Annotated in this window: 40 protein-coding genes (2 of these 40 cut by a window edge); 14 read left to right on the plus strand and 26 right to left on the minus strand. The window is 59.0% G+C overall.

All coding sequences use genetic code 11. The features are described 5' to 3' along the window. From ACX3M4_RS26905 to ACX3M4_RS26925, 5 genes are all read right to left on the minus strand, one after another. Positions 1-284, minus strand: the beginning of a protein-coding gene (locus tag ACX3M4_RS26905; RefSeq protein ID WP_459355997.1) for a hypothetical protein. Its footprint begins 361 nt before the window's first position; the window shows 284 of its 645 coding nt (coding positions 1-284); the start codon lies at positions 282-284; the stop codon falls past the left edge of the window. After that, positions 281-1096 carry a tyrosine-protein phosphatase gene (locus ACX3M4_RS26910; protein WP_459355998.1) on the minus strand — a complete coding sequence of 272 codons (816 nt, stop codon included), beginning with the start codon at positions 1094-1096 and terminating at the stop codon, positions 281-283. Before ACX3M4_RS26910 ends, ACX3M4_RS26905 begins: the two co-directional genes overlap by 4 nt. 421 nt (positions 1097-1517) lie before the next feature. Beyond that, on the minus strand, positions 1518-2399 hold the full coding sequence (locus ACX3M4_RS26915; protein ID WP_459355999.1) for a M48 family metalloprotease: 882 nt from the start codon (positions 2397-2399) through the stop codon (positions 1518-1520). Between the two features lie 323 nt (positions 2400-2722). Next, entirely contained in the window at positions 2723-3481 is a 759-nt protein-coding gene (locus ACX3M4_RS26920) for a helix-turn-helix domain-containing protein (protein WP_459356000.1), read from the minus strand. 225 nt (positions 3482-3706) lie between these two features. Then, positions 3707-4885, minus strand: coding sequence for an IS481 family transposase (locus ACX3M4_RS26925; RefSeq protein WP_459356001.1), 1179 nt, complete (start codon positions 4883-4885; stop codon positions 3707-3709). A gap of 394 nt (positions 4886-5279) precedes the next feature. Between ACX3M4_RS26925 and ACX3M4_RS26930 the strand changes: the two genes are divergently transcribed. Further along, positions 5280-6488 carry a cation:proton antiporter gene (locus tag ACX3M4_RS26930; protein ID WP_459356002.1) on the plus strand — a complete coding sequence of 403 codons (1209 nt, stop codon included), beginning with the start codon at positions 5280-5282 and terminating at the stop codon, positions 6486-6488. A gap of 248 nt (positions 6489-6736) precedes the next feature. Here ACX3M4_RS26930 and ACX3M4_RS26935 read toward each other — a convergent pair whose 3' ends face one another. The 10 genes from ACX3M4_RS26935 to ACX3M4_RS26980 all read right to left on the minus strand — a co-directional run bounded on the left by ACX3M4_RS26935 (position 6737) and on the right by ACX3M4_RS26980 (position 16420). Next, the gene (locus ACX3M4_RS26935) at positions 6737-7996 is read right to left on the minus strand and encodes a D-amino acid dehydrogenase (protein WP_459356003.1); all 1260 of its coding nucleotides are present in this window, start codon (positions 7994-7996) and stop codon (positions 6737-6739) included. Positions 7997-8031: 35 nt separating this feature from the next. Beyond that, positions 8032-8355: a RidA family protein gene (locus tag ACX3M4_RS26940; protein WP_459356004.1), complete on the minus strand. Its 324-nt coding sequence runs from the start codon at positions 8353-8355 to the stop codon at positions 8032-8034. Positions 8356-8751: 396 nt separating this feature from the next. Beyond that, positions 8752-9225 (minus strand): GFA family protein, encoded by a 474-nt coding sequence (locus ACX3M4_RS26945; protein WP_459356005.1) that lies wholly within the window; start codon positions 9223-9225, stop codon positions 8752-8754. Positions 9226-9306: 81 nt separating this feature from the next. Next, entirely contained in the window at positions 9307-9855 is a 549-nt protein-coding gene (locus ACX3M4_RS26950; RefSeq protein WP_459356006.1) for a c-type cytochrome, read from the minus strand. After that, a complete protein-coding gene (locus ACX3M4_RS26955) occupies positions 9852-10934 on the minus strand; it encodes a hypothetical protein (protein WP_459356007.1) in 1083 nt (360 codons plus the stop codon). Before ACX3M4_RS26955 ends, ACX3M4_RS26950 begins: the two co-directional genes overlap by 4 nt. Before the next feature lie 151 nt (positions 10935-11085). Further along, positions 11086-12474, minus strand: a complete 1389-nt coding sequence (locus ACX3M4_RS26960) for an FAD-binding oxidoreductase (RefSeq protein ID WP_459356008.1) — start codon at positions 12472-12474, stop codon at positions 11086-11088. Between the two features lie 66 nt (positions 12475-12540). Next, positions 12541-13410 carry a sulfotransferase domain-containing protein gene (locus ACX3M4_RS26965; RefSeq protein WP_459356009.1) on the minus strand — a complete coding sequence of 290 codons (870 nt, stop codon included), beginning with the start codon at positions 13408-13410 and terminating at the stop codon, positions 12541-12543. 86 nt (positions 13411-13496) lie between these two features. Further along, positions 13497-14315 (minus strand): GNAT family N-acetyltransferase, encoded by an 819-nt coding sequence (locus ACX3M4_RS26970; protein ID WP_459356010.1) that lies wholly within the window; start codon positions 14313-14315, stop codon positions 13497-13499. A gap of 213 nt (positions 14316-14528) precedes the next feature. After that, positions 14529-15872, minus strand: a complete 1344-nt coding sequence (locus ACX3M4_RS26975; protein WP_459356011.1) for a GAF domain-containing protein — start codon at positions 15870-15872, stop codon at positions 14529-14531. Beyond that, complete coding sequence (locus ACX3M4_RS26980; protein ID WP_459356012.1) at positions 15869-16420, minus strand: hypothetical protein; 552 nt, start codon at positions 16418-16420, stop codon at positions 15869-15871. The genes ACX3M4_RS26975 and ACX3M4_RS26980 overlap by 4 nt, the downstream gene beginning before the upstream one ends. Positions 16421-16633: 213 nt before the next feature. Between ACX3M4_RS26980 and ACX3M4_RS26985 the strand changes: the two genes are divergently transcribed. The 4 genes from ACX3M4_RS26985 to ACX3M4_RS27000 all read left to right on the plus strand — a co-directional run bounded on the left by ACX3M4_RS26985 (position 16634) and on the right by ACX3M4_RS27000 (position 19667). Beyond that, complete coding sequence (locus ACX3M4_RS26985) at positions 16634-16783, plus strand: transposase (protein ID WP_459356013.1); 150 nt, start codon at positions 16634-16636, stop codon at positions 16781-16783. Between the two features lie 179 nt (positions 16784-16962). After that, entirely contained in the window at positions 16963-18261 is a 1299-nt protein-coding gene (locus ACX3M4_RS26990) for a hypothetical protein (protein ID WP_459356014.1), read from the plus strand. A gap of 5 nt (positions 18262-18266) precedes the next feature. Then, positions 18267-18611 (plus strand): hypothetical protein, encoded by a 345-nt coding sequence (locus ACX3M4_RS26995; RefSeq protein ID WP_459356015.1) that lies wholly within the window; start codon positions 18267-18269, stop codon positions 18609-18611. A 120-nt stretch (positions 18612-18731) separates the two neighbouring features. Further along, positions 18732-19667: an ABC transporter ATP-binding protein gene (locus ACX3M4_RS27000; RefSeq protein ID WP_459356016.1), complete on the plus strand. Its 936-nt coding sequence runs from the start codon at positions 18732-18734 to the stop codon at positions 19665-19667. A gap of 536 nt (positions 19668-20203) precedes the next feature. Here the strand turns inward: ACX3M4_RS27000 and ACX3M4_RS27005 are convergent. Together ACX3M4_RS27005 and ACX3M4_RS27010 are read right to left on the minus strand one after the other, a co-directional pair. Beyond that, positions 20204-20662 carry a histidine kinase gene (locus ACX3M4_RS27005; protein WP_459356017.1) on the minus strand — a complete coding sequence of 153 codons (459 nt, stop codon included), beginning with the start codon at positions 20660-20662 and terminating at the stop codon, positions 20204-20206. A gap of 87 nt (positions 20663-20749) precedes the next feature. After that, positions 20750-22351, minus strand: a complete 1602-nt coding sequence (locus ACX3M4_RS27010; RefSeq protein WP_459356018.1) for a tetratricopeptide repeat protein — start codon at positions 22349-22351, stop codon at positions 20750-20752. A 542-nt stretch (positions 22352-22893) separates the two neighbouring features. Between ACX3M4_RS27010 and ACX3M4_RS27015 the strand changes: the two genes are divergently transcribed. The 3 genes from ACX3M4_RS27015 to aspT (ACX3M4_RS27025) all read left to right on the plus strand — a co-directional run bounded on the left by ACX3M4_RS27015 (position 22894) and on the right by aspT (ACX3M4_RS27025) (position 29228). Beyond that, on the plus strand, positions 22894-25647 hold the full coding sequence (locus ACX3M4_RS27015) for a decarboxylase (RefSeq protein WP_459356019.1): 2754 nt from the start codon (positions 22894-22896) through the stop codon (positions 25645-25647). Between the two features lie 65 nt (positions 25648-25712). Further along, complete coding sequence (gene aspT, locus ACX3M4_RS27020; RefSeq protein ID WP_459356020.1) at positions 25713-27404, plus strand: aspartate-alanine antiporter; 1692 nt, start codon at positions 25713-25715, stop codon at positions 27402-27404. A gap of 135 nt (positions 27405-27539) precedes the next feature. Beyond that, entirely contained in the window at positions 27540-29228 is a 1689-nt protein-coding gene (aspT, locus tag ACX3M4_RS27025; RefSeq protein ID WP_459356021.1) for an aspartate-alanine antiporter, read from the plus strand. Between the two features lie 102 nt (positions 29229-29330). Here the strand turns inward: aspT (ACX3M4_RS27025) and ACX3M4_RS27030 are convergent, their stop codons facing one another. Beyond that, the gene (locus ACX3M4_RS27030) at positions 29331-30986 is read right to left on the minus strand and encodes a bifunctional aspartate transaminase/aspartate 4-decarboxylase (RefSeq protein ID WP_459356022.1); all 1656 of its coding nucleotides are present in this window, start codon (positions 30984-30986) and stop codon (positions 29331-29333) included. A 673-nt stretch (positions 30987-31659) separates the two neighbouring features. Between ACX3M4_RS27030 and ACX3M4_RS27035 the strand changes: the two genes are divergently transcribed. The 4 genes from ACX3M4_RS27035 (at position 31660) to ACX3M4_RS27050 (ending at position 35461) form a co-directional block, all read left to right on the plus strand. Then, positions 31660-33237, plus strand: coding sequence for an EAL domain-containing protein (locus ACX3M4_RS27035; RefSeq protein ID WP_459356023.1), 1578 nt, complete (start codon positions 31660-31662; stop codon positions 33235-33237). 164 nt (positions 33238-33401) lie between these two features. Continuing rightward, complete coding sequence (locus ACX3M4_RS27040; RefSeq protein ID WP_459356024.1) at positions 33402-33884, plus strand: hypothetical protein; 483 nt, start codon at positions 33402-33404, stop codon at positions 33882-33884. Then, positions 33885-35126 (plus strand): HlyD family secretion protein, encoded by a 1242-nt coding sequence (locus ACX3M4_RS27045; protein ID WP_459356025.1) that lies wholly within the window; start codon positions 33885-33887, stop codon positions 35124-35126. It abuts the gene before it with no gap. Positions 35127-35143: 17 nt separating this feature from the next. Then, positions 35144-35461: a hypothetical protein gene (locus ACX3M4_RS27050; RefSeq protein WP_459356026.1), complete on the plus strand. Its 318-nt coding sequence runs from the start codon at positions 35144-35146 to the stop codon at positions 35459-35461. 418 nt (positions 35462-35879) lie between these two features. On the opposite strand, the gene ACX3M4_RS27055 is transcribed toward ACX3M4_RS27050, so the two are convergent. From ACX3M4_RS27055 to ACX3M4_RS27085, 7 genes are all read right to left on the minus strand, one after another. Continuing rightward, on the minus strand, positions 35880-37064 hold the full coding sequence (locus ACX3M4_RS27055) for a porin (protein WP_459356027.1): 1185 nt from the start codon (positions 37062-37064) through the stop codon (positions 35880-35882). A gap of 188 nt (positions 37065-37252) precedes the next feature. Beyond that, on the minus strand, positions 37253-49027 hold the full coding sequence (locus tag ACX3M4_RS27060) for a LysM peptidoglycan-binding domain-containing protein (protein WP_459356028.1): 11775 nt from the start codon (positions 49025-49027) through the stop codon (positions 37253-37255). Next, a complete protein-coding gene (locus ACX3M4_RS27065; RefSeq protein ID WP_459356029.1) occupies positions 49024-52683 on the minus strand; it encodes a hypothetical protein in 3660 nt (1219 codons plus the stop codon). Before ACX3M4_RS27065 ends, ACX3M4_RS27060 begins: the two co-directional genes overlap by 4 nt. A 103-nt stretch (positions 52684-52786) precedes the next feature. Next, entirely contained in the window at positions 52787-53503 is a 717-nt protein-coding gene (locus ACX3M4_RS27070) for a hypothetical protein (protein ID WP_459356030.1), read from the minus strand. Positions 53504-53810: 307 nt separating this feature from the next. Further along, positions 53811-54593: a hypothetical protein gene (locus ACX3M4_RS27075; protein WP_459356031.1), complete on the minus strand. Its 783-nt coding sequence runs from the start codon at positions 54591-54593 to the stop codon at positions 53811-53813. Between the two features lie 267 nt (positions 54594-54860). Continuing rightward, positions 54861-55205, minus strand: coding sequence for a DUF3224 domain-containing protein (locus tag ACX3M4_RS27080; RefSeq protein ID WP_459356032.1), 345 nt, complete (start codon positions 55203-55205; stop codon positions 54861-54863). Beyond that, positions 55202-55870 (minus strand): hypothetical protein, encoded by a 669-nt coding sequence (locus ACX3M4_RS27085; RefSeq protein WP_459356033.1) that lies wholly within the window; start codon positions 55868-55870, stop codon positions 55202-55204. The genes ACX3M4_RS27080 and ACX3M4_RS27085 overlap by 4 nt, the downstream gene beginning before the upstream one ends. A 104-nt stretch (positions 55871-55974) precedes the next feature. Here ACX3M4_RS27085 and ACX3M4_RS27090 point away from each other — a divergent pair, with 104 nt between their 5' ends. Then, positions 55975-56892 (plus strand): LysR family transcriptional regulator, encoded by a 918-nt coding sequence (locus ACX3M4_RS27090; protein WP_459356034.1) that lies wholly within the window; start codon positions 55975-55977, stop codon positions 56890-56892. Between the two features lie 99 nt (positions 56893-56991). Here the strand turns inward: ACX3M4_RS27090 and ACX3M4_RS27095 are convergent, their stop codons facing one another. Further along, positions 56992-57156 (minus strand): hypothetical protein, encoded by a 165-nt coding sequence (locus tag ACX3M4_RS27095; RefSeq protein WP_459356035.1) that lies wholly within the window; start codon positions 57154-57156, stop codon positions 56992-56994. 96 nt (positions 57157-57252) lie between these two features. Here ACX3M4_RS27095 and ACX3M4_RS27100 point away from each other — a divergent pair, with 96 nt between their 5' ends. Further along, positions 57253-57671, plus strand: partial view of an MFS transporter gene (locus ACX3M4_RS27100; protein ID WP_459356036.1) — the 5' portion only. Its footprint extends 433 nt past the window's final position; only the first 419 of its 852 coding nucleotides appear in the window; its start codon is at positions 57253-57255; its stop codon lies off the right edge, out of view.

Here is a 57671-nt window from a genome sequence, read left to right on the forward strand (position 1 = left end):
TGTCCGGGAATGGTCGCGACTTTCATGTGCTTGATGGCGGTGGCCTCGAAGGACAAGCGGTCGAAGGAGACGGTGCGGACCAGCTTTTCCACCGTGCTGTATACGGTTTCGAGTTCCGCAGTCCAGACATACCGCTGTAGAAGCGTGATATGCGGCTTGTGCCGGGCATCAAGGGCGAAACCGTCCGAAAATTGCGATCGCAGCCGGGTGTTTTCTGCGGCAGCGCGGTCAAGTGCGGTGTTGTCGGGCTCGATCAGGATGTCGATGGCAGTCAGATCGCTCATGCGCGTGCCTCCTCGGTCAGGGCGGTACGCAGCCGGGCTTGAACGGTTTCGTCGATGTTCAGGCCGTCGGAGAGATAGGCGTCGAAGCTTCCGAAGCGTTTCCGCATCTCGTCGAAGGCGGCTTCGAGATAGGTCTCTTGCACGCCGAGGATCTGTTTCAGGAGATTTGGATCTCCTCCGGCTGCGCTGAACTGGTCAAGTACCGGTTGCAGGGCCGGGAGCAGCTGGGCGTTGGTCAGCATGTAGTCCCGCATGACGTCCTCCTCCGAGACACCGAGTAGCGTCAGCGTGACAGCGGCCGCCCAGCCGGTGCGGTCCTTGCCTGTCGTGCAGTGGAAGAGCAGCGGACAGCGGGTTTCGTCGGCAAGGGCGGTGAAAAATTTCCGGTAGGCGGCCAGCGCGCTCGGCAGCGACACGATCTCGCGGTATCCGGCCTCGAATATAGGAGCGACCTTGCCGCCGCCAATGATGTCTCCGGCGTCCTTGGGGCTGGCCATGATCTTCGGCATCAGGGCGGGGGCGGATTCCTTGGAGTCGGCCAGCACGTCGCAGACGAGAAGAGACGCACCGGACGGCACCCGGTCCGGTTGCGCGGCACGTTCGCCCCCGGTGCGGAAATCGACGATGGTGCGCAAGTCGAGACGCGCGATGTCGTCCATCCCCGCCTTGTCCAGCTTGTCGAGATCTGTGGACCTATACAGCAGCGCAAAGCGCACTCGCTTGCCATCTGAGGTCTTCCAGCCTCCGAGGTCGCGTAAGTTTGGTAGTGTCGGAACTGGTATTTGTTGCCCTGGAGTCTGCGGTGGGTTCATTCGTATTCTCCTCGCGGGTTCGCGTCTGGATGGCGATTGCTCCAAACCGTCGGACGAAGCAGATATATATAGCTGACAGTAGCGTGGGGACTCCGCTAATACTCCTAGGATGCAGTCTTATGGCACCTTCGAGGCCAGTTTGCCTAGACCAGGGTCCCGCAGAACAATCGGCCTTGAGATCAGAGCCCTTCCACATGGAAGCGAGCCAGCAATGCGGCTAGACCGCCCAAGACTGGTGAGAGGGAGAGGGTGAACCCTGCCGCCGCGACGTCCTTAAACCCGTGTTTGAAGACACCATTCTGCGAATGGCCACATTTGGAAGAGTTGATTTGGGAGATGGAACATCTGATTTTCGGGCGCAAAATGGACTTGCAGCTCAGCGGGTTGTTAAAGCAATCCGTAAATCAAGTCCTTAATTTGTTCATTTGGACGCTTGTTTGGATACAGCCTCTTGCCGTAGTTCCGCCGGCGGATGAGAGCGTATCAGCCACGCTGAGAATGTATCGGCCTTCTGGTCTTCCATTTTCGCGAAATCGTCTAGGATCTCTGAAATGCCGATGCCTTTCGTGAGACGGGTGGCAAACCGGTCAGCCTCGTACTCTGTTAGCCTTGATATCGAGCTGTTGAGAACGTGAGCTGCGTCGGCTGGGAGGCGCAGGACCGCGGTGATAGCGGTGAAGAGCATCCCAACGAAAGGGATACGATTGATCGTACTATTTGCCAGGCCGATACCAAGATTGATCGGCAGATTGAGATAATGATGCAACATTAGGATCCTGGTATCCCAATTGCGCAGGTGTCCGATTTCGTGAGCGGCGATGCAGGCGAGGCGTTCGATGCCGAATTGTTCGTCCTGATACTTGATCAATAGCCCTTTGGTGAAACCTACCCGGTCATGTCCGTAGGCAATGGCATTGATTTCGCCGCTGTCACGTACACGCCAAACGACTCTGGGAAGTTTGATACCGGTTGCACTTGAACTTTCCTGAAGCATCGTTTCGACTTTGTCGATCAAGTCCATTTCCCGCTGTGAAGGACGTCTCGTTGCGAAATCGATGTCGAATTTGGCAGCTGCGACGGATGGCATTTGGACAACAATGAAAGCCGGCAGCAGCGCCAATCCAAAGATCAATGTAAAAACTTGCCAGGCCTCAAGCGGGATGTCGCCGTAGAAAAGAGAGTAAGGTAACGCCAGTATGTTGAAAGAGAGCATCACTATGCAGAACGCAGCGGCTGCAGATGCTACCAAAGAGGCCGTTCGGACAATCTCAATGGCTGCGATCCTCGCGACAATTTTCAGCATAAGCACTCCGGTTTTCAATATTGTTGACTGCGACTTTTTAGTGTGAAATTTCCAAAATGCACCAAAAAGAATACGGGCCGAGTTTCGAATTTCCGATCCTGTCAAAGCTGGTCTGAAGTGGCTCTTGGTTCGTGTGTAATCTCGGAAGTTTGTGGGTAGCGTTATCGAACACCTCAATTTGTTTCTTGCTCGAAAGAACTGGAGAGCAACCAAACGAACGGGAAGTCCTGCGTCGGCAGCGAAGGAATCGAATATCGGCCGCTCCGCGCAAGAATTCGAGGTTGGCGAGCCGCCAGGACCTGATTTTGTCGTACATCCCGCAATCATGCTGCTTGCCGGTTGGAGGCAGGAGAGGCCGATTGGAGGGCAATCGCAGGCAGTCGGTTGAGGAAATAGGATAGGCAGTCACGCTCCCTATCTGAGCCATCTTCCGGTGGCCACCTACCAGGAAGCTGATATCCGGACGATCCGTTCGCGTTGGTCGCTAGATTGAACCGCGCCAGGTCGGGTAAGGTCTTCTCGGTCAGCCAGGCGTTCCACTCATCGACCTGCCGGGTCTGAGCCTTTGGAAGGATGACGACGGGAATGGAACGGCGCGGAGCGGGTTTCGCGCCCGCATCGCGCCCGTTAGGTTTTTTATTTATTTCTTTCTCTTTGTTTGGTGGACAGATTTGACCGCCTTTGCCGGACAGATCTGACCGCCTTTCGGGACAGATCTGTCCGCCTTCAGAAGAGGCGAGGGGGACAGATTTGTCCGTCTTTTCTCGAAGCTCGGAGGCCTTTAGGATCGAGGCGTCGGTAGGGCAATACTCCGTATTGTGCCCGACGCCATTCCCGCGTTGAACGCAAAGCCATCCACCGATTTCCAGATCTCGGATGGCGCGTTGGATGGACTTGACGCTCTTGCCGGTTGCCTCGGCAATTGTCTTGTAGGACGGCCACGCCTTCTCGGTGTGGCCGTTCACATGTGCGGTCACGATATAGAGCGCAACGCACTTGGCATTGTCGTTGATATTGGCATCACAGCTCAGCAGACGCAGCCACTGAAGTTTCACTTCCCGGAACGGGCGACGCTCGCTCATGGGTGCCTCCAGAGACCCGCCTGGGCAGAAATTTGGAGTGAGGCAGAGCGGCAAATTGGTGGGACAACGGCTTTTGTAAGCCATTGGAATCCTTCAGGCAGGTGTTTTGTCCCACCTTCCGCTAGGCTACTGATTTTCTTCAGTTTGGCTAGGCCCTCCGGGCCCACCACTCCTCTTTATGTCCGATCCGGAGACATAGGTAACAGTTTGTACCGGAGACATGGGTTACAACCTCGTGCCGAACGGGTTGTCGATTGTCTGTAGTGTTCTCTGCTCCAGGTCGATGTATCCCAGATCATAGCTCATGAAGCTGATCAGCCAAATACCATCCTCCACTTCCTTGATCCCGAGCTTCTGACCGGCCAGCACGGTCGATACGTTGATCTTCTTGCGATGCATGCAGATCCGCCCGCAGGCGGTGACCAGGGCGTCCCTGTCATGGAAGGGATAGTCCAGATCCGGCAGGCCCTGATATTGCCTTGATGAGGCTGTGTAGACTTCCGCAGGGGTCTTCATGGCGAGCGCTTCATGGGGCCGTTCGTCATTGAACTCCCTCACGAAAGCGTCGAACTTGGCCTGCTGTTGAAGGCTGTTCATGCCCGGCGGCCGGGTGGCTTCCTTCTTCAAGGTCAGGTGCATGCGCTCGTGACGGCCGTTCTGCTGGGGATGGCCGGGCTTGATACGTTCGATGCCGATCCCCAGACGGAGCCACCACACCGAGAGCTTGGATAGATTGTAAAGCCCGTTTGGTGATGCAAAGGGCAAGCCATTGTCCGTGCGGATCGCAGCGGGTAAGCCGCGCTCTTTGAACAGGGCAAGAAAGGCGTCCAGGACCGGCTTTTCCTTCGTTGAGTCAAAGGCCTCGCAGCTCAGCAGATAGCGGGATGCGTGGTCGGTGACCGTCAAAGGGTAACAGTAGAGCCGGTTGCCCAGCTTGAACTCGCCCTTGAAATCGGCGGCCCAAAGATCGTTTGGGGCAAGACCAGCCGAAAGAGGCGTGCCTGCGGCCTTGTTGGCGCGACGCCTCTTGCGGGCTCTGCTGACAAGGCCGTGCCGGTCCAGAACCGCATGAACCGTGCTCTGCGCGGGAATACGCACATCGCCGGACAGCTTCCTGACCAACACCTCCCGGATCTTGCGCGCCCCCCAGTGCGGCTTCTCCTTGCGTGTCGAGACAATCAGCCGTTCAACCTGCTCCGGAAGTTGGTTGGCGTAGCGCACCGGGCGACGCGACCGGTCGCACAAGGCTTCCATCCCGTCCCGCTGATAACGGTTCCAGATCTTGTAGCCCGTCTTGCGGGATATACCGAAATCGCGACAAACCCCACTCATGCCTTCTCCATCAAGAAGACGGGCGATGAAACGAAGACGTTCCTCCACTTTGGACACCTCTTGCCACGGCATCGACACCTCCCGAAAAACGGAAAGTGTTACCTATGTGTCCGGAACGTTTTGTCACCTATGTCTCAGGTCGGGCATTTAGGGGTGTTGATTTTCCTGCATATTTTCCTCCTTTTGTCCCACTCGAGATGTGCAAATGCTGACCTGGCGAGACGTTCCTGCTCGGCCTTCTTGCTGAAAGCAAAGGTTTTCAGGGTGTCACCAATAAGGCAGCTACCGGGCCGATGCCCGCTTGTCAGTTGGTTGGTTGCGGTTGACACTAAGACAGTCGCCCGGACGGATTGAGGAGCGGACAACCGGCCGCGGTTACCGTATCGTGCCTGTTGACCAAGGGTCTTTGCGCGGGTGCAGGCCAGTTTGAACCGACGAAGTCGGCCAGGGAGAAACCAGGCAATCAATGGAACACGATCTCGTATACATCGCTTTCGTGATGCTCCTTTACTGCATGTTTTCTGCCAGGATTGGAGCTGTCGGCATAACAATGCCGATGGTGTTTCTAACGATCGGTATGTTTGTCGGCATCGGGGGAAGTGCGCTCGATCTGGAGGCGGCCACGATGTTCCATCATTTGGCCGAGGTCACACTCGCCTTGCTTCTCTTTGCCGATGCAACAACTCTTCGCCGCGAAGCCTTGTTTGCGATTGAACAGCGGACAAGCCGGATGTTGCTGCTCGGCCTGCCGCTTGCCATCGTCATAGGAACCGCGATCAATTTCGTATTTCTGCCTGACTGGCCGCTCTGGGAAGTCTGTCTGCTGGCCGCGTTGTTGGCGCCTACCGATGCAGCGCTCGGTCAGTCGATCCAGTCCAATGACCGCATTCCCCAAGACTACCGGGATACGACCAATGCGGAAAGCGGCCTGAATGACGGACTGGCGCTGCCATTTGTAATTTTTTTCGCTGGGCTTGCAGCAGGAGATGCCGGGACGGAAACAGGACGCGGTGCACTCCTCTGGCTGGTCGCTGAACAAATCGGGCTCGGGGCCTTCATTGGAATTCTAGGTGGGTTTACCATCGGAAAGATACGAAACTATGTCCTGAAGCAAAAGCTGATGGAAGTCGGCCAGGGCCAGGTTGCAACGCTTCTGATGGTTGGCTTCATTTTCTTCGCAGCCGAACATTTCGGTGGAAATTCCTTTGTCGCGGTGTTTGTTGCCGGAATTGCCTATGCCAATTCAGCAATTGGCTCCGTGTCGCATGCCCGGCATTTTCTCGAAGGCGATGGCCAGTTTCTCGCGATGCTGAGCTTCTTTTTCATCGGCGCTCTGTTTGTCCCCGAGGCCATGGCCTTCCTGACCCTCCCGATGTTCCTGGTCGTCGTTCTGTCGCTACTGGTCGTTCGACCATTGGCGATCTGGCTTTCACTCACTGGCACGAAGACCTCTGCCAGCGAACGCCTCTTTTATGGCTGGTTCGGCCCTCGGGGATTGGCGACGGCGCTTTTCGCCGTTTTCGTGGCTATGGATTTTGAAGGCATACAGATGATCGACAAAATTCTCGTGATTGCGATCACGGCTGTCTTGGTCTCCGCGTTCGTTCATGGTTTTTCAGCCAGATTTGCACCTGAAATTTTCAGGATCCATAGATTGCCGGAGCGAGACAAATAGATCATGGGCGATCAAGGCAAAGCCTTTACCCGTCCCGCCTTGCCCACCAATCAATGCTGATCACAACCGCCCTGGGGCCTGCCCCGAAAAACAAAATCCCATAGCCTGGAATGCCAGGCCCTTCGGGTTCACGTCCGGCGGACGCCTGCTTTGTCGTGCTGACCTGACACCCGAGTTTCTTCAAGCCATTGGGAGAAACCATCGCTTGAGCCTGGACTGTTGCTTATCCTTTAAACCGAAGCAGAGTGCTAACCAACGTACCGCTCGGTCGTCAGCCCATCGAAAGAAATTTCCGGCTTCGCTCCGAGCACGACGTCGGCAACCGCTCTGCCCGACCCGCACGCCATCGTCCAACCAAGTGTTCCATGGCCGGTATTCAGGAAGAGATTGCTATAGCGCGACGCCCCAAGGACAGGTGTCCCATCCGGGGTCATCGGGCGCAAGCCTGTCCAACCCTCTGACTTGGATATGTCTCCGCCTTTTGGAAACAAATCCCCTATGACGTGCCGGACGGTGTCAGTCGCATGCGGGCCTAACCGGTTGGAATAGCCCGCGATTTCGGCGGTTCCGGCAACGCGGATCCGATCGCCAAGGCGGGTGATTGCGACCTTGTGGGTCTCATCCATGATGGTGGATTGCGGGGCCTCGGCATCGTCGACGACGGGAAGTGTCACCGAATAGCCCTTCACAGGATAGACCGGCAGACGCACCCCGATGGGGTTCAGGACCTTCGGCCCGTAGCTGCCGAGGGCACAGACGTAAGCATCGCCCGTTATCCGCCCGGCAATCTCGGTTTCGACGCCAGCAATGCGACCGTTTTCAACGGCGAGGGCGCGAATAGACTGACCGTACTGGAATTCCACACCCATCTCGGCGCATTTTTCGGCCAAAGCGATCGTGAACATCCGGCAATCGCCGGTCCGGTCCGCGGTCAGGCGTAAACCCCCGACGAATTTCTGACGCACCCCTGCCAGGGCTGGTTCGACTGCAATACAGCCATCTTGGTCAAGCACTTCGTAAGGAGAATCGTACTCGGCAAGGATGTCCTGATCGGCCTTGGACCCCTTGAGCTGTTTTTCGGTCCGGAACAGTTGCAACGTGCCTTGTGCGCGGCCGTCATACTCGATGCCGGTTTCCGAAATCAAATCCGGCATGACGTCGCGCGAATAGTTGGAGATGCGCACCATTCGGCTCTTGTTGATCCGGTAGCTTTCCTCGTTGCAGTTGCGCAACATCTGCCAAGCCCAGGTCCACATGGTCGGGCTGATCAGCGGCCAGATGAACAAGGGGCGGCGCTTCATGAAGAGCCATTTCAGCGCCTTCACCGGGATTCCAGGCGCGGCCCAGGGCGAGGTCATGCCGTAGCTGAGTTCGCCGGCATTGGCATAGCTGGTCTCAAGTCCGGGGCCGGATTGCCGGTCGAGGACAGTGACTTCGGCTCCACCCTTTGCGAGGTAGTAGGCCGTGGTAACACCAATTACCCCGGCTCCCATTACGACAACTTTCATGGCAGCATCCTTCGGAAGGCTTCAGTAGGCGGCGGTCAGTTGATTTCGGCCCTCAACTCTGCCCGGTCGCGCCTGGCCTCACCGCAGGCATCGGCCGGTGCTTTGCCTTCAGGCTCACAAGCATTCCAAACTTCGTTCATTTCGGTGAATTTGGCCATGCCGGCGATCCGGATGATTGTCGCAGGGTTGGGTTCCCGCACCGATCTCACCCTTTCTCGCAAAGCGTCGGCACCAGAAAGGCGGTAGGGCGTCCGGCTGGCATTCGTTTCCTCGTCGCCGACTTGCCCACGGAGGCAGGCTACCACATTGTGCTCTGCGATGCGGCTCATCCGCCTGGTTGTTTCGATATGTTCGATCATACCACCGACGCCATTCAGTTGGTGTTTGTACCTGGTTCGACGGCTTCCGGTCCTAAAACTGATGGGACAGTCTTGCCTCGAACTGCCAGTCTGCAATGCGTCCCCAGCTCGAACGCGCTCTTGAGCCTTGACGGATAGGGAAAAAAGTCCCTCGTCATTCTCTTATACGGGCAAGCAACTCTTCATAGGCCTTCAGGCGTTATTTAAACGAATTTCTTAATGAATCCCGGAAGATAATGAAAGAAGCTACAAGTTCATCAAAAATCCTGTCGGCCGAGAATGTGAATAGTTCCTGGAGATATTACATTTATCGGAATTTCGTAAATTAAATCCATGGAAATGCGGAGTAAATATTGTGTTTAGTTTCGGCGGAATCAAATAAATCAGCAGGAATATCTATTCCATTATTGTCTTCCCCGTTCCACCCGCATGAGCGGGAAAATCCCTCAGTTTCGGCAAGCCGTCACGAACCGGAACAACCGAACTTGAATAGTTGAGATGACAGGACGGCCGGAAGGGAAGCTCTTCCAGAATGGCGGCGTAAACGTCGGTAAGGCCTGCATCCGGATGTTCGCTCATCACATGTCCGCCGCAACGCGAACAAAAGAACCGCGCACTCATGCCTGTCTTGTTGAAGCTGCCGAGAAATTCCGCTCCCCTGGTCAGAGTGACCTGGCCGGAGGCAAAGAGTGCGTAGCTCGTGAAAGGTGCACCCGAATAGGCCCGGCAGGAATTGCAGTGGCAATAGCCCATTTCCAGCGGCGGCCCCATAACCTCAATCGCCACCTCGCCGCAGAAGCAAGTTCCGGTCAAACGGCAGTCCTGCTGCTCCGAGGAGAGGTGCAATGCGTTGTCAGACGGTTCGTTCATCGAGTTCCTCTTTCTTCTGAATGCCTGGAAGGTGACGCCGCCGCGCCGCTCGCAGTTGCATTGCGGGGCGGCGGCCGTATGTCAGTTGGCTTTCGGCGGAAGCGGTGCCGGCACCTGGTTTCTGATCGCGGGTATCTGCTGCAGGTAAGCGTAGATCGCGCCCAGGTCCTCGTCGGTCATCTGACCATAGACAGGCCACGGCATCGGCGGCAGGATCGGGCGCCCCATTCCCAGATGCCGCCCGGTCCGCATGGCCTGGAGGAACTGCTCTTCGGAGTAATCGCGCAGCACCCCGGTTTCCGGATCAGGCGTGAGGTTCGCCGTAAAGCTGATCCCCCATGGTCCGGCCCAGGCCGTATTCGTGCTTGAAACTGCTGCTGCCCAGGGTCCTGGTAGTGCCGGGCCTTCCGTTACAACCTCGCTTTCGGGATGGCTCGACAACATGCGCTCCATGTCCCACTCCGGGCCATTGTCGCCCATCTTGAAAGGCGTGTGACAGTCGTGACAGGCTGAGGTCGTGACAAGATACTCGCCCCGCTTGATCCTGTCCGATGCCTGATCCGCTGCCGCGGCTCCGGCAAAGACGGGTGTCAGCGCCGCAGCAAGAACCACCCTGAAATATTTTCTCATTCCGTTTCTCCTGTTTGCCGCCGGGGGCCGGGGGAGACCGTCTCCATCTCGGTGATCCAACGGCGGATAGTTGTGACAGCGCGCTCATCGACAAGCGCGGTGCCGAGCGGGGGCATTTGCAGGGCGGGCGCGCGCGAGGCCATTCGCTGCGGAACGGCGCTTCTTTCCGGTTGCCCCGCTGCAATGCGCAAGGTTGTATTTTCCGCAAGTCCGGGCGGCGGTGATTTCAGTCTTTGTCCGACCAGGCTGGACAGGACGCCCGCTTCCGGACCGGCTGCAGACTGAAAAAGGTTCAGGCCGAGCGCCGCCAACGGCCCGGTAGAATTGTGACAATGGCCACAATTGCCGTGCAGATATCCAAGTGCGGCGCGCTCCAGGTCCGTCCGGAGCGGCGATGCCGCTGTGACTTGCAGTTGATCGAAGTCCTTGATCTGCCCGCGTGCCTGCAGGGCGGCGAGCGCCTGGTCCGGCGACAGTGCCGCCGGTGCCGCGGAGCCTTCCGTGAAGAGGCCGCCTGCGAGCTGACGCGCACTGAACCCCAATACGGCGACCGGTGCTGACGCGTGACAGGCGCGGCAGTCCATTAGCGATGGAATGTCGTGTGCGCGTCCGTTTTCAAGCGGGAAGCTACCCTTCCTGCCCTTCGGTGAAACGATCCGCGCTTCACTGCCGTCGTCATTCCATGCATAGGTGGCATAAAGCCAATTTCCGTCCGGACGCCGCTCCATGTAGCGTGTCTCGACCTTGTGGCCGGCGAATGAAAATTCCTTCCAGAACCTCGTGCCGACCGGAAAATCCCACGCATCCGGGTCGGCGGCATCGATGACGGCTTCCATGGGAACCGATATCCATCGCCGTTTCTCGGCTCCATCCGTCCAGAGCGGGTATCGGGGAGCAAAGGCAAAATGATCCGGATCGACCGTGAGCGTGGCCGGGTTGGAGTAAAGCCCGGTATCGAACAGCGTCAAAGGAGCCTCGTGCGCGGCCACGACCGGCAGTCCGGCAGCCCTGGAGGCAATTGGTGCGCCTAGTACAAGCAATCCCGAAGCGCCGGCCACAGCCAAAACGGCTACGGCCATCAGCCACGCGAACGCACGGCACCGGACGCTTTGTTGAAACCTGGACACGACTTTTTCTCTGCAGCCATTCTGAATACAAAGGGAGAGCATTGCCCCCGGAGCCTTGTCCGGAGGCTTGACAGTTTCGGTTCTCGGGCACGGCGGCTGTTTACTAACCGGCGAGCCGTGCCGGCTGCCGACCAGGCTGGAAGCGCAGGAACATGCCGTGCGGATCGTATTTGTTCCGCAGGCCGGATATCCGGTTCCAGGCTTCCGGCGAAAACGAGCCGGCAAGCCGTCCCGGCCGTTCCAGATCGGCTTCGCCGACGTAATGACCGATGGTCTGGTCGGCGACACGGTCAGCTGCGGCCCGCATCCAAGCGACATGTGCCGCGTCCCTGTCCGGATCCTGCCAAATGGCGTAGATCGCTCCAAAGCCGAGCCCGACCATCGAAAACGCAGTGTCCGGCATTTGCGGCATCTCGTCCGGTTGCGGCAGGACCATCGCGAGCGCGAAGCAGCCCGGTCCGGGCGCGCTGGCGACCGCTTGCGACATCTTTGCAAAGTAGTCGTCGGCCGGTGCTGCCGCCCATGTGGTGTCAACGGCATAACGGGCGCCTTCCGGGAAGAACCGGTCCAGGCTGTCATAGAGAGCGTCAAAGGGTGTCGGCATCTCGAGCGCTTCGAGAGCATCCACCGGTGCCAGGGCCGCAATCGTGTCGAGCGCGGCCCGTGCTTCCTGCGCGGTCTCCGCAAAGCACGTGGCGACGCCCATGACGACATGGGCAGCCTGTTCCGCCAGGTGCGGCGGCGCCGGCAGCATCAGGGCGGTGAATTCTACATTGTCCGGCACCTGCGCCTTCGAGGCCCTGATCCACTTCTGGACATCCGCGGCACGCTCTATCGGGTAGCTCCGGATCGCCGTCGTTATCGATTGCGGCAACTTGTGAAGTGCGAGCCGGTAGCCGGTGACCACACCGAAGAACGCAGGTCCCGCGCCACGTGCCGCCCAGAAAAGGTCTGCGTTCTCGGTCTCGCTCGCCCGCAGCAGCTTGCTGTCAGCCGTCACGACATCGATACTCAGAACGTTCTGGCAGCCAAAGCCCCAGCGCTCGGAGTTCCAGCCGAGCCCGCCACCGAGCAGATACCCGCTAATTGCGACATGACCGCAGTGACCAAGCGGAAACGCCAGCCCTTTTTCGCCGAGGCAGCGGGCGAGTGTACGGTTGTCGACCACGGGGCCGACCTCGGCAATTCGAGTGGCCGCATCGATGCGGACATCGTTCAGGGTCGACAGGTCGAGCACGATCCCGTCCTGAAGCGCGATGCCGGAAAAGTTGTGACCGGAACCGCGCGGTGACACCCGCAACCCGTGTTTGGCCGCAAACCGGACCACCGTCTGAACGTCGGCGGTGTCGGCGGCGCGGACGATGACGCCGGGGTAGCGCTCCGGCGTGCGGCCGTTGAAGAGGAGACCGGCGCGGGCAGCTTCATACTCTGCCTCGGACCGGATGATTACCGTGCCGCGCAATTGGCGGCGAAGTTCGTCATAGTTCGTCATTTCATTTTCCAGGTTGAATGATCCAGGCGGATTCCGGGTGGTGTTCCCGGTCTGCCGGTGGATGGGTCAGGCGGCCTTGGACAGGCTTTCCTGCGTGCCGTGGGCAAGCCAGAACGCTGCAGCGTGACCAAGCTGGTTCTGTGCGATGCGTTCGTATTTCGCGCAGTCTTCCGGGCTGAGAACGCCGCGCCAGCGCCCGTTCGTGCCCTTGTTGATGAAGGTGCCCGCGCCGCCGACCCAAAAGTCGCCTGCGTGCGGCGCGTATCGTTCGGCATTGCGTTTCATGTAGTCGAAACCGCAATGCTCCAGGATCTTCGGCCAGCGCGACTGATCGATCGAGATGTCCAGGAAATCCGCGATCCGGCGGATTTCGCCCGGCAGGTCTGCCTTGAGATCGGCGAAATGCACCAGAAGCACGTTCGGGAGATGGCGGATTTGCCACCAGCTGTGAATGTGCTCCCAGTACGGCCAGAACGGGTATCCGTCGCCGTCCAGCCAGTCGTGAAAATAGTCGCGGATCTGCGCAGGCACCGGACCTATCGGATTGCCGACAAGGCCGGGTGCACCGTTCAGGGCGAGGAACCAGTCAAGGTTCGCGCGCGCATGATGATTGTAAAGGCTCCAGACAACGTCGCGGCCGTCGCGCGCGACATAGATGTATTTGGCCTCTCTGGAAAACACGAGCGCGTCAACCGGCAGGTGTGTTTTCAAGAAACGTCTGTGCCGTTGAGCATTGACCGCCGAAAGCTTGTCAGCCCTTGGATCTATTCGCAGATCGAGCCAGGGCGAAAGTTCGGTCGTGCTGAGGTTGCCGGCGCCCTGGAAGACCAGCTGGCCGACGATCTGCTGCATCCATGTCGCACCGGACTTTGCATAATTGCCGATGACGATGTCGTCCGGCCGATACCGGAACTCGTTCCAAATGGTCGAATCCAAATGATGATTGCGGATCTCGCGCTTCTTTCGCGGAGAACGGAGTAAGTTGAGGAACATTTTTTTGCTCGAGAGTTCAATTGCGGTTTTCAGTAGAGAACCGAGGGCATCCAGGCACCTTGCGGTTCGTTGTATTCGCCGCGCGTCATCAGGGTCATCGGCTTGACGATCCTCATTCCCTGGCCGAGGCACCAGCGGAAGAACCTGGCGGACCGGGTAGGGACGAGGAAGCCGATGGGATCGCTGCTGGAGGCGCCGGCACCGAGAACCAGCGCCATCATGTCTGCTTCCGTCTCGGCGACTGCGTGATTGAGCAGCCACAGACCGGGCATCGTCATGTAGGCCCGGATACGGGACCCGCCTTCAAGCACAAGCGGTGTTCCGCGCAGAAGCGCTGCCTCCACGTCGCCGGATCGCGGGAACCCGTGCACGCGGCGGCCGAGTTCCTCCACTTCGGGAAGATCGGTCCGCGTCATCGGTCTCACCGTGGATCCTGCGGCTGGCATGTCGCGCGGACGCCCGGTCATGACCGCAAGAGGTTCACGTGTGCAGAAGCCGAGCGATGCATAGAGCCCCATCGACTTCGTGTTGAAAGCATCCTGCAGCAGCCGGATGCCTGAAGCTCCGGCTCCGCGGCTGATAACGGCGTGCATCAGCTTTCTGCCGATGCCGTTGTTTTCAATGTCGGGATCAACCGAAATCGGACCGATGCCGCCGATCGGATCTCTCTCGCTCAGAAAATTCGACCCGACGATGCGCCCATCCAGGACGGCGACAACACCGTATGTGGAGGGATCGCCGATCGCCCCGTCAACCAGGGCTTGGGCAAATGCAAGATCCGGAAAATCGGGCGAGAAGTTATGGTGGGTATGAAACCGGCCGAAGGCCTTGAACAATATACGCGCCATGTCCCTGGCATCTTCAGGCAAGGCTTCCCGGATCTCGATCTCGGACCGGGAGTCTGCCTGGGACAATAAAGATAGTTGGTGCAATGTCATTGTGCTGTCCGACTTGCTTGGGTGTCGTTACCGGAATTGATCCGGTCATTAAGAAATAAATCACTGACGTCGGAGGAGCTCGCTAAGAGTCCCTGCAAGAAACACTAAAAGAATACTAAACAGTCACTTTTCCGGCTCGGGGCCGATCTCTTCGAGCACCAGCGTGCCCGGAACGCAGAGCCGCATGCGTCCACGGCCAGCCTTTTCAATCTGGACAAGGCTTTCGCGTTCAACCAGCCGCCGTTGAAGCAGAACAAGCCGCGCTTCGAGGTTTTCCGCATATTCCGGCAGCCGCAGCGAGGGATCCAGGCGCAGCTCACGGTTCGTGAAATCCGACCGGCCGCTCTCGCTATGTTCCTTCACGAGCTTCCAGAAAATGGCGCCGGCAACTCCCTTGACCAGATAATCATGATCGATGAACACGCTGTTGTCGGCTGTATAGTGGCGTATGTGTATCTGCTGTGAGGCATCGGTAGCTGGCGGGTTGCCCAACTGAGGTTCAACGGCATCGAGCCCTCTTGCCATGAGGTCTCCCAAACGGGCAGCGACCAGGACGAGAGCGTCTTCGTCGTCATAGCGGAAGCGCATCGGTTCAGTGCTCTCGGCAAAGAGGATGCCTGCGGTCCGCCCCGAGACCTTGATCGGCAGCGCAATCTGGCTTTCTGGCACATCGAGGCCCGGGTAGGGAATTTCAGTCGCGCCGTCGGCACCATTCCCCTCGTCGGCCCCCTCGCCACGCCACGCGGCGCCATAGGAATAATCCGACGTCATGTGACCGATCCTGATCGGCACGCCCTCGCGCGCCGCAACACCGATGACCCCGTGGCCAATGGCGATTTCCGATCCGATCCCCGACCGGCTGTAACCTGTCGAGGCAACGGTATAGAGCCGGTCGACCGTCTGGTCCCGCATCAGGATCATCGCATGGTCGATACTGAAATAGGTCTTCAGGCATCCCAACGCCCTGTCGAACAACGCGCCGAGCTCGTCCGCTGTTTCAAACTCTTCCCAGCTTTTGCGGACTGCGGCCAGAAGGTTTCGCGGCGCACTCGGCGGCACGGCGGCAGGACCGGAGCTGATCTCGATGGAGCGCACGCGAAAGATGTCCGCACCGAGCAGCCGGAAGACACCATCCATGCCGCTGTGCGAGGCGATGCCGGCAAGCTTGGCTTTCATGGTCTCGAATATCGGACCTTCGAACTGGGTCGCCTCGTAGACCAGGTCAAGCCGGTAGTCGGTGACGTTCTCCGGATCGACGACAGACGTCATCGCCATGCCCGTCTCGAGAATGTTGCGCCGGGTCTTGTTGAAGAACTGGTAGCTGAGCGCGACATGCTCGCAATCCACATAGTGAACCTGGGACACCAGGGAAACGTTGGGCGTGCCGTCTGCGTCGCAGGTCGAAAGGACTGCCGGAACGACGCCTTCGAAACAATTTCGGATAACGTCAAGTCTGGGAGCGTTCATGGCGTCAGAACACTTCCGGCGTTCAGGCCCGGCGTTTGTACGAAAGCGGCTTCGGGAAGGAATTCGAGGGCCGCGAGTTCATGCGGCTCGAACCGGGTGTACCCCGAAGCAAACTGTTCGGTATGTCCAACATCGACCAGTTCCTGATGGAAGGCCCGGGTTTGTGCAAAGGCTGCCGCTCCGTCCTGCACCACGACCCGGGCTGTCCGCGCTCCGGACGCCTTCAATTGTATCGAGCGGTGCGAAAAGGGCTTCGTGAAGGTAGCCGCGATGGGAGCGCCGGTTTCGATGGCCTGCTGCAACGCTTTGTTCGGCTGCTCGCGGTAAATGATCCGGACGAGGCCTTCCGCGTTGATCCGGCATGCCAGCCCACGCGCGACCAGTGGCTGTCCGTAGCTGTCGCGGCTGCCAAGGACGACACTGATCCCGCTCTGGCAAAAATCCGCCAGTTCCGGGGTCAGTACACCGTTCGCAAGTGTGGGGCCCGCCCAGGCCTGGCGGTCGAGAATTTCCTGAGATGGTGACGAGGGATATTCAGCTCGCGTCAAGCAACGATTACTCCAGTCTACACCAGCACTTCCCGTTGCAATCCATGATCCGCAAATATTACCACCTCCGGCAAACCTGCGGAAGTCCGATCGAATCTGTGCTCGTAAATAGATTTTTTTGTTTCCTGCAAAAAGGCGAAAGCAACCCGTGACTAGCTCCTAGATTTGTAGCCGCCTCTTCCCTGATCTTGGGGCAAGGAGGCCACGACGGGCATGCACGATTTCTGTGACGACTTCAAACAGGACGCTGTGACCCAAATCACAGGGCGTGGTTATCCAGTTCCGGAAGTTGAAAAGCGCTTGGGCGTGAGCACACATTCGCTTCTTGCCTGGAAGAACAAGTTCTCCAAGTCGCCCCTGTAAGAGCCCCTCAATCAGAGTTCTACGGCAATTTCTCAACGAGGAGCGGTTTTGCCCAGGGGAGAGTGGAGAACATCAAGGCACCGTTCCTTCGCGGGGTAAATCAGTCGTTTCGGTCATTGTTGGACAATTTGGCCGTCCGCAAATAACCTTGATTTCGTACGGGTAGGCGGAGAACCTAAATGCAATTATTTCAATCCGTTGGAGGCAGGTCGCAGGCTATCGGCATTATTGTTGCAGCAAGCAAGGTCGTGCGACTTGCCAGACTTTGCACGATACACTTTTCTGTCGCCCTGCTGGTGCCCTTCGCCATCTCAAACGCCTGGGGACAGGAAACCACCGTGACGGAGTACTTCGACGGTCGAAGCGGCGCGCTGGCCTTGAATTACGACACCGAGCTTTACCTCTGCGGCATGATCCACAGCAATCATGGTTATGATCCGGAGAAGGCCGCAATCCGGGCCGCGAGGACTCGGGCCGGTTGGCCGAACCTCCTCGAAGACGCAGAAAAATATGGCATTCCGCTCAGCTTCAATATCTGTGGGCACGACGCGGTCTTCGGCGACGAGGGTCCTGGAGAACTGGAGAATTTGAACCAGTTCAACCTGTTCCATCCGGTTTCTCATTGGTGGACCAACACGTGGTATTCGGATGCGCCCCCGAATGGCGGCAATTACAAGACCATTGGCGATCTCAGTGGCTATACCAGAAGTTATGGTCTGGTTTATGGGGGCGATCTCACAGAACTGGCGATGAATTCAAGCGTGCCGCACGAAATTTCGTTTCATACGTTTGGACGTGGGGCGCTGAACACCCTGCCGGGATATATATTGGAAGAGACGTTCAGGCTGGGGCGGGCTTATCACAAGAGGATTGGCAACAAGATTACTGCCCAGGCGCCGCCCTGGAACGGCAACCCGATCGAGGCGCGTTACCCCATTTACGTTGAGAACGGCATCTTCGTCTACAATCGCAAGGAAGACACAACATCCGCTCCCCATGAAGTCATCGAAAATCTTTGGGTAATCGCGAGACATCGCGGTTTCGACGCCATGACCGACCTGAGAAGCGACATCGATGCGGTGATTGCCGCCGGGCATGTTCTCGCTCCCTATTCGCATCCCGAGGACGGCTTTTCGAACCCGGTGCGCACCGGCTTCCAGGACACTCTGGCTCACGCACAGGCCAAGGTGAAATCCGGTGAACTTTGGGCGACGACGCTCAGCGAGATCGGGCGCTACTGGGAAGCCAAGAGCACGGTCGGCACCGAGACCCGTATCGGTGAGGGAGAGACCATTGTCGATATCACCTTGTCCGGTTACGATCCTGGAACCTTCGGTATTCCCTACCTGACCTTCCGGTCGCCACTGTCGATTTTCCTTCCCCGCTGGTGCTCAATTCCAATTCGGAAACCGTGCGTGTGGAGAACGGTAGCGCCGTCTACACGATCTATCTCAAGCCGGAAGGAACAACCCGGGTAAAAATTGTGGGTACGAAAGCGCCGCATGAAACCGGCGTAGACATCAACGAACCCGTCCTCACCGTTGAAGCGACGACGCCTGTCGAGCCGCCTGCTCAGACACCGGTCACGATAAAGGCCACGACAACCAGCACCGATGCCATCTACACCGTCAATCTGATCTACCAACTCAACAACGAGGCAAAGAACTCTGCGATCATGGCCGAAAAGGACGGTGTGTGGGAGGTGGAACTGGGTCCCTTCTCGGCAGGTGACTGGATCAACTATTACGTTTCTGCCACCGACAACAGCTCCCGCAGGGTGGTCACGCCAGTTCAGAGATTTGTGGTTCAATCGGGTTCGGCCAATTGAGATCGATCAGAACTTCAAGCCAATGACTTTCTTGGCAGGGGAGGCCCTTCGAGATTAGTTTCGTGCGAGATGCTGACCGGAAAGACATTCTGGTCAGGCTTCAAATACAGGCCCTGTCGGATGATCGAACTTTATAAGGCCATATGGAGAGTGACCGGGTCCCGCCAGGCTCTCCTGGTGGTGCTGTCATTGTGCATTGCCGGGCTCGCGGCAGTTCCGCTTGAGTATCAAAAGAACATCGTCAACGGACTGACGGAAGCTTCGCTCACGCCCGCCAGGCTGTTGACGTTGTGCGCGTCGATGGGAGGCTTTATCCTTCTCAGCCTCGCACTGAAATGGTTGTTGGGATACCGGTCGAGTCTTCTGGGTGAAGATGTCATACGGCTCATCCGAAATCGGGTCGGCGCTCTCTCCGGCGATCGCGGTCCGGACCAAGCGCAATTGGGCGGCGGAACATATGCCACGATGGTTTCCGCAGAGGCGGAAGAGATCGGCATGTTTACAGGGAGCGCCATCTCCGAACCGCTCCTGCAGGCCGGCACACTGATTGTCGTTATTTCCTATATCGCATCGACGCAGCCGGTCCTCGGCTTGATCGCGTTTTCGATGATCTTGCCCCAGGTGGCCATCGTGCTGACCGTCCAGGGCCGGGTAAATGCCCTGATTGCCAAACGTGTTCGCATATTGCGTGGTGCAACCGACAAGCTTGTCGGTCCTCATGTCGATATTTCGAAACTCTCTGCCGAATTCGATGAAATTTACGAGAGCCGGGCCAGAATTTTCCTCTGGAAGCAATCATCAAAATTTTTTCTGAGCGCCTTGAACGGGGCAGGACTGATTGCAATTCTGCTACTGGGTGGATGGCACGTTCTTGCAGGAAATACCGATGTCGGTACCGTCGTGGCTGCCACGGCCGGGCTGTTGAGAATTCAGGGGCCGACCAACTTTCTGATTGCATTCTACCGCCAGGTCAGCGCGACCTCCGTTAAGTTCGAATTGCTGCGAGCCGCGGCTGGGCAAACTCCAGCCAACTCCGGTCAAGAAGTTGGAGGTTAGAGCGTTTCACGGTTAGATCGAAACATTCTGTTTGTCGTCCGGCGTGTCGAATGCGCGGAGGGTCGCGCAGTCCATAGCGGGGTTATGAGCAAGCGGCCCGACAAGGCAGGCAGTTGCCGGACGGAAACCCGACTGGGCCGTGCCGGTTGGCCCAAGCCTCGGGCTTCACCTCTACCGTGCGGCCAGCACGGCCTTCGGCAAAACCCTCGGCCTTGGACCAAAACGACCTCGGCAGACTGTTTCAATCTAACGGTGAAACGTTCTAAGCAGGACCTTGACCAGTCCCTCTGTGTTTCATGACATCGACGAACTGAAACAGAAAGACACCGCTGCTGCGGTGCCTTTTGTGGAGGTGCAGAATAAGTTCCTGATTTCACTTCGGCTGAAGAAGCAGTTTCAAAGCTCCGTAAATCTGGTAAAGACAGGTACAGGCAAGGAATGAGATGTGAGTGGCGGAGCCGACGTTGCTTTTCTTCTGTCTGTTTGCCGGATCGCGGTTGTCGCCGCTTGTCCGGCTCCGGACCGGAAGAGCCTGCTTATTCCCAGTTCAGAAAAAACCCGACGTCTCCAGGCAGGTCGTCCGGGAAATTTATGATCATTGCCTTCAACTTGTAGCCTTGAGGTTTGCCGAACTCCAGAAAACGCTCGTAAAACTGCTTGGCCTTCCCCTGCAGGGTGTCGGGCCACGTCGGGTCCGAATTGTTGATAGCTCGTCCCTTGTCGGTACAAAGTTTCGCCGGAAAGCTGTAGACCATCGCTTCCAGTTCGCCGTTTTCGACTGCATACATCACCAGTCGCCGGACCATCGCAATCTCTTCGCTGGAGACTTCCTCCTTCAAGAACGAATTGGTGAAGTCTTCCAGCTCTTTCTGGGCCTTGGTGCGTGCAGCCTCCCGCTTTTTCATTTCCGCCATCTGATCGTCGATCAGCTTCATGCGCAGTTCGTCGGCACTTGGCGGAGGTGCTGACGGGTCAAGTTCGTTCCTGTCTGTCATGATTTTCTCCAGTCCTTGGCCGGGCCGGTCACCCGACCTCGTCCGGCATCCGCCGGGACACCAGTTCGCAAGCTGCTCAGCACAATGTCAGGCGGTTGCGGGGCGTTCGCCCGATCGCTCCAGGTTCTTCAGATCTGCCGCCAAACGGTCGATTATCTCGGGATGAACATTGAATTTTTTCAGATCTCGCGCCAGTTCGTTGCTGTAATATACAGCTGAGCCGTCAAGATTCCGGCTGATATTGTCTTTGCCTGCGCGCGATTGAAGTGTTCCGTTCAGCGCGATCCAGAGAAGGCATTTCCCAAGTTTTTCAGGGTGACTGATCTTTCGCGCTTCGGCCAGGGCTTCAGGCAAATTGCCTTGGTAATAGTGGTTTAGAGCCAGTCCCAGCCTGTATGTCGAAAGTTGTGCGGGATTGCGCGAATAAGACTCCGTTATCAGCGGGACAGCCCGGTCCCAGTTCATGCGCAGTGCGTGGTAAAGGCCCAGTTTTCCCATGATGACAGTGTCGTTTGGATTGAGTCCCAGGCCGGTTTCGAGTGCATGGAAACAACTGACGAGATCACCGAGATGCCAATAGGCAATACCGAGCGAAAAATAGCCGTGGCTTGAATTGGGTGAAAGTTCAACAGCCCGATTTGCGAGCTTCAACGCGCGCAACAGAACATGTTGATCCGCCGAACCCGAGAACTCATACCGGTATTCGTTGACCAGAACGAGGGACAAACAGGCCCAGGCCTCGGCATGATGCGGGCTCAGTTCCGTTGCCTTTTCCAGCCCTTCCCGAACCTGCTTGTGCAATGCAGGTTCAAACTGCCGCCAGTACTGGTAAAATCGGGTGATGCATTCCTGAACATCAAGCCGTTCGCGCTGCTGGCTGTCAACGTTCCTGGATTTCCAGAGGAACAGGATGCCGTAGGGCTGGGCAATGGTCCTGACAACTTCATCCGCAATCAGATCACGAATTCCCGGCAGGTCTTCCCGGAGTTCGGTCCGGTCATAGATTTCCGCCCACAAAATTTGACCGGTATGGGCCTCCTGGAGAAAGGTCTCGATGACGATCCGCCCGGAAAAATGGGAGACAACCCCGAACAGGATGAAATCGGGATCGAAACCCCGCACAGATGTGTCCGAGTTTGAATTTGAGAAAGAATTCGAGAGTTCGGGGCCGAATACGTCGATTTCGGTAAAGCGTGTCAGGCCGACGACAAGATGCCGGACAAATCCTTGCGCAAAGCCGGGACAACCGGAGCAGTCTCCTTCCTCGTCGAAAGCGGCCACCACAATTTTGGGATTGGAAAATGTCTGAGACGCTGGAGGCGGTGCCGATATTGTCCGTGGCGTTTCGGTCTCTTCGAAAACGGGAACATACGTCCCCTTGGGAACGATAATCCGAACGGGGTCGCCTGCGCCCCCGGTCAAGTAGTATCGCTCCAGCGACCGTCTCAAACGACCGGCTTCAATCCTCACGATTGAATCCTGCGAAGGGTCAAAATCTGCTGGCCGGCCGAATACGGTGGTCGCAATCGTGTAGGCCTTGATCAAACTCTCACGGCCGGAAAGCGTTTCCTCGACGACAAACTTCAAAAAGTCCCGATTGCGATCCGAAGCGTCGAAATCTTTTGAGTTCAAAACCCTTTCAAGCGCATCTGCAACAACTTCATCGCGGATTGATTGAACTGCCTCCATAAGATTGTCCCCCGGAAAGCAAAGCATCGATCAAATTCAAAAAAGAAAATCCTGGAAGCAATCCAGACTATCTAACTGTGACGTACTTATGAACGGGTACCTTTGCGGTAGCATGACAAAAGTTGGATTGCCACGGTGGGCGTCAATGTCAGAGTATTTTGATACAAGGCAGACATTGCCCACAATGCGGGCACGGTTTCCCGAAGACACCGTTTTGATCGCAAGATTATACTTTGCCAACGAAGCCTTCCGGAGCTTGTGTGAAGATTTTTGCCTGGCGCTCGCGACGCTTTCCGCATTTGAAAAACGAACGGATGGCTCCAAACAAATCGAGATAGCCGAGTACAGGGGTCTCCTGAAAGAACTCGAAGCGGAGATACGGTTTGCCCTGAATCCCGCCCGGAGCGATCACTGAAACAATGCACGCTGCAACTGTATATTACGGTAAGTAACTCCGTCAAACTAGTATACTACCTAAAAGCCTTCCACTGTTCCGAACAGGATTGTCCCTATGGGGATCGCCAGTTCAGGGAGTTGCGGAAATGGCCAGGAAGCCGGGCAGGAAAAAGTCAGTCACCGAGAAGGCGGACAGCCAATCCATCGATCACCTGTTTTCACTGTCAGGAGGCAGGGCAGACCGCTGGCGTGACCTGAACGCCGCTGCGCGCGCCTGGGCTGAAGGGAGAGGAACGCAGGAGGCGGTCCAGGCCGCCTATGGCGAACTCGGTGTGCTGGAGGACTATTTCGCATTCCCCGGCAAATCGCTGATGGCAACGCTTGCCGAGCGCATTGAGGAAGGGTCCGCAAGCGGTACGGCCGATCTGGTTCGCAGATTGTCCGATTCCATTCTGACCCGGTCCTACAAGCATAATGCCGCCGAATGGGAAACCGCGGAACTGCTTGCGGATGCCCCCTCGGATCTGACGACATCGAATTTCGGTCATGCCGGCGGGCAGCGGCCCTATTTCGAAATGCTGCTTGTCTCCCCTGGCGGCACCGCCGCGTCGGATCGCCAGATCAGGGAAATCCGCAAGCTGCGCCGGCCCGAGGATCACTTTGTCTACGAGGGCGTACCGGTCAGCAGTTTCGAAGACGCCTTGTGCGCCATTCTCATCAATCCCGCAATTGCAGCCGTTACGATCTTCGACGGGTTTACCTTCTCTTCGCACCACAACGCTCCGATCCTTCGGGCGTTCCTGGCATCGGTCGGCTTTGACGAAGGCAAGGTCGATGCCGACGATGTGTCGCTAGCGCTTGCGGCGGCCCTCAAGAAAATCCGCCCGGACCTCGATATCTACCTGCTGACCGATCGTGCGGTGGAGCGGCTCTCCGGCGACCGCCGGACAGGCGTCATTCGCCGTGTGCTCTACGCGGTGGAGGAACTTCTGGAATTGCACCTTTCCGTACTCGAAGGCATCGCAGACCGTTACCGTACGCCGTTCTTCGACAACCTGAAGAGCTACGCCACCCGTCCGATCAGCACGTTCCACGCCCTGCCGATTGCCCGCGGCAAGTCCGTCTTCAAGTCGGACTGGATCCGCGACATGGGCGAGTTCTACGGCCTCAACATCTTTCTGGCCGAAAGCAGTGCCACGACCGGTGGCCTCGACAGTCTTCTGGAGCCGACCGGCAACATCAAGGAAGCCCAGGAAAAGGCAGCCCGGGCTTTCGGCGCCGATCACGTCTATTTCGTGACCAACGGCACAAGCACGTCCAACAAGATGGTGCACCAGGCGCTGATTGCACCGGGCGACATCGTCATCCTGGACCGGAACTGCCACAAGTCTCACCATTACGGACTGGTCCTGTCGGGTGGGCAACCGCTTTACGTGGAAGCCTTCCCGATGACGGAATATTCCATGTATGGAGCTGTGCCACTCAGGACGGTCAAGAAGGCGCTGCTTGACCTGAAGGCGGAGGGGAGGCTCGACCGGGTCAAGATGGTGGATCTCACCAACTGCACCTTCGACGGGCTCATCTACAACACCCGCCGTGTCATGGAAGAATGCCTGGCAATCAAGCCGGATCTCATCTTCCTGTGGGACGAGGCCTGGTTCGGGTTCGCAAGGTTCTCGCCGTTCCTGCGTCCGAGGACAGCAATGGGTGCAGCCGAAGCAATCGAAAACTGGATCGCCGATCCAGCCTCCGTCGAGGCCTACGAGGCGCAACAGAAGGCTCTCGGCAAGAACCCGTCAATTGAAAAGCTGCTTGATACGCGGCTCATTCCCGATCCCCGGCAGGTGCGGGTGCGGGTGTACCAGACAAACTCGACCCACAAATCCATGTCGGCCCTGCGGCAGGGGTCGATGCTGCTGGTCAAGGACGTCGACTATTCCACGGTCGAATCCCAGTTCCACGAGGCCGTCTTCACGCATGCCTCCACCAGTCCGAACCAGCAACTGATAGCGAGCCTCGACATCGCCCGCAGGCAGATGGAACTGGAAGGCTACGGGCTCGTCGCCAATGCCATTGAAATCTCGCTCAGCATTCGCAACAGCATCAACAATCACCCCGAGATCTCGAAGTACTTCAAGGTTCTCGGCGCCGACAAGATGATCCCGAAGGAGTTCCGGGCTAGCGGTTTCGAGGATTTTCTCGTGCCGGGGGTTTCGTGGAAGGACCAGGTCCAGAGCATGCACGACGACGAGTTCTGTCTCGATCCGACGCGCATGACGCTCGTCTGTGGCACTGCCGGTTACGACGGTACGGAATTCAAGAAGCTGCTGGCGGACGAGTACAGCATCCAGCTCAACAAGACCTCACGAAATTCGGTCCTGCTCCAGTCCAACATCAACAATACGCGCAGCGACATTGCCCACCTGATCCACGTGCTGCTTGAAATCACCCACAAGATCGAGCGGCGGCTTGCAAGCAGCGGCGATGTCGGCCGTGCCGCCTTTGCAGCCCGCGTCAAAACCCTGATGGAAGATGTTCCGGACCTCCCGAACTTCAGCCATTTTCACGAAGGTTACAGGAAGGACGCCGGCAAGAAGACCCCGGAAGGCGACATGCGCACGGCGTTCTTCGGGGCCTACTATCCGGAAGGGTGCGAATATGTCGGCCTCAACAGCGAGGAATGCGACAAGCGCCTGAAAAAAGGCCCGGAAATGATTTCCGCAAATTTTGTCATTCCCTATCCACCCGGCTTTCCGATCATGGTGCCCGGGCAGGTCATTACCCAGGAAACCGTGGACTTCATGCGCAAGCTCGATGTGAAGGAGATCCACGGGTACGAAAAGGATCGTGGTCTGAAGCTCATCAGACCGGAATTCGCCAGCAAGAAATCCGGAAAATAATCGGCAACCGGGAGAACACCTCAGTTCTCCCGGTTTGCCTCGCTTAGGAGACGGGGTAAGCGCAAATGTGGACCTATATTACGGAAACGCTTCAGGCCAATCCGCATGTCGCGATCTTTTTCACGCTCGCGGTCGGCTATTGGATCGGCGCACTCAGGTTCGGCACATTCAGCCTCGGTGCAGTCACCGGAACGCTGCTTGCCGGGGTGGTCATCGGGCAGATCGGAATCGAGATCTCCGGACAGGTGAAATCGATCTTCTTCATCATGTTCCTGTTTGCAGTCGGCTTCGGTGTCGGGCCGCAATTTGTCCGCGGGATTGCAACGGACGGCCTGCCGCAGGCCCTGTTCGCGGTCGTCATATCGTTCCTGTGCCTGGCCGTCGTCTACATCGCAGCCGTCGTCGCAGGCTATGGCCCTGGCCTTGCCGGTGGTCTGCTGGCCGGTGCGCAGACCATTTCCGCCTCCATCGGGCTGGCAACGGATGCCATCAACAATTCGGGCATGACACCCGAAGAGGCAAAAGCCCAGACGGATCTCATTCCGGTGGCCTACGCGATCACCTATCTTTTCGGTACGATCGGCACCGGTTGGGTTCTGGCTTTCGTCGGGCCGAAACTGCTCGGGGTCAATCTCGAGGAAACATGCAAGCGGTATGAAAGAGAAGTGCTAGCAGGCGGCTCGAAGGAGACCAGCCTGATGAGCGCCTGGCGGACCCGGGAACTGCGGGCCTACCGCCTCCGCGAGGACGGTGTCGCCGTCGGCAAGACCGTGAAGCAGGCTGAAGGCATGGCCGACGGAGAGCGCATCTTCGTTGAACGCCTGCGGCGCAACGGTGAAATCATGGATTTCACGCCGGATACGGTTCTGGAGGCCGGCGATGTCGTGGGCGTTTCCGGACGCCGCGAAGTGCTCGTCAACGTGCTTGGCCAGGGCGAGGAGGTCGAAGACCGCGAGCTTCTCGATATTCCGGTCGAGGCCGTCGATGTTCTCATCACCAACAAGGAACTGGATGGACGCGATCTGATCTCCATCGCCAAGGAGCCGGAGAGCCGGGGGATTTACCTGAGTTCGATCAAGCGCGGATCCATGTCTGTCAACATCCCGGTCATGCCGAAAACGGAAGTGCACCGGGGTGATATCGTCCGGATCTCCGGCTCGAAGGCCAATGTCGATCGGTTCGTGAAAAAATTCGGCTTCGCTGACCGGCCGCAGACGATAACCAACATGATCCTGGTCGGCCTGTCGATCCTTGTCGGTGGTCTGGTCGGTGCGGCAGTGCTGCCGGTCGGTGGGGTGCCGATCACGCTCAGCACGTCAGGCGGTGCACTGATCGCCGGCATCATTGTCGGCTGGTTCCGCACGGTCAAACCGCAGATCGGCAACATTCCCTCGCCAACTCTCTGGTTCATGAACTCCGTCGGCCTGAACGTCTTTATTGCGGTGGTCGGTATCAGTTCCGGGCCCACCTTCATCTCGGGGCTGAAGGAAGCAGGGTTCGGTCTGTTCTTCTGGGGGCTTTTTGCAACCGCAGTACCCATGCTGCTGGCACCCTGGATCGGCAAATACGTCTTCAAGTTCGACGATGCCATCAACCTCGGATGTTGCGGTGGTGCCCGCACATCGACGGCCTCTGTCGCCATGGTCGGAGAAGTGGCGAAGAGCGACGTCCCGATGCTCGGCTACACCGTGCCCTATGCCGTCAGCAACACGCTCCTGACCCTGTGGGGTCTGGTGATCGTGCTCCTGATCATGTGACGGGAAACGAAGTCGACAAATTGCGGTCACCCGGTTCCGGACCGGGTGGCCGTTTTAATAGGACGGGCGGGACAACCGCCGGGAAATTGCGCTTGAAGTCAGAGAGGAAACCAGGCGTTTTCTGGGGGTGGAACGATGGAACTGATCAAGTCCTTTTTCGATGCGTCCTCGATCAGCGTGCTCTTCGTATGCGTCGCAATCGGATTCGCGATTGGCCGTATCAAGGTTGGAGGCATCCCGATTGGCGGCATTCCGGGAACGCTCTTTGCGGCAATTCTCGTCAGCCAGGTCGGTGTCGAGGTTGACAACAACATCAAGACGCTTGCCTTCGCGCTCTTCATCTATTCGCTTGGGTACGTCAGCGGTCCGAGTTTTGTCGCGAGCCTTGGCCGCAGCACGCTGAACCTCGTGTATCTTTCGCTGGTATCGAGTTTCCTGATCTTCGGGACGATCTGGGGGCTGTCCCAGATATTCGGCCTCGACAAGGGAACGGCTGCGGGCCTGCTCGCCGGAGGGATCACCGAATCCGCAGCGGTCGGAACCGCGACCGAGGCACTGGCCAGCCTGGCGCTGCCGGCGGAAGAGATAAGGGCGATGCAGGCCAATATCGGCGTTGCCTATGCGATCACCTATCTTTTCGGGTTCACCCTTGTCGTCTTCTTCGTCAGCGTCATTGCCCCCAGGATGATGCGCATCGACCTCAAGACCGAAGCCGCCAGCTATGCGACGTCTCTCGGCGCCAGCGAGGAAGAGCTTGGCCCGACCCAGGAAACAGCCATCCGGGGCATCGTTGCCCGAGCCTTTCAGGTGACCCGGGCGGAGGCAGCGGAGATCGACGTTGAAAGTTTCGAACATCAGTTCAAGGGTTTCGTCACGATACAGCGTGTCGTCCGGCGAGGACGCGTTCTGGAGGCTGCAAAGGACCTGAAGCTTGCGCCCGGAGACCGTGTCGCGCTTTTGGGACGGCTCGATCACTTGCTGGAAGCCGGTGCGTTTCTAGGCGAGGAGACGACGGACTTGCGGGGGCTCGATATCGTCGGCGAAACACGGACGGTCGTTCTCACCAACAGCGACTTCGTCGGTGAAACCATCATGTCGGTTCGGGCCAGGATCGATCCTGACTCTCGCAGAGGTGTCCACGTCGTCAAGATTACCCGATCGGGACAGGTGCTGACACCCAGGCCAAGGGTCAAGCTGGAAGCCGGTGATGTCGTCAGTCTCTACGGCACACCGGAAGCGCTCGACAATGTGGTGCCGCACGTCGGTTATGCGGTCGAGCAGGGCATCGCGGTCGATTATGTCTATCTTGGCCTCGGCATGATCACCGGTATCCTGATCGGAATGATCACAGTCAATATCGCCGGAGCTCCCGTTGCGCTCCACACGGGGGGAGGCTGTCTGATCTCCGGTCTGCTGTTCGGCTGGCTCCGGTCGCGGCACCCGACATTCGGCGGCCTGCCGCCGGCGACCGCCCTTCACCTGCGCGACTTCGGCCTTGCGATTTTCATCGCCTGTGTCGGGCTTGGAACGGGACCGCAAGCCTGGGCGCTTCTGAAGGAACAGGGCATTCTGCTCCCGGTCATGTCCTTCATCGCGGTTCTGGTTCCGATGATCGCGTCGATGTATTTCGCGCGGTATGTCCTGAAGCTGAACCCGGCGGTGATCTGCGGCGCCTTAGCGGGTTGTTTCACCTGTACGGCGGGATTGAATGCTGCGGTGCAGGCGGCGGAAAACGAAACACCGGTCCTTGGCTACACGGTGCCTTACGCGATCGCGAACGTTATTCTGACACTGCTCGGGCCGGTTATCGTACTCACAGTTTGAGCATTGCCTGGTCGGAGCGTTTCACTTTGACGCCGGAACGCACAGAACCGGCCCTGAAATCGAAAGTCGGCCGGTGCCTTTGGGAGCGCCGGCCGTTTTGTCTCAGGCCGTAATCGTCTCGCCTTTCGAGGCCTGATAGGCCTGGACGTAGCCACGTGCGATCGTTCTGACGGCACGGCCGATCTGGGAATAGGCTTCATCGTTGAGATTGGCGAAGGACACACGTGCCGACCAGTTGGGCGCCGCGAAACCTGAGCCGTTCAACAGCACGATGCCATGGTCTTCCGCAAGCCGGAATGGAATGTCGAGCGGGTGGATGTTCTCCTTGACCCAGGTCACGACTTCTTCGCCCACATATTTGCGGAGCCAGAATTCGAAGTCGATGATGCCGTAATAGTGGTCGAAATAGATGCCGGGGTTCGACTCGATCCCCATGCCTTCGACAAGGTTCCTGAACCGTTTGACGCAGATCGCGATGCAGGCGTTCTGGTAGATCTTTTCCTTGTCGACCATTTCGACGAGACCGAACAGCGTCATCATCACCTGCTGCGGCAGGGAAAGACCGGCCGTGTGATTGAGCGCCACGTCGCGGCTGTCGGCAACGATCCGGTCGATGAATGTCAGCTCGCGAGGCTTTGGCGTCATCGGCTTGTAGCGTTTGTCGAGCAACTGCTGGATCTTTTCCGGATGGGCCTTGATCTTTTCGTCGAAGATATTGTCCTGTGCGACGGCGATCACGCCGAGGCGCCAGCCCGTGCAGCCGAAATATTTGGAATAGGAATAGACCCCGATCGTGTTGCGCGGCAGATGGCCGAGGACCGATTCAAAGCCTGGAACAAAGGTACCGTACACATCGTCGGTCAGGATTATGAGTTCCGGCCGCTTGGTGTTCACGAAATTGACCAGCCTGCGGAGGGAATCCGGATCCATGGCCGCGGCGGAAGGGTTGCCGGGGTTGACCAGGAAAAGTGCCTTGACCTTCGGATCTTCCAGGACCTTGAGATCCTCCTCCGTGAACTGGAACTTGTCCTCCTGTTCCGCATTCATCCGGACGATGTGAAGGCCATAGTCCTCGAGCTCCGGCATCTCGAGGTAGGGGGTGAAGATCGGCGTGCCGAGTGCGATCGTGTCGCCGTCGTTCAGGAGACGCTGGTTCTTCAAGGCCTTGAAGATGTAGCACATGGCGGCGGTGCCGCCCTCGACCGGATAGAGATCGAACTTTACGTCGGGCCGGTGCCCTGCACACATCGACCACATGAGGTATTCGTGCGTGATGATCTCGTTGTGATAAAGGGCCCGGTCGGGCACGGGATAGTTGTCGCCGATAATGGAATCGGTCAGTTCGTGCATGAAGGCATCCGGTTCGAAGCCGAATTTCTCGATGGCAAAATCGACCGCATCGGACAAGGTTTGCGCAGGCGGTACGCCTTCTTCTTCCACCCAGCTTTCAAGCTGGATTTGAAGTTGTTTCTTGACCCATTTCTTGAAGCGCAGGTGTGACCCGTCACGAGGCGGCATGCCACCGACCCCGGCTTCCGGGTCGTAGTAGGAGCGCTTGGATTCCGTCAGGGCGAACTGGCCCAGCAGAAAGAAGGCTTCCCGTGCCCTTGTCGCAATCCAGTTCGGGTTGCCGCGTCCTGCATTCAGAAAAGCCCTGGACGACTTTTCGGAGCCTGAACGTGCGAGCTTGATGAGTTCGTCCTTGATTTCAAACGGGCTGAGATCCGACAAACTGTCGAAGTAATCCCTGGTCAGCATGTGCATTCCTCCGCTGGTTTACAATGAAATGAATAGTGCGGCATTCCTCCATGCTGGCGGAGGAAAGAGGTGGCGGGCGTCAAACAGCCCCAAAATGAGTTAGCGACACTTACCGTGCCTCAAGCAGGGCCGTCTGCAGGGCGTACTGCAAGCCGGATGCGCCAAAATCTCAAATCCGGAAACTCGGCTGCACCCGGCAGAGAACGAGAGGCGGTTCGAAACTGGGCGCGTGGCCAAGCACAAACGAATTTTCGAGGTACTGCATTGTAGATACCCAACCGCAGAGCTCTCAATTTACACAAGTCGGAACGACGAACGGGGAATGTTCCCTCTCGTATTCGAGGACACATTACGAACCAACGGCGCGCACTCGTTCAAACTCGTTGATCGCAGCGAAAAACTAGAGCAACATTTTGTTTTTGTTAGCACATTTCCCTAGGTATGAACAAGGGAATTTTCTTAATTCCGCTGCGGCAGCGTGCTGAATCTGGAATGGCAAGAGCGTGGCTGCCGGGCAGCTTTTTGCTCAAATCTTATCGATGGGCCGACCCTGACGGCAAGGTTACTTCCCGGAGATCGCATGGAAAGCAGGTGCGCTGGCAAGACTACACGGAGTCGCAACCTTTGCCAGGACAACTATGAATATTTAACCTGTAACAGACAGACTGGCCCCATGACCAGATCGACTGCGACGCTGATAACTGTCATCGCCGGTTTCTTTGCCATAGCCGGGCCGATCCTGCTGTCGCTTTATCTTGCCGCGCAGCAGGCAGAAACCCGCGAACGGGAACACGTGCTTGGCTTCGCAAGAGATGTCGTCGGCCGGTCGGACCGTGCTGCGGAACAGTTTTTCACAGCCTTTGAACGGCTCATGCAGTCAGCGGGAGAGGACCCTTGCAGTGCAGGTCAAGTCTCGAAAATGCGCGAAATTGATCTCGGATCGAGCTATCTTCAGGCGATCGGATTTGCAACCGGCAACAAGCTTGTCTGTTCGTCTTTGGGCAGCGGAACCGCCGTCCAGCTCGAGCTTGGTCTGCCGGATATCATAACGACGACCGATACCTCAGTCAGGACAAATGTAACTTTTCCCTTTGCTCAAGGAATTGAATTTACGGTCGTTGAAAGGAAGGGGTATACGGCAATCATCCACAAGGACCTGCCGATCGACGTATCTACGTCTGTTCCAGACATTTCGCTCGCTACCTATACGCCCGACAACTTGCAAACCAGGAGTACTCGCGGAGACATCAAGCCGGAGTGGCTTAGAATTGTTGGGGCTGGTGAGGAGGTGAGCTTCATAGATGACGAGTTTATTGTTGGAATAGCCCGCTCCGACAAATATGCCACAATAGGGCTTGCAGCATTACCAGTGCGGCATATGGCTGACAGCGCTAGAAGCGGCGCAATGATCCTTGTTCCTATCGGATTTTTGGCGAGCGTAATTTTGGTCTGTGTCATCCTCTATACGGTGAAGATCCAGCAATCCATGCCTTCTGTTCTCAAGGTGGCACTTAAGAAAAAAGAATTCTATCTTGAATATCAACCAATTGTTGACTTGAAGACGGAGCAGTGGGTCGGAGCAGAAGCGTTGATACGTTGGCGCCGGCCAACCGGAGAGCAGGTGCGTCCGGATCTCTTCATTCCGATTGCCGAAGAATGCGGATTGATGCCCCAACTTACCGCTGAAGTCTTCCGGCTTTTCACGGCAGACATGGCCGGCATCTTCTCCAGGTTTCCGCACTTCCACGTCGGGCTCAATCTCTCGCCTCAAGACATCCAGTCGCCGGAAATTGTCGGTCTTTTCGAAGATCTTGCGCAGGCAACACATGCCAAGCCGGGAAACATTATGCTGGAACTCACCGAGCATGGCCTACTGCAGGAGGAGCATGTCTCAGAAATTCTAATCGGTCTTCGGTCAAAAGGGGCCGCAGTTGCGATTGATGACTTCGGCACGGGGTATTCCAGTCTGTCTTATCTTGAAACGTTCACCTTGGATTATCTGAAGATCGACAAGTCTTTCGTTGACAAAATAGGCATGCATGCTGCCGCAAGCCAGGTTGTTCCACATATCATCGAGATGGCGAAAGACCTGAAACTCAAGATGATTGCCGAAGGGGTGGAAACAGAAACGCAAGCGCAATATCTGCGTTCGCAAGGTGTCGAATTTGCTCAAGGATGGCTCTTTGGCAAACCGATGGACGCTTCATCCCTGGTCTCATATATCGGCAAGACGCGAAGTGCCGCAGCCTGAACTTTTCGAAAAAAGTCTCTTCCATCACAGCATTTGCAGCGGATTTGGCTACTCAACACCGAGAGATTTATATACGATTTAAACCAATGCCTTCCGCAGCAAGGGCAGATTGCAAACGCACATTTTTAAACGAGAGCGCGTTCGTTTCTGGTTGGGAGTATCGAATGAGCGAAGGAATTCACGAACTGGCTCCACATCATGTTCCCGGATTTCTGCCGTCAGCCGACGGCAGCGATCCGCTGATGACGGTCACGATCGTATTTCTTGTCGGCCTCGTGATTTTACTTGGAAATTTCTATCTGTATCTGCATTCGCTGCCGGAGAGAATGTCACACAAGCAGGGGCACATACAGTTTGAGGTTGTCGCGATCCTGTGTCTGCTGGCTCTTTTCACCCACAATCAGATTTTCTGGGTCGCGGCGCTTCTGCTGGCCTTTGTCACAATTCCGGATTTCAGAACACCTATCGAATCCATTGCCGGTTCGCTCGGAAAACTCGCCGAAGGACAATCCCGATCTGGCGTTGGAGAACGTGCTTCTAAGTCCGAGACACCCCCGGAACCTGAGGAAATAGACCCGGCGTCATCTGAACGAGAGACAGATGATGAAAAGTTCGCCGAAACGTCAACTGGGTCGAAGGCCGTTTAAATGTTTGAATTTTTGTTCTGTTCCCTACTGACGATCCTGCCCGATTACCTGTACCGCCGGTATGGTCAAGGCAAGCGCATCGGTTATGAAATAACGATCTATTCCGTCTGGTACGAACTGAGATACGGCATCGTCACCTGCCTCATGCTGACGGTATCCCTCATTACCCTGATCTTCTATTTTCACCCGACATCGCAAAGCGCGGTCGCTGCCTTCCGGACGATCACCATTCTGCCCGAGGGATCGGGGCGTGTCACCGAGACCTACATCCCGATCGGCCTGGAAACAGAGGTCAAGGAAGGCGACCCGCTTTTCAAGCTGGACAGCAATCGCGAGGAAGCCGCCGTTGAGACGGCCGAGCAGCAGATAGTTGAAATCAAGGGACAAATGTCCCTGGCTGAAAATGAACTGTCCATCGCGGTTGCGCAGGTTGAACAATCCACCGCCGATCTGAAACAGGCGCAGGATGAACTCGATACCAGGCAGGAACTTTTCGACCGGAACGCCAACGTTGTTTCCGAACGGGACATCGAAAAGCTGCAGAACGAAGTCGACGCGCGGTCGGCAGCCCTGCAGGCAGCCGAAGCGAACAAGGACCTGATCGAGACCAAGATCAACGTCTCCCTGCCGGCGCAGCTCAAGACCGCGGAAGCCCGTCTTGCATCGGCCGAAGTCGAACTTGCCAAGATGACGGTTTACGCAGGCGTCGACGGCACCGTAACGCAATTCGTCCTGCGTCCCGGCGACGTCGTGAACCGCTTCATGCGCCCCGCGGGCATCCTGATCCCGGCCGATGCGCAGCGGGAACGTATCGTCGCCGGCTTTGGCCAGATTGAAGCCCAGGTCCTGAAGCCCGGAATGGTCGGCGAGGCTTTCTGCGGCGCGGTTCCGTTCACGGTTATTCCGCTGGTGATTACGGATGTCCAGGACCAGATTGCTTCCGGGCAGGTCAATGCAAGCGGAGAACTCTTCGATGCGACCCAATCGGATCAGTCCGCCACGATCACGACCGTGCTCGAACCGCTTTATCCGGATGGATTGAAGGACTTGCCTCCCGGCGCGGTTTGCATCGTCAACGCCTATACGAACAACCACGACCGTTTGAATTCGGGAGAACCTATCGGAACACTTAAGTTCGTTGCGCTTCATGTGATCGACACCGTGGGTCTCGTTCATGCGCTTATTCTTCGCATGCAGGCTGTGCTCTATCCCATCCAGACACTTGTCCTCACCGGGCACTGAACAGAGGGAGACGGACCATGAGGAAAACAAATTTGCTCGACGGCGGACATGTCGATGCGCCGGCCGGGGACGATAGTCTGATGGCGTTGCCGCATGTCCTCCTCGACCTGCCGGGCAACCCGGCATCGATTGAAAATCTTTGCAGGTCGAGCGATGTCTTCCGGGACATTTGCGAGGATTATTGCCACTTCCGGATCATACTGAACTCGATCGAGGAGAAGGCGGAAGGCATGCTCTCGAGGGAAGTCGAGCGGTACCAGTCGTTTGTCGATAACGCGGCATCTCATATCCTGAACGCAATCGACGTCGCCGATCCCAACGAGAACGTTTCATGATTAGATTGAACCAGACCGGCCGGACCCTTCGGGTTCACGTTCGGCGGACGCTCGCCTTGTCGTGCCGCTCGCCCATAACCCCGCCATGGGCTTCACGACCCTTCGCGCAGTCCTCTCGCCTGACGACAAACAGAAGGCTCCAAGCTAATAGTTAAACGCTTTAGGATCCTCCCTATTCCAATTTCGGGAAATGAAGTGCCGTAGCCGGAATTGCTCCCGAAGGTGGTGCCTCGGATTGATTGTGTGACCACGGACCGGTTGTCCTTCGAAGCAACCGGACGAATAAAAACCCCAGGCCGATGGCCCGGGGTTCAGTCAGTTCGCTTTGCGAAAAAGTGGATTCCGATTTTACGCAAAAAGACGTGCGCCAAAAAGGAGATAAAGCGTGTCGCGTGAATTCAAATGAACGCGACACGCTTTAGAAAGTGCGCTGCATCCGGAAGGTGCCGTAGAGCTCGTAGCCATCGCTCAAGCCGGAGGAGCTGCTGAAATCGACGTCGCGATACTGGATTTCCGGGCCCATTATGAAACCTTCCACCGGTTCCCAGACCACGTTGGCGGTCGCGGACCATTGGGTGAAGTCATAAGCTGCAGTACCACCTTCGACTGTATGGTAACCGCCCTCGATGTTGGTTTGGATCGTGTCCGTCAGACCGAGGTTGACGCCGCCGAAGATATTGAGGGTCTTTGTTGTCTCGGTGCTGGTGCCGTTCCAGACGGCGTCCGTGATGCGGCTGTTCCAGCCCGTCGAGCCATAACCGCTTGCGCCGTCCGTATAGACGGCTTGCAGTGCAACGCTGCCGCCCTGTGCAAGGCCACCGAACTTGACTTCCACGCCCGCGCCGATTGCCCAGCCGAGTTCGTCCTCGCCGTTGCCGGTGACGCCGTTATAGGCCGCGTTCGGGTAAACCTGGTGCAGGGCGCCCATGATCTGCGCCTTGCCCCAGCCCTGGCTGACGTCCAGAGCGGCGATGAAGTCCGGCATGCGGGTGCCGCCATAACCGACGGTGCCGCCGTTTAGGCCGACGCTGGTTGCGCGTCCGGCATTGTCTTCAACTGCCAGTGTCGTGCTGAAGCCGTTGCCGAAGGCGAAGGTGTAGGCGGCCTGGTTGATTTTCCGGTCCGAATAACTCTCGATCTGTGCATCGAAGGCATAACCGGTGAAGAAGTCGAAATTAGATCCGTTGCGGCCTGCCAGCAGACCGCCCCACTGAATATAGGCCCGTTCCAGGGTTGGCGAGGAGGTGTCGTTTGTCTGGGTGATGTAGGATTCGATATAGGCACGCAGCGTTCCGAATTCCGTCGCCGTGCGTGCATCGAGGAAAAGATATCCGCGCGAGCGCCACTGGTAGCCATCGCTGTCCCTGTCACCCCAGGCATTCTCCGCCTCGCCGAAATTGCGAACGCGGAATTCGGTGCGCACACGGCCACCGACGCGCAGGCAGGTCTCAGTCCCGGGAATGTAGTAGAAGCGGGCGCCGTAGGCATCGCAGATGCGAACATAATCGACAGGCTCGGGTGCGACCGGCAGGTCGGCGGCAGAAGCAGAGCCAGCCGCCGCGACTAGCGCGGCGAACGTACCGAGTTTAGCAAGGCGGGACATTTGACATGCTCCAGGGTGGGAAAACTTTAACTCAGTTTTCCCTGCTTCGCCCCGATATGCAATTTTGAATTGACGTATATTGTGACCTATAGCCAATTTCCGTTGCGTCTGTTGCAGGATTGCCGCGCACGAAGGGTCTCTCCTTCCGCCTCAGTTCCTCCATTGCGGGCTGCATGTGCCAATGCCGCTTAGTTGAGATTCGGCAGCGGCGGCACGATGTCGTCGACGTTCAGTTCAAGCTTCATCAGATTCAGAAGCGGCATCGGCTCCTTGGTCAGGTTCGACATGATCGTCAGGTTGAAGGACAGAAGGCCGTTTTGCCGCGAGGGCGCATAGGCCTGCGACCAGTCCTGGATCGCCGCGCTGAGCGTCTTCACCAGATCGGCGATTGGTGGCGGCGTGCCGCCCGCAGTTCCCGGCACCGTCACCTGCATCGGAGGAAGCACGGCGACGGGGATCGTCACCGCCATGCCGTTGAGACCGCTGGTGAAGGCAAAGGAATAAGCGACGTCGAACTGAATGGTCGTGACGCCCTTGAAGCCGCCCTCGAAGAGCGCGGTGAAAAGTGCGGTCAACTGCGCGTCGAGCGATCGCTGCGCCTGGCCGCCGCCGGGCGAGCCCAGCGTTGCAATGTCGACCGGCTGGGCCGTGGAGATCGTCGGGTGGTACGGATTGCCGAAGGACACCGACGGCGTCTGATAGACGAACGGCGTGTTGATCTTGCCGCCCACATCCTCGTTCTGGGTGAGGTAGATGACCGAGATCGCATCCTGCTGATCGAGGATCTGCAGGCCCGGAAGCAGAACCTTGCGTGCGGCGATGCCCTGCAGCACAGCTCCTTCGGCCCACGCGCCTTCGCCGTTCTGATAGGCGTAGGCATAGATGCCCTTGGCCTCATCGGTCAGTGCCGGGACGAGGATCTGCGTGTAGTCTTCGATCCTGACTTCGGGGTCTCCGGTGAGTTCGGCCGGCGGGGCGCCGTCCATGGAGGTGAGCGTCACCACCCAGGCGGTCACGTCGTCGCCGCCGGACTTGAAGGTCTCCGTGTTCTCCTCGATGTAGAACTTGTAACTGCCGGTCGATGTCAGTGCCCGTTTGCCGGAGACCATCTTCAGGCTGCCGGCATTGCCGCCTTCCGCAGCCTGGCCGGTGCCGGACGCCTGCGTGGTGATGTCGGTCGCCATCTTGAGGAAGGCTCCAAGCGCCAGTGCAGCGTCGTCGATCTTCTTCTGGTCCGTCGTGGCGGCGCTGATCTGGGGCACATTCGCGTTGATCAGTTCGACCATTGCCTGCTGACTGACGATGAACTGGGCAAGGCCCTGGAAGGCATCGGTGAGCGCTTTGAGCCTGGCACTGCCGCTGTCCATGACGTTGTAGAGCACGGTCGCGTAGACGCGGTCCTGCGGATAGTGGAAATCCAGGCTGTAGGTCAGGCCATAGCTCCACTGGGTGAGGTCGGAGAGTTTTGCGGCCGCCGGATGGGTCGGAACCCCGGTCTGGGCTTCCATTCGTGGCGTCGACGGGAACCCGCGCAGCAGGATCGGCACCTTGAACGACCCGAGCTCGCCGGCGAGCGGTGCGAAGGCATCGTCCACCGGCGACAGCCAGCTGGACGCATAATAGTTGCCTTCGACCCCGGGCACCGCCGCGATCTGATGCTCGAGGGCCGCACCCGCATAGCGCAGGTCCAGGTCGATCTCGTCGACGACCGTGCCGTCGACCTTGAGCACCTGCGGCGCCTGCAGCAGGAAGGTAATCGGCTGGTTGGCGCCGTCCGCAAGCGGCATCTTGGGTGAAGTCAGCGTGACCAGGCTGGCCAGCTTCTGCGGATCGCTCACCCATTGCAGATTGCCGTAGAGCTGCGGTGTCTTCTCGTCCGGATTCTGGGGGATCCGGGCCGACACGTCGGCGCCGAAGCTGACGGCAGCGCGGGTGGTGTAGAGGTTCGACAGGCGCTCCAGCAGGCTCTGCCGAAGAGCTTCGCGCGCGGAGGCAAGCCGGGTGCCCGGCTGGCCCTGGTAGACCTCCGCCATCAGGTTCGAGGCGACGCCGGCGAGCATTTCCTTCTGTTCGGTCAGAGCCTTCAGGAAGCTGTCGACGTTAACTGGCTTGTTGCTCGCGCGAGCATCGATCACCAAGATCGAGGAAGAGTATTCCGGCGACAGGATCGTGTCGAAGAAAGCGAAGAACTCCTTCACCCAGCTGTCCGCATCGATCCCTGAGAACGCCTTGGCTGCAGGCTTGGTGGTGAACGTGTTCGTCGCCGGATCGTAGTCCTGAAGCGCACTATATGGATAGATGTCGACCGTCCGCGTGATCAGCGTGTTCGACACGGGTTCGGGCGCAAAGATCTCCGGCTTGCCGGGATCCGCCACGGTGAAGCCGATGCCGGTGTCCGATCCGGCCTGTCCCAGGCGAACCGCCCAGACGGCGGCCTGGGTCACGCCTGCGCCGGTGGCGTAGCGGTTTGTACCGGTGGCAACCGTGAGTGTGTTCTGGCCCTGGACCGAGAGCGTTTCCCTCAAGGCCTCGGCAAAGCTCGCCAGGACGTTGCCGTCCCCGGGGAGGCCATCCACCGCAGAGCCGACATCGGCAAGCGGGGCAACCGTGCTCCGGGCGGTGCGGACACCCGGAATGGCTGCGAAATCGCCTTCGGCGACGCCGCTTGTTCTTGTCAGGATCAGGTCGAGACCCAGCTCGAAGACTTCGGCAGCGGGCACTTTGGATTTCTTGTCCTGAACGGTCATCGTGAAGGCTGTCTTGCCGTCGAACTTGTCAACAGGGCTTGGCCCGGTCTGCGTGGTCAGGAAGCTCTGGATTGCCGTCAGCCAGGCTGCCAGCGTCGCTGCGTTCGAGGCAGGCAGGATCTGTGCCTCGGGCACCGGAACGGGGTCGGGCAGCAGCGTGGTTTCGACACTGAAGCCGAGGCCGCTCGGATCGGCGATCTGGTTCAGGATCGACGTCACCGTCTGCAGGCCGGCCCGCGCCTTCGCCTTCCACCCGTCCGACTTGTCGTTGACGTCGGGCAGATAGGGTTGCGGGTCGAAGGAAGCCTCGACCGTGATGACGAAATCGTCGCTTACAGGACTGGTGTCGCCGACCGTCCAGTGGGTGCTGATCGAGGGCCACTGCGCGACGCCGATCACCAGGTCGGTGTAACCGGTGAGGCTGGCCCTGCCGTTCAGCTTGCCCGCGGCAGTCGTGGTCTCGTCGATGTCGGAAACCATCTTGTTGCCGAAAACGTCGTTCCAGCCGAATTCAAGCTGCAGCAAGCGGCCGTTGGCATCGTAGGGATTGTCGCCGGCAGGACGCGACTTGGCGAGATCGACATAGGGGACAGATGTCTCGTAGACCAGATCGTCCTCGGGCGTCATCTCGCGGGCGAAGCGGATCTTGTCGTTGGTCTGCTGTGTCGTCTGGCCCTGCTGGGACAGCGGCAGGCCGAGGTTCGAGGCTTCGAAATCGGCGTTCGCCGCGACCCGGTAGGCCAGTAGCGTATAGTCGTTCAGAAGGTAGCTGGAGGCATAGTCCGGGTTCTTCGGATCGTCCGGAATAGCCGGCAGACCGTCGCGGAGAGCCGTGACCGGCTGTGCTCCCGGCGCCTGCGACCCGTGCTGGGCCAGGGGCCCGGTCATCAGCGAGACCTGCCCACCGGAAGCCAGGAGATCCGGAACTGCCGCATTGCTGCCTGCAAGGGCGAGCGTCGAGGTTCCGTAGTAGTCGGCGATTGACTGCAGCGTGGTGCCGCCGGGCGAGGTGCCGACGTTGCGGTCGACGCCGGGCAGGCGGATCGCCGTTCCGACGGGCAGGCCGTCCGTCCAGTACGCCGCCGGAATGCGCGGGTTGGCGTCCTTGATATCCTGCTCTGTCATCGCGAAATAGCTGGCGATCTGACTGAGGCTGCCGCCAGGGGCCGATCCGTCATAAGGAACCTGGTAGACCGCATTGGCCAGTTTCAGGACAGCTCCCGCGGTCAGGCCGATCGGGGTCTGCGTGGTCTCGAGCAGCGATACAAGGGTCGAGTTGTAGCGCCCGACGATGCCGCTGAGGCTTTCGCCGCCGGAGACCTGATGGCTGAGAAGGGTGCTCTTGGTCTTGGCCACCACATTGGTTTCGGACGTGTCGATCGGATCGCCCGTCGCAACCGCATTCATCCAGGGCTGCAGGCGCACGCCGGGCTGGTACTGGACGATCAGGTTCAGCTCTGCCTCGCCCTTGTCGTTGAATGCCTCGTCCGGCAGGCCGTCCTTGCTGGCGTCGTCGTAATAATAGAGGAAGAAGCCACCGTTCCGGGTGATGCTTGCTTCCCACAAGAGACGGATCAGGTCCGTCGGCTTGTTCAGAAGGTTGGCCGGTGCCGGCGCTGCAAACGCCTGTGTGCCGACACCTGCGGGCGGACGTGTCGTGGTCGAGAGGTTCGACTGGGAGATCCCGAAACTGACGGCCGGTCCCACTTCGGCGCGCAGGACTTCCCCTGTGCTCTCGCTGGCGGTCTGGAAGCCGACGGCGAGGGAGGCGAAGGCACTGTCCTCGGTGACATACTGTACGATCCGCTCGAGGATCACGGTATCCTCGGCGCTGGCGCCGGTGATTTCGTATGTGTTCTTCTGCGCGTCAGACGCCTGCGCGCCTCCGGGCAGTTTCTTGACCACGAAGCGTATGCTGGAGGCCCAGCCGAAAACCTGCATGTCGGCATCGACTGGCAACCCGGTCGCCTGGTCCGTCGTGACTGTCTGCAGCGTAAAGGCAGGGCTCGGCTGATTGAGCAGACTGCTCTGGTCGGTTCCGAGCGACGACAGGCTGACCATGGACGCCGGCAACGGCCAGATCCGCGGTACCGCATCGTCCAGGACCGGCCCGTTCGGGAACGGCACCGGCGCCAGGCTCTGCCAGAGGATCGACGACGACAGCGGATAGCGTGCAGGTTCCTGGCCCGCCTTGGCCGAGGCCGCAATGCTTCTTGGGCCTGCGGCAAGAACGCTGTTGCGGCAATAAGTGTCGATGGCCTTCAGCCGCTGATAGTTCTCGTCTCCGTCCGGTTGCTTGTCGTCTGGCGGAGTGATCACGAACGAAAGCTCCGACACGCCGCCGGCAAACGACATCCAGGGAACGGACCCCTGGTCTGTCAGGGTGAGGGACAGCGGGCTCGCCGGCAGCACCTCGATGCCGATCTGCTGTCCCGTCAGGGCATAGAGCCCGGCAAAGTCCGGCAGGGTCAGTGTGCCGTTGTCGTCGGTCACCCACATGCCCTGTTGCTTCGGGGTGATCTTCTCGGTCGGGAGCCTCAGCCCGTGCAGATAGTAGCGTGAGCTCATGCCCGAGAGGTGGCTGATGGCGCCGGTGCGCTGGGCCTCGGCGAGGAGAACGCTGACCGGGAACTGCGGCAGGTAAACGAGGTCCAGCACCGTGTCCGCGCCCGCCTCGAAGAGGCCCGCGACATCGCCGTTTGCGGTTCCGACCGGGTTCTGGATGTCACCCCTCGGGACGCCGGCAAGATCCTGCACGGTGAGCCCGTGCCCGGCTGCGACGCTGGCGAGCGTATCGCCGGACGTGACCGTATATCCGTGCGGGGGCAAGGTCAGCGCGCTGAGCGGCAGCAAAAGGTCGGCGCGCGTCAGTATGTCGGTTCCGGCCAGCATTTCGGCGACGGTCGCTGTCATCCGCAGGGCCAGTTTGCTCAGGGTTTCTGCGCCGGAGGTCACATAGGTCTCACCCTTGTAGGCGATCGGGACGCCTGCCACGAGAATACCGGCCACCGAGGCATTGCCGGTGGCAAGGTCGCTTGCGCTGTAGCTCTGTCCGCCGGCAAGCGAGGTGAAGCTGTCGCCGCTGGCAACGCCCACCTGGACGAAGGGCAGCTGCAGCACCTTGCCCTCGGTCAGGGCAGCGGTCTCGTTCCCCTTGAAGAGGTCGTAGAGCGAGAACGGCTGGCCGAGCTTGTCGAGGTCGCCCGTCGTGTTGACCCACGAAACGATGTCGTTCGGCTTGGCGCCGGCGTCGAGCGGATATTTATAGTCGCGCAGCCCCTCGCGCATTGCCTGCAGCATCTGCCGCATGACCAGCACGAAATAGTCGCCCTGGATGAAATTGGCGACCGACACATCCGCGGTGCCGAGAACGGTGGCCTCCTCGACAGGATTTTCCTCCTGCTGGACCTGTACGGCGAGCTGATCGAAATAGTCCCGCAGCCAGGTGATGAAGTCGGGATCGACGGCGTTGTAGTCGCCGAACGTATAGTCGAGAGCGGGCTGGGTGCCTATCTTGGGGGCCTTCACGCCGAGGCCCATCGGCATCGGGAAATAGGCTGCCTGGGCCGCACCGTCTTCCGTCGGCAGACTGACGGTCATCTTGAACTGGCCACCCAGAAACGTCTCGACATCCGCCGCGGTGATCGGCATCGGATTGCTGGCGCTGTTGCTGAGCGCTTCGATGAGCCCTGCAATATCGATGTCGTTGACCTGGATCGCATCGACCTGGTCGACGGTGACATTCGCTGACTGGATCGAGGCGATTGCCCAGCGGGCAACCATCTTGGCGAGCAGATCGAAGGAGGTGTCCCCGGCAGCGCCGAAGGCACGCAGCATGTTGGTGAGATCGCCCTCCTGGGCCGCGCCCGGCCCCTCGATGAAGAGGCTGGCAATATAGGCCGGGAACTGCTGCGAGGGGTCCGGCTTGCCGGGGGCAGAATACGCCCGGTCGCCCGCCACGGTCAGGCCGAAGCCCGCAAACGCGGTCAGAGGCGAGCGGTCGCCTTCCGGCCGGGGCTCCAGCCGCGACCAGTAAAGCCGTAGCCCGTCCGCCCTGAAGACGTTGTGCGAGCGCATGTTCATGCGTTCGGCGAACGGTGCCAGCAGACGCCCGCCGTCAGTGCTCTTTGTGACCTGCCAGGGGGCATCCTTGGGGTTCTGCAGATAGCCGATCTCGAAGGTTTCGGTGATCTTCAGCGCGAAGCTGAAGCTGAGATGGATCTTGAAGAGACCCAGATTGATGGTGACGCTGGCGCTGGCAGTCACCTCTGCCGACACAGTCACGGGGATCGGTTCATAGGAAGCCAGCGTGATCTGGACATAGACCTTCAGGCGCACGTCGACGGAGGCCTTGACAACCACGAAGTCGACGGTGCCGTAGATGTGTCCGAGGACACCGAAAGTGCCCCGCAGCCAGAAGAAATATTCGCCGGAAAGCGCCAGGGCCCCGCCGCCGCCGGTGGAGACCTTGTCGTAAGGGTTCCACTTGGCGAAGATCCCCTCGATGATCCCGAAGACGGTGATGCTGAAACCGGCCTTCAGGATGCCGTAGTCGATCGACTTGCCGAGACCCATCTGCGCCCCGAACCCGAAGACGATGTTGGGGTTGAAGAAGCCGTTGGTCGCCTTGGGCAACTGGTCGACCGCCACCGCCGGCAGCTTGCCGAAATAGAAGCCGCCCGACCCGAGAACCGGGATGCCCGGCGGGATGATCGCCTCGACGGAGAACGAGCGCGAGAAGTCCTCGTTCCACGGAAAGCCGATGTCGAATTTGAAATCGCCGTTGGTGTAGATCTCGACCCCGAATGTCGGCAGGGTGATCGTCACCGCGCCGACATCGATGCGCCGCATGATCGTCGGCAGCACGATTTCTGCGGAGAACACGCCCAGGCCTTCGCTCAGCTTCCGGTACATGATCTGGAAATCGAGCCCGGCGAAGATCTTGGCAGCTGGGGCGTCCTTGTCGAGCGCGATGCGAAGTGCGTAGAGCGTCGGATCGGTAAAGACGATCTGCAGCGTGAAAGTGTATTTGGCGCCGCTTTCCTCCGTCACCAGGACGGTGAGGGTGTTGTCGTCCTTCTTTGTGCTTTCGACCTTCAGGATCCCGAAATCGGTGCCGAACATCCAGTTGTTGGTCGCATCGAAACCGACATTGGGCGGTTCGCCGTCCTTGGGAACCGGCAGCTGGCCCAGGATCTCGATGGCCTTGGGAACGGACGCCGCCTGCTGCAGTCCGTCGACCTTAATATGCTGGCCTGCCGCAAGCAGGCGCAGGTCGAGGTATTTGTTGCCTCCGCCGGGAGGCGCCGGCGTTTCGCTCGGATTGGCGGCATTCCAGCCAAGTTGGTCGGAACTGTTTGTGCCGGCCTCGTCCGCGGAGACGAAATCCATCCAGGGGAAACTTCCCTTGAGCGTGACATTCACGCCCTTGTTCGCGCCCGTCGGCTCGTACTTGATGCCGAAGCTGTCTATCCGCGCGAAGATCAGGTCGATCGGACCGATTTCGATATCGAACTGGACGGTGTTGTTCTTGAAGTTCCAGATCAGCTTGAAATTGGACAGTTTGATCTTGTTGAGCAGGTTCCACGGGGCGCCAAGGCCGAATTTCGACCCCGTCAGCCAGGAGATGAAGGTCTCGACCATCGCGCCCAGCGTAGTGCCTTCGGTGAAGGTCATCGTCGCCGTGTCGGTCGAACTGTCGATCTCGCCGTGCAGAATGCCCCAGTAGAAGCCGTAGAGGCGTTTGTCGGGCGCGTAGTTGAAATAGAGCTGCAGCTCGATGTTGTTCCAGAGAATGTCGGCGGTCACGACGCCGTATTTGCCGTCCTGGGCCGCAAGCCTGTCCGAATTCCGGGCCGCTCCGATCAGGGGCACGATGGCTCCGGCGTCGTTCAGGACGGGCACCAGCGCACGGCTGCCCATGCGGGCGAACATCCGGGCCGTCTGCTCGACCTGTCCCTGCCCGAACCGGCCGGTGATCACGGTCTCGAAACTGTCGCCCAGGGGCGTGTCCCACACGCGGATCGAGCCGCCGACCATGTATGAGGTCGCCTTGGAGGGGTCGGCGCCTTTCTCGGGTGTCTGGATGCTGAACGCCAGGTCGGTGATGTCCAGGTTCGGCAGTCCCGCTACCCACCAGGTATCGCCGAGATAGGCCTCGATGATCTGCTTGACTCGGATCGGCTGGTCGCCCTGCTTGCCGCTGAAGAACCAGACCCCCTTCTCGCGATAGGCCGCGGTGATGCTGAACGGCACCGCCAGATCCGTGCCGGTGTCGGTCTTGAAATCCAGCTGCGTGTTGGCGGTGAGGGAGCCGGTGACCGCGGTCTGCTTCGCGGTCTCGCCTTGCTGGCCCTCGACGATCAGGAAGACGTCGGTCAGAGCGAAGCTGGCAATTCCGAGGCTGAGCTTCCAGACATCGGCATCCATGGTCAGGCCGCCGCTGACCTTGTAGATGGTCGCAGCGCCCTTTTCGCCGGGGGTGACCGCCATGTCGAAGGCGGAGACGACGGCAGCCAGATTGATGGTGTAGTTGTCGGGCAGGAAGAACGTCACAAGGTCGCCGACCGGAATGGGCGGGCCGCCGTCCTTCAGACCAGCGGTCACGGTCAGGTTCGGGTAGCTGACGGTGACGTTCACGCTACCGCCGGCGGACCCGATCACCACGTTGGTCGATGCCTGCCAGGTGATTTTCCGGGCGCCTGTCGGCTCGACAAGGCCGATGTCGAATGCCAGGTTGCTCAGCTCAAGCTTGCCGAAAAGTGGCCATGGCTTGTTGTTTTCCAGCGTCAGCTGGAAGCTGTTGATCTGGCTGGCCTTGAAATCGTAGCCGAACTTCAGCTTTCGCAATTCGATATTGGCCACCGAAGAAATCTGCGGCGGCAAAGTCGTCATGAAGTTCAGGCCGCCGAGCAGCTTGAAAAGGGAATCGAGCGAAGGCGGATTGGTCGAAAAGTCGCCGTCGATGACGACCTTGCCATCGGCCGAACTGGGGAAGGCGAGATCGAAGGACACCGGATTGCCGCCGATTTCGATCTTCGACGAGATGGTGCCATGCATGCGGTTGTCGTTGCCGGGGATCGTCGCATCGACCTCAAGGCTGTCCAGTTTGAACCATTGCACGCCCGCGAGCGAGACTTCGCCGACGGTGAGCGAAAAGGCGGTGTCGATATCCTTGCCGTTGGCATTCATCGTGAAGATGACGGACGTCTCCAGCGGAATGCCGAGGAAGTCCTGCGTGCGGCCCGTGACGGTGATCTTGTCGTGCGAAGCGGGATAGGTGACCTGCACCGGAGAGGTGGGAGAGCCGATGTTGAAGTCCGTGCCCTCGATCACGGCCGTCAGGAAGTCGGCAAAGGGCCCGTTCGGGATGACCGTCGGGATCAGCGCCAGGACGCCCTTGCTGATGGCGTTTTCAATCTGTGCATAAAGCTTGTCGAGTGGGGTGTCGCCCTCTTGAAGGGCCGTCGCGGCCAGCAGCCGCAAGGCATGGTCCTGTCCGCCGACGTCTTCCACCAGGGTCGTGACCAGGAAGACCAGGGCCTGCAGAAGCTTGTCGTTGGCGCTGGTGCCGTAGAACCGTTCGATCTCGCTGAAATAGGTGCCGAACCCGTCGGCTCCCTGTGTCATCTGGCCGATCACACCAGCCAGCGCGACAACGAGATCGCCTTTCTTCGATCCTCCCGAAAAATCGTAATAGCCCAGCTGGATATTGTCGTAAGTGAGCTTTTCCAGCTGCGCCGCTTTGGAGCTGATGATCGATGCCCGATCTTCCGATCCGTTGCCGAAAGCGGACGGATAGGACTTGGCCTTCTGGGTGTTCAGCTTGAAGAACGGCTTGCCGAGGTTGAGCGCAAGATTGGCCGTGCCCTGTCCCTCGAACATGAACGGAATGCCGGCGATCGAATAGAGATAGTTGAAGGCATCCTGAGGCATCAGCGGCGCACCGATGACCAGAACGTCATTGCCGGTCAGGGTTGCCAGGAGTTTTGTCAGGTCCTCCGGCGCCATGGTCCGGGCGACATGGATCCGTCCCTTTTGGCCGGTTTGCGCGTTCGGCTGGACCAGGCCGTTCTGGTAGCACCATGACTGGACGTTGAAGAGTGTCTCGTCGAACTCTTCCTCATAGGAAACGAACCCGAAGCCGAAATCATCTTCGCCGCCCGATTCCTCGCTGCTTTCGCTTTCGGACGACGGCGGGGTCGGCTTGACCGGTTGCTCGCCAGCAAGAGGATAAAACGAGGAAATCCTCTGCCAGGTGGTTTCCATCAGATCGCTTAGCACCACGATCACGACCGGGGCGTTTCCGATCGTGCCTTGTGACTGAGCTATCGCGTTGGCGGTAACGTACTGGAAGGCGATGTTGGTCGCGGTGCCGATAACCGGATTGCCAAGCGGCTTGTCATAGAGGCCGTAGACCGGTGCCATCGTGATCTTTTTCGCCGCCACTTGTTCGGAAAGGATCTTGGCGACGGCGATGCTGTTGAGGTTGGTGAGCTCTTTCGGGATCTGGAGGAGCTCGGTCCAGTCCGGCACGGGAGGCTGCGCCATTGCAAAGGCGCGGTAGGTGTAGAGCGCTTTCTGGAGACTTTCCTGCTGAGGCAGGATGATCGACTCGCTCGCTCCCTTGGGAAGGATGAGGCTGCGGGGATTGTCGACCGTGTTGACGACCTCCCACATATAGGGCTGGACCTGAAGATAGAAGTCGACCTTGAAGACGTCGGCGAGGTTGGGATCTGCCTCGCTCTTCATCTCCGCGCCGCCGTTGATGCAAAGGGGAAGCTGATCCACCAGACCGTCCACCTTGCGCCCGCCATTCTCAGAATAGGCGAAGAAGGTGATCACGGTGCTGGGCCCCAGCTGGTAGGGCTGCGGGTTTGCCGGGTTGAGGCCGGGCAGAAGAACGGCAAGCTTCTGCAGGACGGTCAGATCCTCCATACCGCTGGTGTCGTAGATCAGCTCGATATTGTTGGTAAACCCGAGCTGAAGCATGCGCTTCATCAGGTTCACCGTGTTGGCCTGATTGCCGAAACCCTTGGCGTTGTAGACGAAGTACCTGAGTTTCCTCGCGCCGATCCAGGTCCGCAGCCGCACCAGTCCTTCCGCCGAAAGATTGGTATTGGTGCTTTCTGCGGAAGACGCGAAATCCTGGATCAGGTCGGCAAGCGAACGGCCGTCGGCAAGGACGCCGAAACCGGGTTTCGGAATAACGTTCATGGGTTCGACTCCCCGGTTCCGGCGGCATCCAGTTTCTTTTGCGGCTCGTTGTTGTAGGCCGCGTACCAGCCCAGGCCCGTCTTGCGGCCGGCAGCCGGATCGGCATCGCCGAACAGGTAGAAGGCGGTGCTGCCGTTGGGCGGCAGTTTCAACAGCCCCATGAACTTGATGGCGATCTCGTTCAGAAGGAGCATGAATTGCTTGTCGGTCGTGCCCGCAAGGGCAACCCGCGGCACCAGCGGCCGCAGCGTTGCCGGGTGCAGCAGGGCCGCGTTGGACTTGTCCTCGTAAAGCAGCTGGATCGTCCCGTAGGACATCGCGAGCACGTTCTGCAGGCTGATAAGCGGTGCGCCGTTCGAGGTCCCCGGCATGTTCAGCCCGGTGCTTGCACGGTAGTTGATGACGTTGTTGACGTCCGGCCCCGCGGTGCTGTCAGGCGCCCAGGCAAGCAGGAGATAGGCGTTGAGGCCGAGTTTTCCTGCCAGCTCGCCGGCAGTTCCCAGGTTCAGCCGGAACTTCAACCCGTTCCAGGACTTGCCCAGGCCGCCCATGCGGGCGTTGGTGACGACATTGAGATACCCGAGCGCTGCCGGGCTTTCGCCATCCGCAGGCCCGCTGACAAGGCCCTCCAGATCCAGCGAGAGCGCTTCGTAAAGACTGCCGGCACGCGGCGTGCTGGCCTGGATGTTGAACCCGATCTGGCTGCTGTCGAAGGCGATGACCCGGTTCTTGACCACAGCCGGAGGCGCGTCCGGATCCGGTGTGTCGAAGGACATGTCCAGGGCGAGATTGGAGAAGCTGAGCCCCGTTCGCGGCTCTTCCTTGCCCGTATCGCTGCCGAAGGAGTAGTAGTCGACCGGCACGTCGTCGATGGTCTTCATCACGTGGAAACCGAGAAACCCGTTCAGCGTGAACCGGATCTGGGTGGTGGGTGGTCCCGCCGCGATCGTCAGCATCTCCGCCGAGACGAATTCGACTTTTTCCAGGACGTTGTTGGTCATGTTGTAGATGAAGTCGCCGGCCGTCTTCATGCCGTAGGTCGGCTTGTCGTCATTGTCCTGGAACGTGCCGGCGAGGACGACGGAGTTATAGGGATTGCCGCCGGTTCCCATGCTGGTCACCAGGCTGCCGAACAGCCGGTTCATGGTCAGCTGGGTGTAGCTGGAGAAGGTCTTGACCGCCGTGTTCTCGAACAGGACCTTCAGCGTCAGGGTGATGAAGTCGTAGTCTTCCGACGGCTGAGGCACGACCGGCTGCACCGGCTCGCCCGCCTTGGGAGGCAGATAGGCGCTGTCTTCGTAATAGATCAATCCGTAGACGGAGCTCTGTCCGTCGATCTTGATCCCGCCCGACTTGGGTTCGCTCTTGATCTGGCTGATCTTGACCGCGAAATGATGCGCATAATAGCGGTCCACATCGCGCACGCCGGCGGATATGCCGGCAAGGTCGGAGGGAGGGCTGACGATCTTGGCCCGGAGGACGATGACGCCGGTCCAGGTCTCGTCCTGGGCGATGCGGTTGAAGGCCTCGAAACTCTCCTTGTCCGGCTGGCTCAGCGCGTCCTCGAAATAGTCCTGCAGCCACTGCGACAGGTTGATCAGTTGCGAGGGGTCCGGCGTGTCGTTGCCCTCTGTCGTCGGCGCAGCGAACACATCGGCCGACGTCCATTTCGAGGGGTTGGCGACGAGGTTTTCGTCCTTCGGAAGAGTTGGATCGTAAAGCTTGCCGCGTTTGCCCTTGACGATCATCACGTTGGCATAGTCGCCGAATTGCGGCGACTGGCCGATATTGGCGCCGAGTGTCCAGCCGCCGATATTGAGCCGGTTCTCGAAGCTGCCGCCAGTGCGCAGGAGGTGCTTGTCGTTGGCGACGACGAGAAAGAGCTGGTTGGTCTGAAACGCGCTCTGCAGCTCCTCGCTCGGCAACTCGAAAGCCATCTGGCTGGCTTCGGGCGTGGTGATCTGGCCCAGCAGGATTTCCTGCCAGTCGGCACTGCCGCTCTTGGTGTCGATCGTTGCGATCTGGCCCGACGGGGTGGTGAAGCGGGTATTGCCGTCCCCCGTGCCGGAGGCCGCAAGCCCTTCGAAACATGGCTTGCCGGACGCGTGCGCACGGGCGGACAGCACCGCGCCGCCACCCGGCAGGCCGATCTTGCTGCGCCGGGTGGGGCCAACGATCATGCTCTCGAAATCGCGGCTCTTTTCCTGATCGAAGCCGAGCTGCGAGCCCGACGGTGCGAAACCGGCATAAGGAACCATCGGAAAGACGGTGCTGCCGTCACCGGGCAGCTTCTGGCCGGGATCGACATGGCCCAGCACGGCATTCTGCTTGGCCCAGACATAGGGATCGTAGCCGAACAGCGCCGCGCCATCCGGCTGGGCGGCATAGGTCGCGTCACTGGACGAAGGCGGCATGACGGCAACCCAGGACGTGGTGTAGTCGTCCTTGAGCAGGATCCGGTTGTCGGTCTGCGGCCCGGTCGGCGAAGCGACAATCGGTGGGAAGACGTCCGTATAGGCAGGCTTGTAGGGAAAAAAGCGCAAACGCGCGGCGGCGTCCGCGGCGGTTCCGGGCAGGACCGAGATGAATTCGGCGCCGGAAAGGCCGCACAGCAGTTCGGCCGTTGATCCGTTCGGACCGGGACGCGTGTCGATCACGAAATCGCCGAAGGGTCCGGCGTGGAAATCCTCGGTGGTGTCGGAGACCCGCTGACCGACCGAGAAGATGAACCCGGCAGCTGCAAGGCCCGGCCCGATTGCATCGAGACCGACCGGATAAAGGGTCACGGGGTCGCCGTTGACCGTCCGGTAGTAAGAGCGCAGCAGCGTCCTCGACCGGTCGATATTCGTGCCCGTGAACCAGAGACCGGACCGGGGTGCGCCGGCGGGCGTTCCGTTCAGCGGGGTGACGGTGTTCAGCGTGTCGGCAAGGTCGAAGCGGGCCGAAAAGCCGATCAGGTCGGCGCCGTTTTCGGTCTCCGCCAGCGGCAGCCATTCCGAAGACAGGCCGGTGACCGTGTCGTCATCGCTGGAGATGAAATGGAACCCCCAGTTCCACTGGTCGTTCAACGACCGGCGCTCGATATAGGGGAGGAAGGAGAGGCATCCGCGTGTCGATCCGTCGAAGCCGATCTCGCCGGTGGTCGCGTCACGCATGGTCGGCGCGTCGTCACCGGCAAAGCCGATGCCGCTGCCGCTGCCGCCTGTAAGTTGCAGGGTGGTGCCGTCCAGGGACAGCTTCATGCCGTTGGCCACCGAAAGCGACATCGCCGAGACGACAAGTCCGTTGACCAGACCGGAGGCGAGAGAACTGCCGTCGCCGGCGAGCCCCAGAAACGGCACCTGGTCCTGGTCGGTCAGGCTGCCGGGGTCGGCAATCCAGACGATGCCGCGGCTGGCAGGTGCGCGGGCGACCAGGGACCAGATCCTGCCCGCGAATATCTCCTGCGCGGCTGCATCGCCGATGTCGAGGGACTTCGGCGAAAACAGGAAGATGCCGCCAAGCGAGGCGGTCGTGAGTGCCTGCTCGATCGTGAAAGTGTCGTCGGTGGACTTGGCATGCTCGCCCAGCAGAAACGCCGCGGCGCCGACGGCACCGGAGTTGCCCGCGAGATAGTAGGACGGAAACCCGTCGGGCGAGCGGGTGAAGAACGCCATGGATGCCCCTTCCGAGTTGAAATCCCGGCAAGACTTCCCCGTGCTCCGGGGAGGCCCCGGAGCCGGCAAAGTCAAGCATTGTGCCGCGCTGCCGCGGCGCGTGTCAGACGGTGAAAGTGCTTGTGGCGGCCAGTGCCGTCTGCTTCAGGTTCGACGGATTTGAATCGTAGCCCGAAGCGAAAAGACCGATTGCGTAGGTCGTGCCGCGCAGGATCTTGATGTTGTTGAACGACACGGTCCCGGAGGAGTTCGACCCGGTGACCGGTGCAAACCATTTCGGCGCCTGCGTATAGGAAACGGTCTGGCCTTCCCAGACGCCGATGAAGGATTTCGCCTTTTCAGGATTGAACCCGGCGAGCATGTCGAAATTCGTTACCAGCGACGTCGCGCCGAATGTCTGCATGGCGACGCTCGGGCTGAAGACGTCTCCCTGCTGCTCGGACCCCGATCCGCCGCTGGAGCTGCCCAGCGCCGGAATGAAGACCGTGGCAACCACGTTGGGATATAGCCAGTTCGCGTCGCCCTTCGGCCCGACGGAATATCCGATCAGGTAGGACAGCGTCGTCACATCGAGATCGGTGAAGGAGGCATCGCCGCTCGGAGTGTTGTTGCCGATGGACTGCGACTGCCCCGCTGAAGACCAGGGCACCTGGTTTCCGGACTGCCAGATCCACAGGGCATTGCCGTAGCTGTTGGGCTGGTTGCCGTTCGGCGTATCGAAACTGACACTGATCTGCTTGGCGCTGACATTGGTCGTGTTGACGCGAACAGTCTGCGGCGCAGGACCCTGAAACAGCCTGCTTACGGGGGAATCTGCCATGCTCAATCTCCTCCTCAAAACGCAATGCTCCGTTACCGGCCCGCAATTGCGGGCCCGCTTGGGTGCATCCGGCACTGCAAATTCCATCAATCTGGATGCCCGGAATTTGCTGAATTTTTGCTTGTATATGAAAACTCTACACTAATCGATTGTTCTTTCAATAGTGGTGCTGCCATTTTTTTGCAACTTTTCCATGCGTTACCTGCCCTTGCGGAAGTCGGCGGACTACGCAGCCGCTGATTGCATAATCATTCCAAGGGACTGGAAGACACGCGCCGGAAAACTTTGTGTTTGAAAGAAGACCGGCTCAGGTGTCGGCGCTGAAGACCACGAAGCTGGCAAGCCGGTCGAGATTCAACTGCTTGGACTTTTCGGAAAAGCCGCTGGCGAAGAGCGCAAGGGTGTAGGTCGCACCAGCGTCGAGCTGCAGTCCGTTCAGAACCGCATCACCGGTGGAGACGGATTGCTGGATGGCCGCATACCATCGGGGACTTGCCGAATAGGGTGAAACATCCCCCGGCCAAAGCCCGACCCAGGCGCCGGCCGCTTTCGGGTCGAAACCATCCAGGAACGTGTACTGGAAGACCAGTGTGTTCTGGCCGACATACTGGGTCTGGATGCTGCTCGTTCGGGAGCCGGACGGGTCTCCTTCAGTGCCGGCGGGGGGGATATAGGCCGAGGCGACCACGTTCAGGTAAGGGGACCAGGCATTGTCCGGGGCAACCGGTCCGACGGCGTAGCCGACGACATAGGCCCCCACAGTGATATCCTCCATGATCGACTGGTCCCCCGAAGGATCATTTCCCATGATCCCCATGCTGGCTTCCGGCTTCGAATTGAAGGGGACGCTGTTTGCCGAAACCGGCCAGACGTGGACCGCGTTGTCACTCTTCTGAGGCTTGTTGCCCGTCGGCGTGTCGTAGGCGAACGCAATGACCGTGCTGCCGACGTATTTCACCGTGACGTGGACGGAGGTCAAAGTCTGCCGGCTGACCCTGATGAGAGCGTCACTGGCCAAAGTCCGTTCGAGAGGCCGCAATGTTCTGAGGCCGCTTTGTTCTGCCGGGATCGTCGCGCTTCCCTCTTCCACGCTATCGCCGCCTCCTCGTCCGATCGCCAAGTTAAAACAGGTTCCGGTTCAGACCGAAAGAACCTGCCGCAATTGGGACAGCTGCGATTTCAAGGTAACGAAGCGTTGTTCAGGAGGTTGCCGGATAATTTTGTAAGCCGGTCGCTCGTGTCAGACCAGAGACTTACCTACCTGCCGAGGCGGAGACCGGTCTCAGGCGTTTTGCGTTCCCAGTTCATAATGGAACCAAATTCGATGTGTTCCGTCGGGATCCATGCTGATGCCGCCCTAACCCGATAATCCCTCCAGATTGCCTGTCCCGCTTCCATCGACGATACGGAAGAAATCGTTCGATCGATCGCGGCCGGTGGTGGAAGCTGAGTGAATGAAATTGAAGGTGCCTTCTCGTCCATTGATAGCGCCTTCGAAACTCTCCATCGCAAGGTAACATCCCCTGCCGCTGACCTCGTCAAATGCGGCGGTAAAAACCGTTGCGGACCTGCCTTCGATGTCTCCGCAGTAGCGCTTTTCCATCGTGGTCACAGAGACGGGATATGCCGTGGCGATCGATGGAGCAGGGGGCATGTCGACATTCCTGAAATTTCCGGCGGAACATGTGGCAGCGGCTTTCATTTCGATAATCCCCGGTCTTGTTCCGGAATGATGTCGTGGTAATGGGCACTGTGATCGCCGTGGAAATTTGCCAGGCCTTCGCCGGTAAGCTGCTCACGCTTCGGCGGGTCGTTCAACCATATCGCCTTGGTGTTGGGCCCCTCGTTCCAACGGATGTTGAACGCACACAGCTGCCGGAAAAAGACCAGATCGGCATAGCCCTCGATGTGATCGCGGATCCACCAGGCAAGAGGAGCGAAGTCACCGGTCCGCTCGTAGTGGTCGAGATAGGACGGGATCACCAATGTGATCGTTCCACCCAGAAAGCCATGCTCATCCGGCATGTCCCAGATGTGTTTTGCCGCGTTGGACGCATTGTCGGTACACCAGCAGGCGGTATCTCCGGCAACGTAGCGTTCGTTGCAGAAGGAATTGAGCCTGGGGGACCGGTAGGCGCTGCGTATGGCAACATGACCGAAGGCCTGCTTCAGCGGTTCAAGCAGCCGGGTGGCGATTTCCCGACCCACCTTCAAGGCGAGTTCGGGGTTTTCCGGAATGTTGGGAACCCTGTGAACGTTCGCGACCTCCGAGCAGAGCATTTCCCGCATGAAAAAGTTTTCCGACAATCGCTCGCGCCCGAACTGAGTGAGCGATGCCACATCTTGGATTGGGGACGTATAGGACATGAAGTGCTCCCGCGGTTGCGAAAATAACCTGACAGCGGTGGTATCGTTTCTTCCAATTTTAAAAACAATGCCGCATCTTGATATCTATGGTTTTGAAAAATGAAATGTCGTTCGAAGGCAATCTTCGCCACTTGAAGGTGATCGTCGCAATCGACGAAGAAGGCACACTCGCCGCGGCGGGACGCCGGCTCGGCCTGTCCCTGCCTTCGGTGTCGCGCATCCTGTCGCAGGTTGAAGCGGATCTGGGAGGTGTATTGTTCGAGAGATCCGCACGCCGCTGCCAGGCGACCGCCGCGGGGCGCGAGGTCGTGGAGCGGTCGCGCCAGCTGCTTGCGGATTATTCTGAAATGATGGAAGCCGTCAGCGGTAACTGGATAGAACCCAAGGGGACTGTCCGGATGACCGCGCCGATGACTTTTGGCCGTCTGCACGTGTTGCCTGCCGTTTGCCGTTTCCTGGAGACCAACCCCGGCATCGACATTGGCCTGCACCTTTCCGACGCCGTTATCGACCTGAACGCCGAAGAGTTTGACCTGGGCCTGCGTATCGGGGTTGTCACCACGCCCTCGTTGGTGGTCAGACGTGTGGGAACGGTTTGCTGGTGGATGCTGGCCAGTCCGGAATATCTGGAAAAGCATGGCTGCCCGCAGAGTGTAAAGGATCTTGCCGGCCATCTCTGGATCCAGCATTCCAGCATCCTCCAGCCCACGCGTTCGCCCCGCCAGATGTTCGGCGCTCACGCGGCAACGATGTCCACGCGACTGGCCGTCAACGACGCTCCCGCCGCACTCGAGGCGGCGCGGCGCGGTGCGGGCATCGTAAGCGCCTTGTCCTACCAGGCGGCGGCGGATGTAGCGGAAAGGCGGCTGGTGCGGATCCTTGCCGACACCGGACCATCTCCTCTCCCGGTTTCACTCGTCTATCCCGAAACCCGTCGCACGATCGAGAGGGTGCGGCGCCTGGTCGATTTTCTCGCACTGGAGTTGTCCGAGCTTCTCACCAAGGAACAAAGAACGGACTGAGCGCAGAACGGCCGACGGATGCATTTCCACATCTGGCTTGCGGAGGAGGATTGCGGCAGGGAATGCGCACCTCTGCGCAGAAGCTGGTGCTAGCCTGGATCAGCTCGGCAGGATTTTGAGGGCGATCACGCCCCCAATGATCACGAGTGTGGCGACAGCGCGCTCGGGGCTCAAGGTTTCCCCGAACAGCAGCAGACCGCAGGCAACCGAACCCTTGCTCCAGCTGCTGCCTGCCGCCTTCGGGTCAACGAGTGCCGCTCCCATCCAGGAGTATCCCCAGCCGGGGCCCTGGGATTGCGCTTCGACCCCGACACGAATGGCGCGCGCCTGATCGCGCCAGGCGGCTGACAGGAAGCCGCCTTGCTCGGAGCTGCCCTGTTTGTCAGCAAGGACGACGCCGTGCGGCAAGAGGAAGGCTATGACATCTGGGGCGCGGTCACCTGCACCGCGGGTATGCTTGCCATCGTCTATGCCATCGTGGAAATTCCTTCCCGCGGACTTCATTCGCCTCATGTGATCGCAACCGCGATGTTCGCAGTCATTTGTCTGACCGCGTTCGTCCGGATCGAAAAGAAGGTGGCCCATCCTCTTCTGGATCTGAACCTGCTGAGAAACAGGAAACTCGTCTGGGCGAGCATCGTCGCGGCGGCGATCCTCGGCACCTATATGAGCTTTCAGTTCATAGGCACCTTGTACCTGCAGGCAAACCGTGGCTGGTCGCCTATCGAGATGGCCTTCGCCTTCCTTCCCATCGGGCTGCTCATAGCCTTGTTTGCGCC

This window comes from Roseibium sp. M-1 (assembly GCF_054515675.1).

Coding starts and splice junctions, on each gene's coding strand:
- ACX3M4_RS27015 (WP_459356019.1), top strand. CDS start 22,894: ATGGCCAGGAAGCCGGGCAGGAAAAAGTCAGTCACCGAGAAGGCGGAC.
- ACX3M4_RS27010 (WP_459356018.1), bottom strand. CDS start 22,351: ATGGAGGCAGTTCAATCAATCCGCGATGAAGTTGTTGCAGATGCGCTT.
- ACX3M4_RS27065 (WP_459356029.1), bottom strand. CDS start 52,683: ATGGCGTTCTTCACCCGCTCGCCCGACGGGTTTCCGTCCTACTATCTC.
- ACX3M4_RS26915 (WP_459355999.1), bottom strand. CDS start 2,399: ATGCTGAAAATTGTCGCGAGGATCGCAGCCATTGAGATTGTCCGAACG.
- ACX3M4_RS27045 (WP_459356025.1), top strand. CDS start 33,885: ATGTTTGAATTTTTGTTCTGTTCCCTACTGACGATCCTGCCCGATTAC.
- ACX3M4_RS26960 (WP_459356008.1), bottom strand. CDS start 12,474: ATGACGAACTATGACGAACTTCGCCGCCAATTGCGCGGCACGGTAATC.
- ACX3M4_RS26975 (WP_459356011.1), bottom strand. CDS start 15,872: ATGAACGCTCCCAGACTTGACGTTATCCGAAATTGTTTCGAAGGCGTC.
- ACX3M4_RS26950 (WP_459356006.1), bottom strand. CDS start 9,855: ATGAGAAAATATTTCAGGGTGGTTCTTGCTGCGGCGCTGACACCCGTC.
- ACX3M4_RS27040 (WP_459356024.1), top strand. CDS start 33,402: ATGAGCGAAGGAATTCACGAACTGGCTCCACATCATGTTCCCGGATTT.
- ACX3M4_RS27050 (WP_459356026.1), top strand. CDS start 35,144: ATGAGGAAAACAAATTTGCTCGACGGCGGACATGTCGATGCGCCGGCC.
- ACX3M4_RS26930 (WP_459356002.1), top strand. CDS start 5,280: ATGGAACACGATCTCGTATACATCGCTTTCGTGATGCTCCTTTACTGC.
- ACX3M4_RS27070 (WP_459356030.1), bottom strand. CDS start 53,503: ATGGCAGATTCCCCCGTAAGCAGGCTGTTTCAGGGTCCTGCGCCGCAG.
- ACX3M4_RS26955 (WP_459356007.1), bottom strand. CDS start 10,934: ATGGCCGTAGCCGTTTTGGCTGTGGCCGGCGCTTCGGGATTGCTTGTA.
- ACX3M4_RS27095 (WP_459356035.1), bottom strand. CDS start 57,156: ATGGGAGCGGCACTCGTTGACCCGAAGGCGGCAGGCAGCAGCTGGAGC.
- ACX3M4_RS26945 (WP_459356005.1), bottom strand. CDS start 9,225: ATGAACGAACCGTCTGACAACGCATTGCACCTCTCCTCGGAGCAGCAG.
- ACX3M4_RS27000 (WP_459356016.1), top strand. CDS start 18,732: ATGATCGAACTTTATAAGGCCATATGGAGAGTGACCGGGTCCCGCCAG.
- ACX3M4_RS26990 (WP_459356014.1), top strand. CDS start 16,963: ATGCAATTATTTCAATCCGTTGGAGGCAGGTCGCAGGCTATCGGCATT.
- aspT (WP_459356020.1), top strand. CDS start 25,713: ATGTGGACCTATATTACGGAAACGCTTCAGGCCAATCCGCATGTCGCG.
- ACX3M4_RS26910 (WP_459355998.1), bottom strand. CDS start 1,096: ATGAACCCACCGCAGACTCCAGGGCAACAAATACCAGTTCCGACACTA.
- ACX3M4_RS27085 (WP_459356033.1), bottom strand. CDS start 55,870: ATGTCCTATACGTCCCCAATCCAAGATGTGGCATCGCTCACTCAGTTC.
- ACX3M4_RS26920 (WP_459356000.1), bottom strand. CDS start 3,481: ATGAGCGAGCGTCGCCCGTTCCGGGAAGTGAAACTTCAGTGGCTGCGT.
- ACX3M4_RS27060 (WP_459356028.1), bottom strand. CDS start 49,027: ATGAACGTTATTCCGAAACCCGGTTTCGGCGTCCTTGCCGACGGCCGT.
- ACX3M4_RS26940 (WP_459356004.1), bottom strand. CDS start 8,355: ATGATCGAACATATCGAAACAACCAGGCGGATGAGCCGCATCGCAGAG.
- ACX3M4_RS26935 (WP_459356003.1), bottom strand. CDS start 7,996: ATGAAAGTTGTCGTAATGGGAGCCGGGGTAATTGGTGTTACCACGGCC.
- ACX3M4_RS27035 (WP_459356023.1), top strand. CDS start 31,660: ATGACCAGATCGACTGCGACGCTGATAACTGTCATCGCCGGTTTCTTT.
- aspT (WP_459356021.1), top strand. CDS start 27,540: ATGGAACTGATCAAGTCCTTTTTCGATGCGTCCTCGATCAGCGTGCTC.
- ACX3M4_RS27005 (WP_459356017.1), bottom strand. CDS start 20,662: ATGACAGACAGGAACGAACTTGACCCGTCAGCACCTCCGCCAAGTGCC.
- ACX3M4_RS26985 (WP_459356013.1), top strand. CDS start 16,634: ATGCACGATTTCTGTGACGACTTCAAACAGGACGCTGTGACCCAAATC.
- ACX3M4_RS26970 (WP_459356010.1), bottom strand. CDS start 14,315: ATGGCGCGTATATTGTTCAAGGCCTTCGGCCGGTTTCATACCCACCAT.
- ACX3M4_RS27055 (WP_459356027.1), bottom strand. CDS start 37,064: ATGTCCCGCCTTGCTAAACTCGGTACGTTCGCCGCGCTAGTCGCGGCG.
- ACX3M4_RS27090 (WP_459356034.1), top strand. CDS start 55,975: ATGTCGTTCGAAGGCAATCTTCGCCACTTGAAGGTGATCGTCGCAATC.
- ACX3M4_RS26925 (WP_459356001.1), bottom strand. CDS start 4,885: ATGCCGTGGCAAGAGGTGTCCAAAGTGGAGGAACGTCTTCGTTTCATC.
- ACX3M4_RS27030 (WP_459356022.1), bottom strand. CDS start 30,986: ATGCTGACCAGGGATTACTTCGACAGTTTGTCGGATCTCAGCCCGTTT.
- ACX3M4_RS27080 (WP_459356032.1), bottom strand. CDS start 55,205: ATGAAAGCCGCTGCCACATGTTCCGCCGGAAATTTCAGGAATGTCGAC.